Genomic DNA, 57,671 nt, shown 5'->3' with positions numbered 1-57,671 from the left:
AAGGGCGCGTTGGGCGTGCGTTCGGCCCCGGGACCGAAGCCGAATTGCAGCACATGCATTCCCGGCAGATGAAATTCCCGGCGCAGGGCTTCCACATCCGGGGTGATGATGCCGAGATTCTCTGCCAGAATGGGGAGTTCTTGGTCCCCTCCGGTGCGACGTTGCAGTGTGTGGAGCAGGTCGCGCCCCAGCCCCGGCATCCAGCGGCCGTTGGACGCGGTGCGCTCACTGGCCGGAATTTCCCAATAGGCGGCAAAGCCGCGGAAATGGTCCAGCCGGATTTGGGAATGCAGGCCGAAATGATGCAGGAGCCGGGCGCACCACCAGGAGAAGTCTGTTTCCTTGTTGGCCTGCCAGTCAAACACCGGGTTGCCCCAGCGTTGGCCTGTTTTGGAAAAATAGTCCGGGGGGACGCCCGCCACCACGGTTCGGTGGCCCTGGGGATCGAGTTTGAACAGCCGCCTGTGGCACCAAACGTCCGGGCTGTCGTGCGTTACATAGATGGGGACGTCGCCCACCAGGTCGATGCCGAGGTCATTGATGTGGGAGCGCAGCCGTCCCCATTGCTTGAAAAAGCGGTGCTGGCAGAATTTGTGAAACAGGATTTCCCGGGCCAGCCGGGTGCCGTGTTCGCGCAGGGCGCTGTCGTGGCGGTCGCGCAGGGGGGTGGGCCAATCGTACCATGCCGCGCCGTTGTGCGCTTCCTTGCAGGCCAGGAAAAAGGCCAGGTCGTTGATCCAATGGGCATTGACCGTAAGAAAGGCGTGAAAGTCCGTGTCGTGCGTCAGGGATGGCTCGGCACGGTCAAAGGCCCGGCGCAACAGCGCGGCCTTGCGGGTGCGTGCTTCGGGATAGTCCACGCGGCGGGCCGGGGGGCAGGCAGCGCGGTCCAGTTCCGAGGTGGTCAGCAGTCCTTCCTCGTGCAGCCTTTCCGGGCTGATCAGCAAGGGATCCCCGCCAAAGGCCGAGTGTCCGGCATAGGGCGAGTCGCCCACAAAGGAGGATGTGGGGGCAATGGGCAGGATTTGCCATTGCCGCACACCGGCGCGGTCCAGAAAACCGGCGAAGCGCTCCGCTGAGGGACCGATATCCCCCACGCCGAATCGGGCGGGCAGGGCGGTGATGGGCAGAAGAATGCCGCTGGTACGTTTCATGATCTCTCCATTGATGAGAACTGCTGCGAGTATGACGTTCCCGGGGGGCAGATGTCCAGAAAGGATTTCCCCTCAAGGCTTCCCGGCGTGGGACCGCTTTGTAACGGGAATGAAAAGCAGACTGAAAGATTCGGTATTGCAAAGCCTTGCGGTTTTGTGGCAGTGAAGCGCAGTTTCGTGGAGATTTACTGGGTGCTGCGCCTGTGCTACACATCCGCACCCATCGCTTTTGTTACAAGGAGCCGACATGCACGCACGGGAGCTGCATTCAGAAGATGCCAGCGGACTTTTCAAGCTCGAACAGCCCTTTGACGACCCGCTTCGCAAGGCGCTTTTTGCGCTCATGAAACGCCCACTGGCGCGCCTTTTGTGCTTTAAGAAGTTGAACAGTCTGTACGAAAGCGTCCATAATCAAGTGGAGGCCGGTCAGGATTTCGTGGATGTGGTTCTGGATCTGCTCAATGTGCAGGTGAACATCAACGAGGAAAGCCTGCGGCATATTCCGGCCAAGGGACCGGTGTTCGTGGTGGCCAACCATCCGTTCGGCATCATCGACGGCCTGATTTTAATGAAGACCATGCGCATGGTGCGTCCGGATTCCATGGTCATGGCCAACAGCATGCTCGGAATGATTCCGGAGATGCGTCCGTACCTTGTGGAAGTGGATCCCTTCGGCACGAGTGAATCGGCCAAGCGGAACATTGGCGGACTCAAGGCCGCGTTGCGCCTGTTGCGGCAGGGACACATGATCGGCACGTTCCCGGCCGGGGAGGTCGCCTCCCTCCGTCTGCGCAAACGCATGGTGCGTGATCCGCAGTGGAGTCCCATTGTGGCGGGGATTGTGCGTAAGACCGGCGCCCAGGTCGTTCCCATGTTTTTCAAAGGGCGGCACGGTCCGTTGTTCCAGGCCTTGGGACTGGTGCATCCCCGGCTGCGAACCGTGATGTTGCCCCGGGTGAATCTCAAGAAAGGCAATCAGGCCGTGGACGTGACCATCGGCAAGCCCATTTCCGCAGCCAAGACCCGCAGCTTTGCCACGGATGAAGAGGCCATTAATTATTTACGCTTTCGCACTCACATCCTGCGTCGCATTGATCGAAAAAAGGACAAGGCAAGCGACGGGCAGCTCGAGGAAACGCCCATCGCCGCGCCCTGGCCGCATGACGATCTGATGCGCGAAATCCGGTCGTTGGATGAAGAGCGGATTTTGCTTCGTTCCGGGGAATTTTTGGTTTTTGAGACCGGGGTGAGCCGCATGCCCGGGTTGCTGCACGAGATTGGCCGGTTGCGCGAGGAGACCTTCCGCCCCGTGGGGGAAGGCACGGGCCGGGAACTGGACACGGACCGCTTCGACATGACCTACCGGCATATCGTGCTTTGGGATGAGGAGAACGAGCGGCTTGCCGGGGCGTATCGCTTCGGCCGCACGGACGAGCTGCTGGCGCGCCAGGGCATCCGGGGGCTGTACTCCTCCACGCTGTTCAAGCTGCGGCCTGAACTCTTCGAGCGGATGGGACCGGCCATGGAAATGGGCCGTTCTTTCATTTGTTCGGAATACCAGCGCAGTTACCAATCCCTGTTGCTGCTTTGGAAAGGGATTTCGGAATACGTCACCCGCAACCCCCGCTACAAGACCCTGTTCGGATGCGTGAGCGTGTCCAGCGATTATACGCCGGTTTCGCGGGAGTTGATGGTTCGTTTTTTGCGTCGGCACCGCGCCGTGCCGGATCTGGAACATCTGGCCAGGCCCAAGCGTCCACCAAAGCTCAAGTATGTTAAACGGCTGGATATCTCCTTGCCGGAAACCGCATTCAACGACATTGAGGACATCGGCGTCGTGGTCGGGGACATCGAAACCGACAAGTCCATCCCGGTATTGCTCAAGCAATATCTCAAGCTGGGAGGACGGATTCTTTCCTTCAATATTGACCCGGATTTCGGAGATTGCATGGATGGCCTGATCCTGGTCGATCTTCGGGAAACCGAACGGCGGATGCTCAATCGGTTCATGGGACCGGATAAGGCCGCGACCTTTTTGGAATACCACGGCGTACTTCCGGCTGATGAGACGAAATGACGGGTGGGTGCCCGATTTTCCGGGCATCATGAAGACATGGCGGAAACGCCCCGGGGTTGACGGCTCCGGGGCGTTTCTTCTGGCTGAATCAGGAAGAACCGAGAAACAGCGCGGCAAGCGGCGGCCACGACGCAAGCGTGGCAGCCAGCAGCTCATGTCCCCGGTCATCGGGATGCACGCCGTCACCGCGCTCCAGGGCATGCCGGTATGTCCTGTTTTCCACGAGTGCGGAAAACAGGTCAAAGCAGGCCGCTCCATGCCTTTCGGTTACGGTACGAAATTGAGCGGCCAGGGCGCCGAGGCGGGCGTTTTTGTCCGGGTCCGCCATGGGGGGCGGAGTGATCAGCAGATGGCTCCCCACCTCACCGGATCGGCGCAGAATGTCCGTGCAGGCCCGGGTGCTGTCTTTTGGAGGGACGTGCTGCGCCACGTCGGCCGTGCCGACGCAGAACACCAATCGCGTATCCGTTGCGTTGTTGCTGCGTGCCAGAGCCTCGGCCATCCAGCGTTGCCCGAGGCGGACGCTCGTGTCGGCGCGAACCCCGAGGTTGTAGAGTGTGGTCTTGGTCAGGTCTGCGCCTAGGCGTTGGGCCAGTCGGCCGGGCCAGCCCAAGCCGGACGAATCCCCCACCCCGAGGGTCAGGGAATCGCCGAAACAACAAATTATCATTCAAATACCTCCGGCTAACGTCTTGGCATCACCTTGTGGTGAACGGGAAAGGTAATGCAACAGCAGGAAAAAAGTTCCATTTTTCAGGAGAAAGGTCTAATCTAATCTGTGGATTTCGTCGAAACCGCAGCAGAGAGGGAAACTCCACGACCTATCTTGTCATTATGGTTTTAACTGTGTATCAAATAGAAGATTCTAATCAGGGGCGAATATCCCGGTCACCCTGTCAGATTTCATCGGCGCCGGGAGAGGGAACGAAGATGGAGGGATCACCCAGATGCTGAAGAACATGAAGCTTGGCGTTAAGCTGGGAGCAGGGTTTGGTCTGCTGATGCTCATCGCTGCGATCCTTGGGGGCATTGCAACGTATAACATGCTCAGCGTGGGAGGGCAGTCTCAGGAGCTTGCTGAGGAATACGTCCCGGAAGTGGACATGGCTGCCACCATTGAGCGCAATTCGCTGCTGACCATGTACGAGATGCGCGGGTATGCGTTGAGCATGGATAAGGCGTATTGGCTCAAGGCCCAGGAGCAGCTTGAATCCGTGCGGAGTTCCCTGGCGGAAGCGAAACAGCACGCCGAAGATTATCCGGATTTGGTCAAGCTTCGTGAAGGGGTGGGCAAGGCTTCCACTCTGGTGGAGCAGTATGCGGCGCTGGCTGATCGAACTGACGAACTGGTCGGCATCATGCAGGATGTCCGCGACCAGATGGATGAGGCGGCCGGGATCTATGTCCGCAACTGTGCAGCCTTTCTTGAGACGCAGAACGAAGCCATGGTTCGGGAGCTGAACCAGGGACTGCCCCCAGCCCGAATTACCGAGCGTTTGGACAAGATCACCTGGGTCAACGATATCATCGACCTGGGGAACGATACGCGGGTGCGCAACTTCAAGGCCCAGGCTCTGCGGGATCCGGAGCTGTTGCGCAGTGCCTTGCAGAACTTCGACGCGATGGAAGACCTTTTCGATAAGCTTCGCAACGTTACGCGACGTGCTGAGAATCTCAAGCAGATCGCCGCGACGCGGGAGGCCGCTGATTCCTATCGTAAAGTCATGGAAGCATATTTGAAAAATTGGCTTGAGCTGCAGGACATCGGCCTTGAACGCGAAAACGTTTCTTCAGGCGTGCTGGATGCCTCACAGGAAACCGCCAATGCCGGTATGGTGGAAGCCCGCGCCCGCGCTGTCGCGGCAGTGGATGCCTTGAACCTCGCCTCCACCGTCATGATTGTGGGATTGGTCATCGCCTTGATTCTTGGCGTCAGCGTGGCCATCGTGCTCACACGCGCCATCACCAAGCCTGTGTTCCTGGGAGTCAAGTTTGCGGAAGGCATGTCCCAGGGCGACTTTACGCAGACCCTGAATATCGACCAGAGCGACGAGGTGGGGCTGTTGGCCCGTTCCCTCAACGACATGGTCACGCGTCTGCGTCAGGTGGTTCACGAGGTGCAATCTGCCACGGAGAATGTGGCCTCCGGGAGCGAGGAGCTTTCCGCCTCGGCCCAAACCCTGTCTCAGGGGGCTACGGAACAAGCCGCCAGCATTGAAGAAGTTTCTTCCTCCATGGAAGAGATGACCGCGAACATCAAGCAGAACGCGGATAACGCCCGGCAGACCGAGGCCATTGCCCAGCAGGCGGCCAAGGATGCGGCCGAGGGCGGACAGGCTGTGAATCAGGCCGTGGACGCCATGAAGAACATTGCGGAAAAAATCTCCATCATTGAGGAGATTGCCCGGCAGACCAACCTCTTGGCCTTGAACGCGGCCATTGAAGCCGCCCGCGCCGGGGAGCACGGCAAGGGCTTTGCGGTTGTTGCGGCCGAGGTTCGCAAGCTGGCCGAGCGCAGCGGCGCGGCAGCCGGTGAGATTAGCGAACTGTCTTCCAGCACCGTGGATGTGGCGGACAATGCCGGTCAGATGCTCAACAAGCTGGTTCCGGATATCCAGAAAACCGCCGAGCTGGTGCAGGAAATCACGGCGGCCAGCAACGAGCAGAACGCGGGCGTGGAGCAGATCAACCGCGCCATCCAGCAGCTTGATCAGGTCATTCAGTCCAATGCCTCGGCTGCCGAGGAAATGGCTTCAACTTCCGAGGAGCTTTCGAGCCAGTCGCAGATGTTGCAGCAGACCATGTCCTTCTTCCGGGTGGGCCAGGACAATCAGTCCCGGCGCATGGTGGTCCGTCAGTCCCAGCCCAAACCGCTGGAAAGCGGTGGCGGCCGGAGTTCGGAAACGGCATCCAAGCCAGCGTCCCGTCCGCAGAAGTCGGATGATTCCGGCGGCGGCAATGGTTCCGGCGGTAACGGCGTGGATCTCAACCTTGGCGGCGGTGACGGCGAAGACGAGGACTTTGAGCGCTTCTAGCACCGGTCAACCAATCAACAAGAAAGCGTCGGTCCGTTTGTGGCCGACGCTTTTTTTTGCCCCGGGCGGCATCCTACATCTTACCTCGAACTGTGGCCTCCTGAATTTCCAGAGCAAAGACAAGGGTGCGTTTCAACGCTTTGGAATCCATGGGCGAAACCGAGCCGCTGTAGCGCAGTACCAGCTCATCCAGGCCGGTTTGCCGCTCTTGCAGGTCGTGCACGATGCGGCAGACCGCGTTGCCTCGCACGCTTTCAAATCGAAACCCCCATTTGCAGGCGGTTTTCCCCGGTCGCGGCTCCATGTGGGCTATGGCGGAGAACCCGATATGGGTGCTGTCCTTCATTGCCGCAACCTTGCGTCCGTGGAGACCGGAATGCACGTACAGGGTTTTCCCCCGGCGTGCGAAGTTGACGGGAACGCAAAAAGCGCCGTCCGCATCGACCAACGCCAGATGCATGATTTGAGCACGGTCCAGTGCCGCTGTTGCCTTGGCGATATCATTGCTCGTGTCCGCTCGCATGGTGTCTCCTGGTTAGGTGGGGGCGCAGTTCATTATATTCTCATCGCATTTACGGAATGTTGCAAAGGGAGTACTACACCAAGCCCTGTGGAAGGAAAAGAAGCCACCTTGTGCGGGGGGCGCAGCGGTTCCGCTCAGCAAAATGCGACAGGAGAACGATTATGAACAGCCAATGTGTGTTGTTGTTTGTGGAATACCCGGAACCCGGCATGGTTAAGACGCGGTTGGCGGCGGACGTCGGGGCGGAACCAGCCGCCCGGCTGGCCCGGGCCATGGCCGAGGATGCTCTGGCCGCAGTGCAGGCGCTTGCAGAAACGGACTTGATCCTTTGCTTTGCTCCAAAACGGCGCGAACGGGAAATGCGCCATTGGCTCGGTCGAGAACAAAAATATTGGCCTCAGGAAGGCGGCGATGAAGGAAAACGGAGGAACCATGCCGTGACATCGGCCTTTCGCCGCGGCTATGAGCGAGTTGCCATCGTTGATACCGATGTCCCGGAGATGCACGCGGAAGCGGTGGCGCAGGCTTTGGATTCCCTGAGAAAATATCCGTCCTGCCTTGGTCCTGCCCGAGGCGGGGGGTATTGGCTGATCGGGTTCGCAGCCAGTGCGTATTCCCCCGGCGTGTTTCACGGCATCCCCTGGAGGACCGCCCAGGAGTTCGAGCGAACCCTGCACTACCTGGAGAGCCGGGAGCTGGTGCCGTTCAGGGCATCCACGTATCAGGAAGTGAACACCCTGGCAGGCTGGCGCTCCCTGGCGCGATCCGGCGGCATCCGGCCCGGAACCCGCACCCGCATGGAAACGGATCGGGTTTTGGGGGCGCAGGCGGCTCAGTAATCCAGCAAATTCAGGTCCGGCACATCCCGGCGGGCCTTTTGGCGTGTGAAGCAAAGCACATCGTGGCCGATCTGGGATGCCATTTCCAGTGTCCAGCCTTCCAACGTGCCAAAGGCACTGCCCATCTCCAATTGAATTCCTTGGCGGATTTGAAAAATCACCCGGGTTCCTGGTTCCTTGTCGGCTTGATCCAGGTGGGCCAGGATGGTGGGGGTGAGATTGCAGACCACATGCCGGACATCAATGGGGGTTGGTTCTTGAGACATGGCGGCTCCGGTTACTTTCCGATGCAGAAGTTGTCGAAAATGGAATGCAGGACGTCCTGCGGGGCAATACGGCCAGTCAAAGCCTCCATGGCTTCGCAGGCTCCTTCCAGACGGACGCCCATCAAATCATACGGAACCCCCTGCACTGCGTCCTGAGCCAGTGCTTTGAGTTCCTGGTTCGCCTGACGCAGCAGCGCGGCTTGCCGGGCATTGGGAACAGCGGCGTCAGGGTCCGGCTCTCCGGTGTCGCGCAGGCAACGGGCGCGAATGCGGTCGGCCAGTTCCTGTATTCCGGTGCCGGTACGGGCGGAAACGCGGATCGTTTCCAGGTCAAGTTGCTCCAGGGTGGCGGCCGGATCCGGCTGGGCCGCGGGTTGGTCGGCCTTGTTGAGCACGGCAAGGGTTCGCCCCGGAGCAAGGTCACGGGCGATGCGTTGTTCCTCCGGTTCCAGCGGACGGGATCCATCCACCACGAACAGCACCAATTCGGCGCGGGAGGCCAGTTCGCGGCTGATCTCCATGCCCGCGGCCTCCACTTCGTCCACGGGAATGGTTGCAGCCGCAGCATCGGACGTGTCGGAAGATGGATCGCGTAATCCCGCCGTGTCCACGATGCGCACCCGCAGACCGTCCAGCAGAAGATGTTCTTCGATGTAGTCCCTGGTGGTGCCGGGCCGCTCCGTGACAATGGCCCGCTCCCGGCCGAGCAGGGCGTTGAGCAGACTGGATTTACCTGCGTTCACTCGTCCGGCGAGCACCACCATGACACCTTCACGCCAGGCTCTGGCGCGTTCCATGCCCGCCAGCAATTCATCCACCCGGTTGCGGATGTGCTGCACTTCACGGATCAAGTCTTCCGGGGGCAGGCATTCCACATCTTCCTCGGGAAAGTCCACGGCCAGGCAGAGCTGGGCGCGCAGGTGCTCGAGTCGTTCGCGCAGGGCGTCCACACGGGTTCCAAGCCCCCCGGCCAATTTTGTCTGAGCCAGATGCAGGGCGGCACGTCCGGGGGCGGCAATGAGTTCCGCGACAGCCTCGGCCTGTGTCAGATCCATGCGGCCGGCCAAAAAGGCCCGAAGCGTAAATTCCCCCCGGTCCGCAAGCCTGGCACCATGTTGCAGGAGCAGGTCCAGAACCGCGGAGGGAGCGGCATCTCCACCATGACAGTGAATTTCCAGAACGTCTTCGCCCGTGTAGGAGTGGGGACCGGGCATATACGCGGTCAGCACTTCATCCAGCACGTTTCCCGCTGGCGTGCAGATTGTTCCGAAATGAAGCATGCGCGGGGTGAAATCCTGAAAATCTGCCTGGGTTGAATGGAAAATTTGCAAACCCAGCGAACGGGCTTCAGGTCCGCTCACGCGGAGCACGGCCACGCCTCCGGTCCCAGGCGGGGTGGCAATGGCCGCAATGGTATCGCGGCGAGTGGAGGGCTTGGAATCGGATCGGCTCATGCAAAACACCTCGTAAGGAACGCCCAGCCAGGAAAGCGGATACGGTCGGAGGTAGCCTGGCGTCCCATTGGAACGGAAAAAGGGATGACGGGCGATGTCTCCCCGCCATCCCTTGAATGACATGTTCGCGTCGGGGCAGATACCCCCGAAACGGGGTCAGCGGCTGCGCCGCTTGGGAACGATGAGCACACGCTTGAGCGGGCCTTCGCCCTTGGAACGCGTGATCACGCCCGACATCTCCTGCACCGTGAGGTGCACCACCCGACGGTGGTAGGAACTCATGGGCTTGGTGCTCTGCGTGCGGCGGGACTTGATGGCCTTTTCCGCCATGCGGCGGGCTTGCTGGCGCAGTTTCTCGTCCTGCCGTTCGCGGTAATCACCGGTATCCAGCTGCACACGCACAGACGTTCCCATATTGCGGGAAACGATGCGGTTGAGCAGGTATTGCAGGGCGGAAAGGGTTTGTCCCTCACGCCCAATGATCAGGCCGGAGTGTTCCTCGTCATCAATCATGACGTGAACCCGGTCCGCTTCCACGGTGATATCCAATCCCGGATCCGGGGCCAGATTGTGGAGCAGGGTCAGAGCTGCTTCCCGGACGACGGCTTGCAGCTTTTCCTTGTCCAGCCCTTCCAGGGAGGGACCGCGGGAACCGTTGCCGTTGCTGTTGTTGTCGCCGTTACCGTTACCGTTATTATCCGCAGGCTGCTGTTCCGGTTCGTCTCCGGGAAAGTCGGGAACCGTGTCCTTGTCGGCCGGGACCGGAGCCGGATTGGCCTCGTGCACGGTCCGCCGGGGCGGATATTCGGGCGTTTGCCCTGCATCCTGTCCAGCTTTGCCGTTGCCTGCCTGGCGGACCGGTTCTGCTGCTTCGGCCTTGGCTTCCGGCTTGGGAGCCGGGGCTTTGTGCGGTTTGCTCCCGGAGCGTGGCGTGGATTTAGGTTTGGAATCTTCCTGGGCCGGCGCGATGTTTTTCGGTTCTTGCGCTTGTGCGGAACCGGATTTCGCGGACTTTTTCTGCCGCTGTGCGTCATTGGCTTCGCCAGCGGAGCGGGGAGCGGATTGTTTGGTGTCTTTGGAGGCCTCCTGTGAAAGGACGGGTTTGACGCCGCCCCGGGGCCGGGCCTTGACCGATGCCTTGCGTACGCCCACCAGCCCGAAGATGCCGGTGGAACCGCCGCTAATGATTTCGATTTCCAGTTTCGCGCGCGGCACGTCGTAGTGCTCGCACGCGGACTGGATGGCTTCGTCCAGGGTTTTTCCCTGGAATTCCTTGAACTCGCTCATGTGTTTCCTCTTGTGTGACGGACTAGGCGGCCTTCCCTTTTTTGCCGCTTTGGGCGATCCACCACTGCTGCGCTATGGAGAGCACGTTGTTGCACAGCCAGTACACCACGAGGCCCGCCGGGAACTGCAGGAACAGGAAGGTGAAGACCACGGGCATGATGTACATGATTTTCTTTTGGGTGGGATCGCCTGCCGTGGGCGTCATCAGCTGCTGGAGGAACATGGTGGCACCCATGACCAGCGGCGTGATGTAGAAGGGATCCTTTGCGGACAGGTCGGCCAGCCAGACCATGTCGGTGAAGGGCAGGGTGTCGATGAACCCGGCGTGGCGCAGCTCAATGGCTCCCAGCAGAGCCTTATACAGGCCGAAGAAGACCGGAATCTGCACCACCATGGGCAGACATCCTCCGGCCGGGTTGACCTTGTAGGTCTTGTAGAGCTGCATGGTTTCCTGGTTGAGCCGCTGCTTGTCGTCCTTGTACTTTTCGCGCAACTTCTGGACCATGGGCTGGATTTTTTTCATCTGCTCCATGGATTTGTAGCTGCGTTGGGAAAGCGGCCAGAAAATCAGCTTGATGATTACGGTCAGAATGATGATGGCCACACCCCAGTTGCCAACGTACTGATGCAGCCAGACCAGGAAGAGCAGCATGGGCTTGGCGATGAAGTCGAACCAGCCGAAGTTCACGGCCTGCCCCAGTTCCGGGGACGCGGCAATCAGCTGGTCCCGGTCCATGGGGCCGATGAAGTACTTCATGGCGATGCTGCGGCTTTCGCCGGGGCGGATGGAGCCGGTGCCGGTGCTCAGGTTCATGAAGAACGTATCGCCGGTCATGCCGCCTTCCAGCAGGGAATTGCCCGAGGGCTGCATGGCCAGGATGAAATAGTTGTTGTCGATGGCGGACCAGGTGGGGTTGCTTACGGGCTGTAAGCCGTCGGTACGCAAGTCGTCCTGGTCGGTTTCGTCGTCCAGGCTGCCGTCGAGCTGCCAAACGATCTTGGCGGGGTTGTAGGTGCCGGAAAGCTCGGCCAGGGCATTGGTCGCGGCCTGGTGGGTGATGCGCAGGTCCGCGGAGGAAGCATCGGTGCTGATGATCCGCACTTCTTCCGTAATGCTGTAGCTGTCCGCCTCAAAGGTCATGATCCGCTCGATGTCGTAGCCCTCGATGCGGCCGTGAAAGATCACCGTGCCGGACCCCTGTTCCAGCTCCAGGTTCTTTACCTCGGTGTCCCATTGGGCATTTTCCCAGGTCCGTGCGCCGTCCACGAGCAGCCCCAGGGAGGCACCGCCGGAAATCATGTTGATCTGGTCGGGCAGGGGCTGTCCGTCCACAGGAACGGAAAGGAAATAATCATGCAGCGAGAAGCTTTCCAGCAGGCCGCCCTGCGTGTTGAATCGAGCCGTGTAGAGCGGGGTTTTGACGGTGATGTCGCGTCCCTCGGTGGCTTCGATGGGGGCGATGTCCGCGCTCAAAGCGGCTTCGGGAGCCGTGGCTGCAGGAGCGGCGGATGTGGCTTGCTGTGCGGGTTGTTCCGCGGTGCTGGCCGTGGTCTGTTCGGCGGGCTGCTGCGGGCGCTGTTGGGGGAAGAGGAGCTGCCAGCCGAAGAAAACGGCGAACGACAGGACCAGGGCAAGGATTATGCGTTTGGTCTCCATGGGATCAACTCGCTTTGGTGGTTTGGCCCGGAGAGGGCGGGGGCACGGGGTCGAAGCCGCCGCGACAGAGAGGGTGGCAACGCAGGAGGCGTCGGATCGTCAAGTAGGAACCTTTAAAAAAACCATGCAGGATTACCGCCTCACGCGCATATTCGGAGCACGTGGGGCGGAACCTGCAGCAGCCCGGAAAGAGGGGCGAAATGAGACGTTGATATATCCAAATCAACGCCAATGCGACAAAGCGCATCACGACCTCTCGAGTGGGGCTTGGGTCGGCGCCAGGTCACGCATGATCCGGCGCATTACGGGGCGTAGATCCCCGTCGGCCTGGGCGAGATCGAATCGTTGCGGATCAAGGGTGCGTTTCGGCACGACCACAATGTCCGCCAGGCAGGAAAACCGATCCTGCGAAAGGCGGAAGAACTCGCGCAATACACGTTTCACACGGTTACGCGCCACTGCATTGCCGACCTTTTTCCCCACGGTCAAGCCGATCCGCACAGGATGCGGAGCTTCGTCGCGGGGCAGGACGAAGAGTACGAACAGCTTGCTGAAGTACTTTCGTCCATGGTCGTAGCAGGCACTGAACTGGGCCCGCTTGAGCAGGCGGCGCTCCCGCGACCAGCCTAAACGCTTAATCTTTTGCGTCCCTTGGCCCGGCGGCGACGCAGCACGGCGCGGCCGTTCTTGGTGCGGGAACGGACGAGAAATCCGTGGGTCCTTTTTCTCTTCAAATTACGGGGCTGAAACGTTCTCTTCATGGTATATCTCCTGAGAATGTTGTCGTTGAATGCCTCAGTGTGGAACACAGCCCTATAGCCGCTTGGACGGCCTTCGTCAAGCCGTGAAGCAACGGGGCAACCGAGGGCGACGCTCTGGCGGTTAACCTTTGATTCATTTCTTGATAGCACATTTGGGAGCGGCGCGCATCCGTTGCGCCTTGGACCTCGTAACCCGACAAGCAAAGAGAATGAAGGGGTGTTTTTCATGAGTGATCCTGTCCGTGAATACTGGAATGTACGGTTGGCCGAGACCCGCGAGGCGTTGGAGCAAAATCAGTTTGAAGCCCATGTCGTGGAGAATGCGGAGCAGGCCAGACGTTTGGTCTTTGAGCAACTCTCTCCGGCTCTGGCTCCGGCCAGCGTCAGTTTTGGCGGGTCCGGCAGCATCGCGACCACTGGATTGTATGATGCCTACAAGGCCATGGCTGATATTGAGGTGCTCGATACCTGGAACAAAGACCTTTCGTGGGAAGACAAGTATGAGCTGCGCCGTCAGGCGCTTTTGGTGGATCTGTTCCTCACCGGCACCAACGCCGTGACCGAGGATGGAATGCTGGTCAACCTTGATATGTTCGGCAACCGCGTGGCAGCACTGACCTTTGGCCCGCGTTCCGTTGTCGTGGTGGTGGGGCGGAATAAGTTGGTATCCGATCTGAACGCCGCCATGGAGCGCATCAAGGAATATGCCGCCCCGGTGAACGCCATGCGCCTGAACATGAAGACTCCGTGCGTGAAAACCGGACGCTGTATGGATTGCAAAAGCCCGGACCGCATCTGTAATCATTGGACCATCACTGAAAAGTCTTTCCCGCAGGGACGGATCAAAGTGGTGTTGGTCAACGAGGATTTGGGACTGTGACCGGCGGGATGAGCCGCAGGGCAGGGATTCCCCTGTGAAGCGTCGACCAAGGACCGTGCACCGCTCCCCGGAACGGCGATACCGCACCGAGTCCCTGACCCGCTCCGGGGAAGTGGCGTTTCAGGCGGCGGTGGGGCAGTCTGACTTGTGGATCGTTGCCCGGGAGCGGTTGCGGGATCCGGCCATGGAAGCGTTGCATCGATTTCGTGGCCAGCTCACGTCGTATTTGACGCTCCATCCGGAATTCGGTGCCTCCCTCTCTCCAGTGACACCCCTTTCCGGAGCACCGCAATTGATCCGGGGCATGGCTGAGGCCGGTCGGATTTGCGGGGTCGGTCCCATGGCTTCGGTGGCCGGAACCATCGCGCAGGCCGTGGCCGAGGAGCTGGCCCGGCTTAGCCCGGATGTGCTCGTGGAGAATGGCGGGGACATATATATGATATCCACGCGGGAGCGCACTGTGGCCTTGCTGGCGGATCCCGCTTCCGGCTCCAGGCTTGGACTGCGTATCGATCCCCACGCCTTCCCCCTGGCCGTCTGCTCCTCTTCGGCGCTTATCGGCCATTCGTTGAGTCTCGGTCAGGGGGAGCTTGTCACGGTTCTGGGAAAAAACGGTGCTCTGGCCGATGCTGCGGCCACGGCACTCTGCAACATGTTGCGCCGGGCCGAGGACGTGGACCGTGTGCTGGAAACGGCCCAGGGCTGGGCGGGGAATGGAGTATGCGGGGTTTTTGCCCAGGGCGGCGGCAAGGTCGCGGCATGGGGCGATGTGGAATTGGTTACGCTCTGAGTCTCTTTGATTCTTCCCTTCGGGAAAAATGCTGTATTTTGTCCTCTCCATCCCGGTGTGTTCTTTTTTCGTGCGTTGTGATGTGAACGATGTGACCCGTAGGCATCATCGTGTGACGGAAAAGCGGGGCAAAGAGGCTGTTTTGCCGATGGATAAGCAGAAAAAGAACAAGTTCAAAAAAAATTTTTCAGTGAAAATCACGTTACAAAATTGAAAATGGTTTTCAAGTGAATATTTTCGCATAGTACCTGCGCGGTTTTTCACGAGCGTATGTCTGGGTTGGTAAAATCGTGCTATTCTGTTGGATTTCTCAAAGCCTATTGCTTTTGTCTCAAAGAGAGGGTAGGAGGTACGTACTAATTTAATGAAAACAGCTGGATAGCACAGTTCTAGTTAAAATATGCGAACAATAACACGCGAAAGTTGATAGTGTTATTTTTGAGGCAGGGGGAAATGTTTTCGTGTCGACCCGTGGTCGCCACAAAAGCTAGGATAAGGACGTTCAACGTCATGCGATCCATTCAATTTGGAGGTGTTCTATGAAGTTTTCCGTCAGTCATGGTGGAGACAAAGTCGAGGAAAGGCTGGCGAAGGCCGGCGTGTCGCGCCGTGATTTCATGAAGATGTGCGGCACGGTCGCCGCGGTGATGGGCATGGGCACGGCCTTTGCTCCGAAGGTTGCCGAGGCTCTGACTTCCAAGCGTCGCCCCTCCGTGGTGTGGCTGCACAACGCGGAATGCACCGGCTGCTCGGAGTCCATCCTTCGCGGGATGAACCCCCCCTTCGCCGAGCTGATTCTGGGCGTTATCTCCCTGGACTACCACGAGACCGTCATGGCCGCCGCCGGTGAAATGGCTGAAAAGGCTCTGCACGAGGCCACTCATTCCGAGCACGGCTATGTCTGCGTGGTCGAGGGTGCCATCCCCACCGCCGATGACGGCATCTACGGCAAGGTGGCTGGTCGCACCATGCTGGACTACAACACCGAGTACGTGAACAAAGCCGCTGCGGTCATCGCCTACGGCACCTGCGCCACCTTCGGCGGCGTGCAGGCTGCTGCGCCGAACCCGACCAAGGCCGTCGGCGTGCGTGAAATCACGGACAAGCCGGTCATCAACATCTCCGGTTGCCCGCCGAACCCGTACAACCTGCTCGGCACCGTGGTGCACTTCCTGCAAAACGGCATCCCCGAGTTGGACGGCGAGGGTCGCCCCATGATGTTCTACGGCGACAGCGTGCACGACAAGTGTCCCCGTCAGAAGTACTACGACGAAGATCTGTTCGCCGAGAGCTTCGGCGACGAGGGCGCCCGCAAGGGGTACTGCCTGCTGCGCCTGGGCTGCAAGGGCCCTTACACCTACAACAACTGCCCGACCGTGAAGTTCAACCAGACCAACTGGCCTGTTGAAGCCGGTCACCCCTGCATCGGCTGCTCCGAGCCTGGCTTCTGGGACTACATGTCCCCCTTCTATGAAGAAGGCTAGCCCTCGGTATAAAGCATCGGTTGTTGTAACAAGAAGCGTTTCGCACCCAAGGAGGATTCAATATGTCTGGTAAGAAGCCTGTTGCCGCCCCGGTCACGGCTACGCCCAAAAGCTCGTACAACGGGCCGGTCGTGGTTGATCCGGTTACCCGTATCGAGGGTCACCTGCGCATCGAAGTGGAAGTCGAGAACGGCGTCGTCGCCGACGTTCGTTCCAGCTCCCAGCTGTTCCGTGGTCTTGAGATCATTCTCAAGGGCCGCGACCCTCGGGATGCCCAGCACTTCACCCAGCGTTCCTGTGGCGTTTGCACCTACACCCATGCCCTGGCCTCCACCCGCTGTGTGGACAACGCCGTGGGCGTGAAGATCCCCAAGAATGCCACGCTGATCCGCAACCTCGTTCTGGCCGCGCAGTTCATGCATGACCACATCGTGCATTTCTATCACCTGCACGCCCTGGACTGGGTCAACGTAGCCAACGTCCTCAATGCGGACCCGAAAAAGGCTGCCTCCCTTTCCAATAGCCTGAACGACAATCGCAAAGAAAAAGCCGCTGACTTCGCGGCCGTCAAAGATACCGTCAAGGCGCTCATCGAGTCCGGTCAGCTGGGCCCGTTCACCAATGCCTACTTCCTGCGTGAAGGCGGCCACGACGCCTACTATCTGCCCGCTGAAGCCGACCTGATGGCCACCAAGCACTACCTGGACGCCCTTAAGCTCCAGGTCAAAGCTGCTCGCCTTATGGCCGTGTTCGGCGCCAAGAACCCCCACACTCAGTTCACCGTGGTGGGCGGCGTCACTTGCTACGAAGCCATGACGGAAAAGCGCCTCAAAGAGTTCACCGAGCTGTACGAAGAGACCTCGGCCTTTGTGCGCAACTTCTACATCCCCGATCTGCTGGCCGTGGCCTCCTTCTACAAGGACTGGGGCGGCATCGGAAAGACCACCAACTTCATGACCTGCGGCGAGTTCCCCGAGGACGAATACGACCTCAATTCCCGGTTCCTGCCCCAGGGCGTTATTCTCAATAACGACCTGTCCAAGGTCTATGACTTTGATCCCACCAAGATCGACGAGCACGTCAAGTACTCCTGGTACGAATACGGCTCTCCCAAGCATCCGTACCAGGGCGAAACCAAGCCCAAGTACACCAAGCTGGGCGACAAGGAGCACTACTCCTGGATGAAGGCTCCGCGTCTGGACGGCAAGTCCACGGAAGTCGGCCCGTTGGCGCAGGTGCTCGTTGCTTACGCCCGTGGCCATAAGCCCACTGTGGATGCCGTTGACTACGTGTTGAAGTACCTCAACGTTGGTCCCGAAGCCCTGTACTCCACCCTGGGTCGTACTGCTGCCCGCGGTATTGAAACCCTGGTCATCGCCAACCAGACCCAGGCTTGGTTGGATGAGTTCAAGGCCAACATCGCTGCCGGCGACAAAGAGATCTACACCGAGTGGGAAATGCCCGACGAGGCGCAAGGCGTTGGTTTCGTCAACGCTCCGCGTGGTGCTCTGTCTCACTGGATCAACATCAAGAACGGCAAGATCGAGAACTTCCAGCTGGTCGTTCCGTCCACCTGGAACCTCGGTCCCCGCGACGACAGCGGCGTGCTCGGTCCGGTCGAGGAAGCCCTCATGGGTACCCCGATCTTCGACCCCATGCGCCCGGTGGAAATCCTGCGTACCGTGCACTCCTATGACCCCTGCATCGCCTGCGGCGTGCATGTCATCGACTCCAAGACCGGCCAGACCCGCAAGTTCCGGGTGCTGTAGACCGATCAACGGATACTCGAACACTATGGATCGGGGGGCTTTGGCCCCCCTTTCCTTTTTTTGTCTTCCCTTTGAAGAACGCATGCTCTCCAATCCGCTACAATGCCACGGAATAAAACCGACCTGGGCACTTCCTGGTGCGAACGGTGCTTGTCCGTATCGGTGTTTTCACGTATAAGTCCGCATGACCAACGAAAAACGCATTCTTGTGCTGGGCGTGGGCAATGTCCTGTATACGGATGAAGGCATCGGCGTTCGCGCGGCGGAGCACCTCCAGGCCGAATACGAATTTTCCGACAATGTGACCGTCATGGATGGCGGCACGTTGGGGACGCGGTTGATGGGACCGATCATGGAGAGCGATTACCTGATCGTCTGTGATGCCGTGCTTGGGGACGGTCCTCCGGGCAGTATTTACCGTCTCACCGGGGAAGATTTGCGGCAAAGCCTTGCCTTTAAAAATTCCATGCACGACACTGATCTTGTGGATACGCTGATTTATTGCGAGCTTGCGGGCAACCGACCCGAGGCTGTGATCATCGGCATGGAACCAGAGGATTACCAGACGATGGCCACGGATCTTTCCGGGGCTGCGGATGCGAATCTTCCACAGATGATCAAGCATGTTCTTGCTGAAGTCGAATCGGCTGGCGGAACCCACACTATGCGTGAAAACAAGTCCGAGGAGGTCGTGTATGTGCCTCGCAGTTCCTGCTGAAGTTATTGAAATAAACAACGGCGTGGCCACATGCCGTGTGGGGGAAGGCAGCTCTACGGTCAACGCCTCCCTTTTGGTGTTGGATGAAGACGTGGAGCTTGGGGACTATGTGATTATTCATGCCGGATTTGCCATCCGGAAGCTTGATCCGCAAGAGGCCCAGGAGTCTTTGCAAATTCTTCGTGAATTGGTTCAGGCGGCAGAGGAAGCCGGGATGAATGTTGATCAGATTTAGGGCGTTCCTTCAGGCAGTCCCTAAGCGGTAACCTGCGTTCTTGCCGCAAAAAAAACTCCATCCTTCACGTATTGCGTATACGTGTTGGCCTGGAGTTTTTTGTTTTACGGCCCACATGAGGGATGATTTCAATCATTCACTTCGCCTCCTCAACACGATACGACTTCTGCCCTGACCCTGCCCCCGGCCGCGCGAAGCGCGAGACCGGTAAATGGGGGTCCAGGGGGCCACGGGCCTCCTGGTCGCCGAAGGCATGCTTTCCCCGGCCCATGGAGCCGTCCATCGCCCCCTCAACACCATATGACTTCTGCCCTGACCCTGCCCCCGGCCGCGCGTAGCGCGTGACCGGTAAATGGGGGTCCAGGGGGCCACGGGCCTCCTGGTCGCCGAAGGCATGCTTTCCCAGGCCCATAGAGCCGTCCACCAAACAGCCCCGATGTTTTCCCGTTATCCTTTCATGGTCCGGCTTGGAAGGAATGCCTGCCGCAGAAAGTTGATGTCAAAAAATCGCAACGGGTTGTCCATGACCCGGTCCGGCAACAGATGATACCATCGGTAACCAAGAGATTGAAATACTTGCCGGGCTTGTTGCAGGTGACCGGTTGTTCGGGCGGCGTGCAGCGCGGCATCACGCTGGCAGCGGGAACCGGCGATCAAGAGGAAGACCCTTTTTCGGAATCCATGCCGTTGGAGAATGCGTTGGATCCGGCGGAAATCAATGTGTCGGGCAAGGGCGTCGAGCAGGGCGATGATACCGAGACAGGTCCAGCCAAGGCAGGGGAAAGTGAGCAAGGTTGCCATGCCACGATTGCCTTGCTCGTGGTGTGCCAGGACGGTGCCGCCGAGGAGCAGGGCGGTGAGGCCGCAGAGCACGGCCAGTACCAGCGGCCAGGGGGCCACTCGAAGAATGGTGAGGAGATTGTGCGGCAGATGTTTCATGGTCCGGCGTCGTCTTTGGTTTCGGCGTCGGTGAATGGGTGGAGGGATTGTAACGTGGATTGTGTGCTGTTGTCATGAAAAACCGGAAGGGTCATTGGGGCGGAAGCAGGAGTTGGTGGCCTTTTCCAAAGCAGCGCCGGCGCACGAGCAACACCGTGAGGGTGGAACCGATGGCCGTGGAACCGACAAGCATGAGCATGACCACGATTTGATAGCGAATCGCGAGCATGGGATCGGTACCGGAGAGGATTTGGCCGGTCATCATGCCGGGAATAAAAACTAGGCCAACGCCCATCATGGAGGTGATGGACGGAATCATACCGGCCCGGACCGCCTCTCGCGTGATTTCAGCGCTGGCTTCGCGGTAATCCGCTCCGATGGTCAGCCGCATTTCCACTTCGTTTCGACGGGTGCGCAGGGAAGTGAACAGACGGTCCAGAGCGATGGCCATGGCTGTCATGGAGTTGCCCACCACCATGCCGGAAAGCGGGATGAAGTATACGGGATTCCACCATGGGTCGGCCTGGACCACGACGCTGGTCACCAGTATGGAAACCGTGAAATAGCTGACAAACATGGAGAAACCAAGGGGTAATAGGTAGGGGATGGACCGTTCCTTGACGCGACCGCGCACAGTATGCACGGCGGTGAGCAGCATGATGCCAAACACGCCCAGGGTGACGGCGACGTAGTCCACTTGAAAAACAATCACCAGCACGTACCCCATGAGCATGAGCTGTGCAAAGGTCCGAAGGGTGCCAATGGCGAGGTCGCGAACCAGTCCAAGTTTGTAAACAAGGGAGAGCGCTTGGGCGAGAATGACGAAAAAAAGGCCGAGAGCCAGTTGCCATGGACCGATGTCAACGGGGTGCATGCTCATCGTTCAAGCTTCCTTTGTTGAACGCGAAGGGGGACGGCTCCTGGGATGGTGTGCGCCTCCATGGCATGGGTTACGAGTAAAATGGTGACGCCTTGGTTGTTGAGCGAGTGCGCGGCCTGCATGACGATGGCGGCGCTTTCCTTGTCAAGGGAGCTGGTTGGCTCGTCCAGCAGCATGACGTGCGGCGATAATAGCAGCGCCCTGATAACACAAAGTCGCTGTTTTTGTCCGACGGAAAGTGCGGAGGCCGGGTTCTCCAGGTGTATCGTATCAAGAAGAAATTCGTGGAGAAGCGCGGTAAGTCGTTCGTCGGCAGGAGGTTTCAGGTCGGCATTGCCATGCAGGGTGAAGGGTAAAAGCAGGTTGTCGCGCACGCTGCCCTCCACCAGGGTAGGGGTCTGTTGAAGATAGCAGATACTGCGGCGAAGCCGGACCGGATGGATGGAATCGATAGGGGTTCCGTTGAAAAGAATGGTTCCGCCAAGCGGTTCTTCCAGGCGGCAAAGCAGTCGGAGCAGCGTTGATTTTCCGGCACCGGACGGCCCTTCCAGTACGATAAATTCACCGGACTGAATATCCGCTGATGCCCGTTTGAAGACCTTGTCCCGTTGGGGGTAGCCGAAGGTCAGGTCACGTATGGAAAGAATGGTTTGCTGCATGGCATAAAAAAAGGCGGCCTTACGCCGCCTTGTGGTCAGATGTTGGCGAGAATGACTTCCCCAAATTCCTTGCAGCCTACAGCGGTTGAACCCGTTATCTGGCCTGCCAGGTCCCCGGTTACCCGCTTCCCGGCAATGGCTGCGTCAACGGCCTGCCGGACATTTTCCGCCGCTTCGGTCCAGCCGATATCCTCCAGGAGCATGGCGCCACTCAGGATCAGGCTGCCGGGGTTGGCTTTGTCCTGTCCGGCGATGGTGGGGGCTGTGCCGTGGGTGGGTTCATAAAGGGCCAGGGAATCGGATTTGTTCACGCCCGGAGCGAGTCCAAGCCCGCCCACCTGGGCGACCAATGCATCGGAAAGATAGTCACCGTTGAGGTTGGTGGTGGCGATGACGTCATAGTCCTGGGGTGCCTGCAACACAGCCTGGAACATGGCGTCCGCGATGCGGTCCTTGATGACCAGGGGCTTGTCGCCGCTTTCCTGCTCGGATTCGGTCATGGTTTGGTCCGCAAAGCGTTCGCGGGCCACTTCATACCCCCAGTTCATGAACGCGCCTTCCGTGTATTTCATGATGTTGCCTTTGTGGACGAGTGTAACCGAAGAGCGGTTGTTGTCCAGGGCAAAGCGGATGGCTTTGTCCACGAGGCGCTTGGAGCCGAGCTGCGTAATGGGCTTGATGCCGATTCCGGCGGCAGCGTCCACCTCGGCTTTTAGCTCGGAACGCAAAAAGTCGATCAGGCGCTTGGCTTCGGGAGTGCCGGAGGCATATTCGATTCCGGCGTAAACATCCTCCGTGTTTTCACGGAAGACAACCATGTCTACGAGGTCGGGCCGCTTGACCGGGGATTCGATGCCTTGGAAATAGCGAATCGGACGAACGCAGGCATACAGGTCAAAGACCTGGCGCATGGTCACGTTTAGGCTGCGAAACCCCTTTCCGACGGGGGTTTGGAGCGGTCCTTTCATGGCAACCCGCGCTCCGGCCAGGACGTCCATGGTGGCTTGGGGCAGGTATTCCCCCACTTCCCTGAAGGCCTTTTGCCCGGCGAGCACTTCTTCCCACGCGAGTTTTTTTGCCTTGCCGTAGGCGCGCTGCACGGCCGCATCCAGCACGGGCCGCGCCGCGGCCCAAACTTCCGGGCCAATGCCGTCGCCCTCAATAAAATAAACGGTTTGTTGAACCAAAAGATCCTCCTGCGAAATGGAATGAGGCGCGAGAGCGTCGCGTCTGTATCATGAAATAATAACCGTGCAAGGCCCGAATTGGCAAGGAGAACGCACGCTGGAATGTTGTGGAAAATGGATGTGCGGTCGTGTGTTTTTTGATTGGTAAAATGAAATTTTTTTACGAAAAATAAGGTGAATTTGACCGGATTTTTTGCTGCAACGTCTCCGAAATGCGTCCCCGGCCAGGTGTGCCGAGGACGCAACATTGAAACAGCACGATAGGAAGGCTCAGATTTGTGGGCATTCCTTCAGGGCATTGTCGATGTCCGATTGGGGCAATTCAAAGTTGTCCAGATTCCCCTTGAGATAGGCATCGTAGGAGGCAAGGTCGAGCATGCCGTGACCGGAGTAGAGGAAAACCACGTTTTCATCGGGTCCGGCTTCCTTGGCAACGTCAATGGCCGCCTTGATGGCATGGGATGTTTCGGGCGCGGGCAAAAAGCCTTGCGTCTGCAAAAACAGCCGGGCCGCGTCAAAGCAATCGGTCTGGAAATACGACCGGGCGTCGATCAATCCTTCCTCCATCAGGTTGCAGAGAATGGGAGCGTCTCCATGGTAGCGCAGTCCGCCGGCGTGAATGGGAGCGGGCATGAACGCGTGTCCGAGCGTGTGCATTTTCATGAGCGGAGTCAGACGGGCCATGTCGCCATAGTCGTAGCGGTATTCTCCGCGGGTCAGGCTCGGACAGGCACGGGGTTCCGAGGCGACGAAGTGAATGTTTTCCCCATCGAGTTTGCGGCGCAAAAACGGCAGAACCAAACCGGCGAAGTTGGAACCGCCCCCCACGCAACCCACCAGATGGTCCGGCTTCAACCCTTGTTCAGCCAATTGCTGTTCCGTTTCCAAACCCACGATGGTCTGATGCACCAAAACATGGTTGAGTACGCTTCCCAGCGTATATTTTGTGTCATCGTGTGTGGCGGCATCCTCTACGGCCTCGGAAATGGCCAGACCCAGACTTCCTTTGCACCCGGGATCGCGTCGCAGCATTTCCGCGCCGGTGCGGGTCAACTCCGAGGGAGAAGGGTGGACCGTGGACCCATAGTTGCGAATGAGGATTTGTCGGTACGGCTTCATCTCGTAACTGACTTTGACCATATAGACCGTACAATCCATCCCGAACTGGCTGCACGCAAAGGAAAGCGCGGTTCCCCACTGCCCGGCCCCGGTTTCCGTGGAAAGACGTTTCACCCCTTCGGTCATGTTGAAATACGCCTGTGGGACGGCCGTGTTGGGCTTGTGAGAACCTGCGGGAGATACCGATTCATCCTTGTAGAATATCCGGCACTTGGCGCCAATGGCCTTTTCCAGGTTCCGAGCGCGGATCAGGGGCGTGGGCCTCCAGAGGCGATAGGCGTCCAAGACGGGTTGGGGGATGGGAATCCAGCGGTCCTGGCTCATTTCCTGTTCAATGAGGCTCGTGGGAAAAATAACCCCCAATTGGTCCGGCGTGACAGGTTCATGGGTTTCCGGATCCAGAGGCGGAGCAAGCGGCGTGGGCAGATCCGGCTGTGGATTGTACCATTGTGTGGGCATTTTGTCGGCGGGAAGAATGATTCGATCGTGGGCATTGGACATGATGTTCCTCCTGGTGTTGGTACGAAAAAAGGGTTGCGGTTTTCGATCCCGCAACCCTTTTTCGCCATCCCGGAGGTCTTGCCCTGTCGGGAGCTATGAAAAAGCCGCGGGTCGTGAACCCGCGGCTGTTGATTCAATGCATCATCCCTGCCGACGGCTCACGTTCTGTGCCGCCAGCACCACCAAAAGTTTTGGTTTTGCGTCCGGGAAATCCCGGTCAGGATGATTCGCTTCATGTGAACAACGTTACTGACTTCTGTTTGGGCTGTCAATGTGTTGTTGGGGGAGGCAAGACAAGTACGCCGGGAGTGCTCCCCACAAATTGCTTTTTTGAATTGTTGGGCCTGCATTGAAAAGAGCGGAAACAGATGCGCGGTTCAACAGGGCGCCAGGGAACGCTTCAGCCGGGCCACGCGCCGCAGGCTTGCTACAATACGTTCCACGGAAATGCGCTCCGCGAGGATATGCTCCAGCAGAATGGCGCGGACCGTGGGGGCGAGGTCGGGATCGTACCGGAGGTTGTTGCCGAACAGCAGCAGGTCGTTTCCAGCGTGTACGGCCAGGAGAATTCGTTGCTCCAGATCATATTGATCGGCCACGGCCTTCATGTCCAGATCGTCCGTGACGATGACGCCATCAAAACCAAGACGCGTACGCAGCATGCCGTGGACAACGGACCGCGAGAGGCTGGCCGGGAAGCGGGTGTCCCATTCCCTGTTAAACAGGTGCGCCACCATGACCATGTCGGCCATGCCCTGGGGCAGGAGCGTTGTGTAAGGAAGCAGCTCCACCTCGGACCACAGCCCGGTCACATCGGGCAGCCCCGCATGGCTGTCCTCGGCGGCGGAGCCATGTCCGGGAAAATGTTTGAGGCAGCTGAGAATGCTATATTCCCGCAACCCGCGGATAAAGGCCGCAGCGTGCCGGGTCGTTATGTCCGGATCCGGGGAATAGCTCCGGCCCAAGGCTCCTATGGCCGGGCTGCTCTGGTTCCGGTCCACGTCCACCACTGGAGCGAAATTCAGGTTCAGCCCGGCGCTGTGCAGCATGCGCCCAAGCTTTTGACCGGCCTGGAACGTGGCGGAGGTGTCCTTGCCTGCAGCGCCGAGATCCCGGGCCGAAGGAATGCCAGGAAAGCCCTGTTCGGGCTTGAGGCGCTGGACTCGGCCACCTTCCTGATCCACGGCGAGGAGGGGGGCCGTGGGAGCGTGCAGACGTAACTGGTCGGTCAGTTGCCGAAGCTGCTTCGGTCCGGTCACGTTGCGGCCGTATTGATGCAGCTGCATGTCATAGTCAAAGAGCACGGTTCCGGCTGCGTGGACGCCTCCCTTGTCTCTAGCTTGAAGGTCGCGGGCCACAGGGGAATTTTCGGGAGCCTGGGTGCCGCGAAAACCCACGAGCAGCATCTGCCCTACCAGAGCATGGATTTGATCCAGCGGTGGAGCGGATGCAGCGCGAACCAAACCTGGAAACAGGGGAAGCGCCGTGGAAAGTGAGGCCAGGATACGCAGAACCCGGCGGCGTGAATAGCGTGTCATGCCCATGCCTAGCACGGAAGAACCGGGAGCGGAAAGCCCGATGAAGCCTCCGGCCCGGCCTGTGATCGGCGTGAACGGTTTTCCCTTGCTCCATAAGAAGGTTCCGGTACACTCCGACCCCATGCCCCGCATCTTGCGTCGATTTGTCTTGCGCCGGTCCTCCCGGCGTCCTCGTCCTCCCTTATGGGTGGAACTTTCGTTGTCCGGGCGTCCTGATTCCGCAGCAAACCCTGGGGTGTTGCATGGCTCAAGGGCGGACGAGAGCGGCTTGAGCACCCCGGATCGCGACATGCCGCAGGAACAGGCCCGCCTTTATTCGTTGGTTCTCCAGGCGCGATACATTCCTTGCCGCATGCGTCGCCGGAAGGAAGGGTGGAGTGTTCAGGTCCGAAGAATGGATCGGGAGCGCGCCTTGGAGGAGCTTGGCCTATGGCTTGCTGAAAATGCACGGCAGCGGACTCCAGCGCCCCCGCCGCCTCCGCTCCCCGGGACGGATCAGATTTTGCCGCCCGCACTCTACGGGTTGGCTTTGGTTGCGGCGTATGCTTTTGGTGAACGCGCCCACCCCGCGCTGCACGTGTATCCCCGGTTGCTTCTGGAGCGGGGGAGCGCCGATGCTGCCGCCATATGGAACGGAGAGTGGTGGCGGGCGGCCACGGCCCTGACCCTGCATGGTGACGGACCGCATGTTTTGGGCAACGCCGTGGTCAGCACTTTGTTTGTGTCATTGGTGTGCGTTCGTTTGGGATGTGGCCCGGCGCTGTTGTTGACGGTCTTGGGAGGCGTGCTCGGCAATCTGTGCAACGCTCTGGTCATGGGACCGCCGCATGATTCCATTGGATTTTCCACAGCAGTGTTTGCGGCGGCGGGCCTGCTGGCCACGCAGGGGCTGGCGGATCGCTCACGCTGGTGGCGTCCGTTGGTCCCCCTCGGCGCGGGGTTTGGCCTGCTGGCCATGTTGGGCGCGGGCGGGGAAAATACCGACCTGGGAGCGCATCTGTTCGGATTCGGGGCAGGGTTGCTTTTAGGAGCCGCTGCCTGGGAGTTGACGCGGCGCTATGGCCGGCCCGGGAAGACGATGTCCTGGATGGCGGGGGTTGCTTCCGCAGCCCTGCCTCTGGGGGCATGGGTCATGGCCTGGGGGTTCGGCTGATGCGTGTTGCCCGGTACGGGGCGGTCAACCTGCCAGGGGCAGGATGTCTTTGGTTTTGATGAATTGTTCCGCCTCTTGCGAGGATACGGGGCGGGAATACAAATATCCCTGGAAATATTCGCAGCCGAGTTCCAGCAGGGTGCGTTGATGTTCGGGGCGTTCCACGCCTTCGGCCACCACCTGGAGTCCCAGGGTGTGTGCCAGGTTGATGATGGCCTTGACGATCTCCACGTTTTCCGGCCCGGCGTCCAGCATCTGGACGAAGCTGAGGTCGATCTTGAGGTGGTCCAGGGGCAGCTTTTGCAGGTAGCTCATGGACGAATATCCCGTACCGAAATCGTCTACGGCCAGGGTAATGCCCAGGTTCTTGAGCATACGCAGGGTGTTGGTGGCCTGGGCCGCGTTCTGCATGATGGCGGTTTCCGTGATTTCCAGCTTCAGGCGGTTGGCCGGCATGCCGGTGCGTCTGAGGATGCGGCGGATTTTGCCGATGAGGTCGGCCTGGGCGAACTGTTTGCCGGAAATATTCACGCTGACGTAAACGTCCTTTGCGCCGGGGATGGTTTTGCGCCAGTGGACCATGGTTTGGCACGCCTCGTTGAGCACCCACAGTCCCAGGTCCGTGATCTGCCCTGTTTCCTCGGCCACGGCAATGAATTCGGAAGGAGGGATGATGCCCCGCTCGGGATGCCGCCAGCGAGCCAGCGCCTCAAAGGCGAAGAGCTTTTGTTCACCGTCCACCTGGACAATAGGCTGATAGTTGAGGAAAAACTGTCCTTCGGCCATGGCCGTGTCCATGTCGTTTTCCAGGGTCATGAGCTGTACCGCGTGTTCCAGCAGGCGATTGCTGAAGACCTTGAAACGGTCGCGTCCGGCGGTTTTGGCGCGGTGCATGGCCAGGTTGGAAAAACGCAATACTTCTTCGGCATTGTCGGCCTGGACCGGGCCGAGCACGATGCCCAGGCTGGCCGAGACCTGAATTTCGTGGCCGTCCAGGTTGTAGGGATGGCGTAACCGGCGGCGCATGCGTTTGACCACCTGCACGGCCTTTCGCGGGGATTGCAATTCCTCCAGGAGTACGATGAATTCATCGCCGCCAAAGCGGGACACCGTGTCCAGTTCCCGCACGCTGTCCTCCAGTCGGCGGGAAACCTCGATAAGCAGGCTGTCGCCCACGTTGTGGCCAAGACTGTCGTTGATGATTTTGAAGCGGTCCAGGTCCACGAAGATAAGCGCGAAATTGTAGTCGTCCCGCCGCCGGGCACGTTCTAACGCCCGGGTGAGCCGGTCCATGCACAGGGTCCGGTTGGCCAGCCCGGTCAAAGGATCGTGCATGGCCTGATGCCGCAGTTGGTTTTCCATGCGTTTGCGGTCGGTGATGTTGGTGAAGAGCACAAAACACCCCTTCACCTCGCCGTCGGATCGGTACATGGTGGTGGCGCTGGCCAGCACGTTAACGTCGTCGCCTTCCCGTCGGCGGAAGGTGAATTCCCCCTGCTGGTGGGGGGAGGCGTCGAGCTGCGCGATGAGATTCCCGAATATCTGGCTATCCTGTTCCGCCATGAAGTCCATGGGCCGGTGGCCTTCGATTTCAATGCGCGAATACCCGAGCATGTCCCGAAAGGCCTTGTTGGAGCCGCGGATATTGGCGTGGGGATCGAGCATAAGATACCCTTCGGAGGTCGTCTCAATGAGGGACCGATACATTTCCTCACTTTTGCGCAACTGCCGTTCCGCCTGCTTCCGCTGGGTCACGTCCGTGATGGCTCCGGCTATGCGAAGCGGTTCTTCGGAATCGTCCTTCAGGCTGGCGCCCCGGGCATGAATCCAACGGTAGGAACCGTGTTTGTGACGGAGCCGGTATTCAAGGTTCATTTCGTCTGTGAGTCCGGCCATGAGGTTTTGGTGGGCATTGACCACGGCCTCGAGATCGTCTGGGTGGATGCGTTTTTTCCACTCCTCCACGTCGTGGGGAAATTCGTGTTCCGCAAAACCGATGATGCCTTTCCACCGGGGGGAATAGTACACTTCGTCGGTGTTGAGATCCCAGTCCCAGATACCGTCATTGGCACCGCGTACGGCCACGGCGTACCGTTCCTCGGCCTTTTTCCGTTCCTGCACCTCGGCTTCCAGGGCGGCCTCGCGGGATTGCACCCGTATGGCCATGGCCCGGAAGTTGCGCATGATTTCATCAAGTTCCAGGTGCCGGGGGCGCTTGAACTCGCCGGAAAAACGACCGTCCGCCAGTCGATTCATGCCCTCGGTAAGCTCCCGAAATGGCCGGGCCAGGAAAACCCGCAAAAATAGACCCGTGGACAGGGCCAGAACCACTACCACCACACTGAAGGCGGCAACCATGGTTGCGGTGAAGAGTCGAAGACTGCGTTCAAAAGGTGCCAGGGTCAGGGTGATATGGGCGGTGCCGATGCGTTGATTTTCAAAGAGGATGTCGCGTTGCCGCTCGACCTGGCGTGCGCCGTCGTCCGGCTTGGCCAATTCGAAGAGCAACCGTCCTCGATGGTCGCGGATGCGGACCGAAGAAACCAGTTCATTTTGGGCGAATACGCTCCCGGCCTGGCGAATGCCGTTTTCATCAAAGGTCCAAAGAGGGACGGCGAGGATGTCGGCGAGATTGGAGATGTATTGGTCGGCGGTGGATTCGATTTCCTGCCGCATGTCGTTGGAACGGAAATAGTAGCCTGCCGCGAAAAGAGCGAGCATGACCAGTGCGATCAGCAGGATCAGCGAAATGGTCATGTCCTGGGAGAGGGAGCGGCTGGCCCTCTGACCGTTGCGTGAGATGGTGGTGCTCAAGCCGTTTTCCGTTGTTTCCGTTGTGTATCGGGATGTCCCCGTTCACCCGCAATTCCTGATGACATGGGCAGCGCAGGGGACTCGGCAGGTTGTACCGGGTCGAAGGCCGTTGCAATTGTCGTTGAAAAAGGCCGCAGCTACCCGGCCGGCGGCCCGACAAGCGGACCAGGGGTTCAACAGCGAATATCATAACTAATGCCCGACTTGGGAAAACTACACACTTTTACGGCGGGGAACAAGTTTGGTCTGGGGCTTGTCATCGGTCGGTCCTCCAGCTAGTCTCGAAACAGCGGAAGGTATGGTGTCCCAACGGTCCATGCCAATTTGGGCAAGGAATGTGTCGTGTGGCCGGCTTTTGTGTCGGGCGTTCGGTGGGGGTTGCTTCTGAGTGGTTCTGGTTACAGAATCGTTTGAGCAATGGTGGCATACCACAGGGGAATACGCGGAAAATGCTCGTTGGAAGGGATATCTGATGCGTGAAATCAGCGAAACCGGCCGGGTGGAAGCTGCGATACGCCGGTTGACGGCAGCGGTGCGCCGTGCAGGGACCGGGACTGCTCCCGGCCGCTCCGGGTATGGTTGGTGGGTGTTGGCGTGTGGAGAACCGTTCGAGGATGCTCCATACGAAGACAGGGAAACCAAGCGGGAACAGTTGCTGGCCGAGGTCGAGGCCGTGGGTGTCACCCTCCCGGAATTGATTTGGGTTTGGGATGAGGAAAATCGTGTACAACTGGTGATCACCACGTTGCCGTCCAAAGAACGGGCCGAGCGGGTGGCGGAACGGTTGCGACAAAAGGGGCTGACCATGCGCGTTGCTCGCGAATATATCTAAAAAATATAATTACGATAGATAATTAGGAAGCCCGGACAATGTTGCCCGGGCTTTTTATTTGGTCCTGATTTGGTAGAAAAAGTAGTTTTTCAAAAATGACAAAACAAACACACTTAATTTCTCGAAAGAGGGTTTTTGAGAGCAGGATTTTCCAAAAAGAAAATATCAACCCTCATTTTCTTGCAGGTAGGGATTCAGCTCCATGACGGACTCGAAGAGAAAGTGGTCCACCAACAGACACAGCACATGACCAATGGCGATATGAAGCTCCTGGGCCACGGCGGTGTCGGGAGAGGGAACAGCCAGTAACGTGTCGCAAAGACCGATCATTTCCCCGCCACGCTCTCCGGTCAGTCCGATGGTGACCATGCCTCGGCGGCGGGCTTCACGCAGAGCGGCCAGCACGTTGGGGCTGCTGCCCGAAGTGGAAATGCCCAGGAGGATATCTCCCGGGTTGCCCAGCGCCTGCACTTGTTTTTCAAAAATCTGGGTAAAGCTGTAGTCGTTGCCCGTGGCCGTGATGATGGACGTATCCGTGGTCAGGGCAATGGCCGGGAGAGGAGGTCGTTCCAGCTTGAAACGATTGACGAATTCCGCCGCGAGATGCTGGCTGTCCGCTGCGGAGCCGCCATTGCCGCACAGCAGGAGCTTGCCGCCTTTGGCCAGGCAAACAGCGCAGGTGCGGGCGGTTTCGACTAACTGTTCGGAGTGATCCTGAAAGAACGCCTCTCGAACACGCTGTCCGGCCTCTGCATGGGCGCGGACCTTCTCTAGCGCGGTGATACTCATACTATTGCCTTGGGTTGAGCCATGTTTTTCAAGAAAATGTGCGGCCGGTCCGCTTCGTTGCAATTGTTAGCGTAAAGCCCTGGTCCGAGCAAGAATTCAGTGGACCAAATGCAAGGTGAAATGCGTTTGGTAGCAGAGGAAACAGGCTGATTGCCAAAAATGTAAATATTTAAAAATTGCTTTCTTTCGATTTCGTTTTGAGGTACATCGACCCTTCCGTGTCACAAGTTCACTGTTGAATACCTGAAGGAGGAGTTGATGCAACGGTTCCTTAAACGCACCGTCCAGATGACGGTCCTTACGATCCTTGCCGCGTTTCTGTTCACCGGCTGCGGTTCCCAGGATGACAACGTCATCCGGATTGGATTCAATATCCCGCTGACCGGCGATATTCCCAAAGTGGGCGAAGCTTCCAAGTTCGCTGCCGAGATGCTCCTTGAGGACATCAACGGCAAGGGCGGCATCACCATCGGCGACAAGCAGTATCTGGTGGAGTTCGTCTACGAAGACAACGAGTCCAAGGCCGAGTCCGCGGTGAACGCGGCTCTGAAGCTCATCGACCAGGACGGCGTGGTGGCCATTATCGGTCCCAACTCCTCCAAGCAGGCCGTGCCTGCCGGTGGTACCGCCAACGAGAACGAGACGCCCATGATCTCGCCCTGGTCCACCAACCCCGATACCACGAAGGATCGCCCCTGGATCTTCCGCGCCGCGTTCCTGGATCCCTTCCAGGGTCCGGTGGCCGTGAACTTCGCGGCCAAGACCTTTGGCGCGAAGACCGCTGCGGTCATTTTCGACATCTCCAACGACTACTCCAAGGGTCTGGCCGAGATTTTCCGTCAGGAATGGGAAAAGAAAATGGGACCCGGCTCCGTGGTCGCCTTTGAATCCCACGGCACCAAGGATCAGGATTTTTCCGCCCAGCTGACCACCATCATCGGTGCGTCCCCGGACTTCATCTTTGTGCCCAACAACTACAACCAGGTGGCCTTGATCGTGAAGCAGGCCCATGACCTGGGCTGGCAGGGACCGTTCATGGGTTCTGACGCCTGGGGATCCGCCGAGCTGATGCAACTGTGCGGCGACGACTGCAAGGGTCAGCACTTCTCGACGCATTATGCTGCTGCCGGCGCCACCGGCGACACCAAGGTGTTCATCGAGCGCTATAACGAGAAGTACGGCTACACGCCTGATGACGTGGCCGCGCTGACCTGGGACGCCACACGTCTGGTGGTCCAGGCCATCGAAGGGTTGAGCGAGTGGCCTGAAGAGCGCACAGCTCAGCGTGCCGCCATCCGGGACGCCCTCGGCAATATCGCCGAGTTCCAGGGTGTCACCGGCACCATGAAGTTCGACGAGCAGGGTGATCCCATCAAGTGCGCCGTTGTTGTGCGCATTTCCGATGAGGGCGCGTTCGAGTTCGCCGAATCCGTCTGCCCCTAACGCTTCATTGATGTTCATTGTGGCGGGAGCCTTCCGGCTCCCGTCCCTTCCCGCATGCGCAGCCTCCGGGACCGGCTCTCACGTCCCGGAAAGAAAGGAACACCACAAGTGGAAGTCCTGATCCAAAACATCATCAACGCATTGCAGTGGGGGAGCTTTTACGCGCTCATCGCCCTGGGCTACACACTGGTGTACGGCGTGCTGCTCCTGATCAACTTCGCCCACGGCGATATCTTCATGGTCGGTGCGTACATCGCGTTTTTCGCGGTCGTTTTCATGCTCGGCAATCTGGGGCTGGATCCCGGCATTACCCTGGCCCTGGCCGTACCGGTAACCATGATCCTCACCTCGGGTGTGGGGGTGACCCTGGAGCGCGTGGCCTACCGCCCCCTGCGGCGAAAGGGCGCCCACCGGCTGTATGTGGTCATCACCGCGCTCATGTGCGGTCTGATCCTGGAAAATGGAAACCTCGCCCTGCTCGGAGCGAGCCGTAAGAAATTTCCGGAGCTTTTGGAAACCACCATTTACCGCTTCGGCGACATTTCCGTAACCAACCTCAAGATCATCGTCATCGTCGCGGCCGTCCTGGTCTTTTTATTTCTGCAGTTCGTGGTCACGCGGACCAAGATCGGCATGGCTATGCGCGGTATTTCCTACGATAAGTTCGCCATCCCCCTGATGGGGATTCCCGTGGATACGGTCATCGTGTTCACCTTTATCCTGGGATCGGGGTTTGCAGGACTGGCGGGACTGCTCTTTGCCATGAGCTATCCGGTGCTGGAGCCATACATGGGCGCGCTCATCGGCTGGAAGGCGTTCATCGCCGCCGTGGTGGGGGGCATCGGGGACATCCGCGGAGCCTTTGTGGGCGGATTCCTGCTCGGCTTCATCGAGATCGGCGTGGTGGCCATTTTCCCGTCCACCATGCGCGACCTCTTCGCTTTCACCATTCTGCTGCTCATTCTCTGGGCCAAGCCCACCGGCCTGTTCGGGCTGGCGCGCAACCAGAAGATCTGACGACCGCAAGCCAAGGGATACGACTCCATGGAAACAGGCAACAAACTGCAACGCAATGCCTTTGCCCTGGCGGTGATTTCGGGTTGCGTCCTGATCATCCTGCTGGCGCAATTTAAAGTCATCAACCTTTACATCCAATCCGTGATCATGTTCATGGGAATCAACATCATGATTTCCACGAGTCTGAACCTGGTCAACGGCAACATGGGAGAATTCTCGTGCGGGCACGCCGCGTTCCTGTGTGTGGGCGCGTATGTCTCGTCCATCACCAGCGTGCTGATCATGGCTCCCAACGACATCACCGGCGCACCGTTTCTGCCGCCGGAATTCTCACTGCTGGTGTTCCCCATTTCCGTATTCCTCGGGGGAATCGTCGCGGCCCTGGCCGGAATTCTTGTGGCTCTCCCGTCCTTCAAGACAAGGGGGGACTACCTGGCCATCATCACCATTGCCGTGAACTACATGGTCATTTCCGGCATCGAGAACCTGGACATCATCGGCGGTCCCCGCGGGTTCATGGGCATGAAGAAAGTGGTCAAGTCCATGTACCAGGTGGCGGATGTGCCTTGGATGATGATTTTTGTGGCTCTGGGCACCATCTTTTGCGTGATGCTCATCCGGCGCTATGTGTCGTCCACCTATGGCAAGGGCGTAAACGCCGTCTGCCAGGACGAGATCGCCGCGGAAATCATGAGTGTGAACACCAATAAGGTGAAACTGGTGACCTTCATGCTTTCTTCGGGACTTTGCGGCATGGCGGGCGGACTGTTCGCGCATGTGGTGGGCTATGTGAACCCCCAGTCCTTCAATATCCTCAAGTCTACAGAGGCCATGGTCATGGTCTACCTGGGCGGCATGGGTTCCCTTTCCGGCGCGGTCATGTCGGCGGTGTTCTTCACATTCCTGTTGGAATTGTTGCGGCCGCTGCAAATTCTCAAGTGGGTCATCATCCCCTTCACCCTGGTGCTGCTCATGCAGTTCCGGCCTGAGGGCATCATGGGCAACAAGGAATTGACCGACGTCTTCCCGAAACTGCGCAAGTACTGCCGGTTCAAGTAAACTCGCCTGGAGAGAGCAATGTCGCTTCTGAAAGTGGAACACATGACGCAGAACTTCGGCGGCCTGCAGGCGGTGTCGGATTTCAACATCGAACTGCAGGGCGGCGAACTGGTGGCGCTCATCGGTCCCAACGGGGCGGGAAAGACCACCATTTTTAACCTGGTATCCGGATTCTACAAGCCCAGTGAGGGCCGTATCAGCATCGCGGGCAAGGATACCCGGGGCATGCGGCCGCATCAGGTCACAGCTTTGGGCGTCTCCCGGACATTCCAGAACATTCGCCTCTGGAAGGATATGGACGTGCTGGACAACATCCGCGTGGCCCAGCACTACCGCATGGGCTACAGCATTTGGGACGCATTCGTCCGCACGCGCAAATACATGGGGCGTGAGAAGGAAATCGACCGCATTTCCTGGAAACTGCTCGAGGCCATGAACCTCAAGGAGTATGCTCACGAGGTGCCGCCGAACCTGCCGTACGGACTGCAACGGCGCGTGGAGATCGCCCGGGCCATGTCCATCCAGCCTCAGTTGCTGCTGCTGGACGAACCCGCCGCGGGCCTGAACTCCCGGGACGTGGAAGAACTCATTGATCTGGTTCGCTGGATCCACGAAACATTCGATATTACCATCTGGATGATTGAGCACCAGATGAAAGTGGTTATGAGCCTTTGTTCCTGGATCAAGGTCATCGACTTCGGCCAGACCATCGCTGAAGGCACGCCCGAGCAAATCCAGAACCATCCCCAAGTCATCAAAGCCTATCTGGGAGACGATACGATTTGAACCCGCTACTTGAAATCGAAGATCTCAGGGTCAGGTACGGCAACATCGAAGCCCTGCATGGCGTCTCCTTTACCGTGGAGGAAGGGGAAATCGTCACGCTCATCGGGGCCAACGGTGCCGGAAAGTCCACAACCCTCATGTCCATTGCGCGGCTGCCCCCGCCCGAGGCTCCCAAGGTCATTTCCGGGGATATCCGGCACAAGGGCGTCAGCCTCCTGAATATGCCTCCCGACAAGGTCGTTTCAGACCTGCATACGGCCCTGGTCCCGGAGGGGCGCCATATCTTTGGCAACCTGTCCGTGGAGGAGAACCTCAAGCTGGCCACCTACGCCCGCAAAGGTGATTCCGTTCCCGACATTCAGCGCGACTATGATCAGGTCTATAGCCTGTTCCCCCGTCTGGCCGAGCGTCGGAAACAGCAAAGTGAGTCGCTTTCCGGCGGTGAGCAGCAGATGCTTGCTGTGGGACGTGCGCTCATGTCCAAATGTTCCATCATCATGCTGGACGAACCGTCCATGGGACTGGCCCCGGCCTTGATGTACGACATGTTCCGCACGCTCAAACAGCTGAATGAGGAAGGCATGACCATTTTGCTCGTGGAGCAGAACGCGAACCTTGCCCTCAAGTTTGCGCACCGGGGCTATGTGCTGGACACGGGAGAGATCGTGGCGCAGGGCACTTCTGCGGAGTTGCTGGAGGATCCCGAGGTGAAGAAGGCCTATCTCGGGGCGTAGAAAGGAAAAACAAAATATTGCAAGGGGGCTTCGGGTTCGAAGTCCCCTTTTTTGTTGGTGTTGCCGCTATTTCCCCGCCGCTGACTGAAAGCGCGCACGAATGGAGCGAAAAAGATGCGGTTTCCGGTCGTATTGATGCACCACATGCGCGGGAACGCCCGCATCGTTGAGCACCTCCCCAGCTTCGTTGCACAGCGGTTCACCCGGCCGCGTCGCCAGGGTCAGCACGGGACCGGAATTGTCGTGCAGGGTCAGGTTCGGCAGGGTGGTGCCGTGGATCAGGTAATTGTGCACGCCCTGGTCGTATCCGGCCATGAATCGGGCCGGCTCGTACGGCAACAGAAGCGATGTGAGCCGTTCCAGATAGTCGAGAACGTCCTGTGTGTCGCCCAGGGTCGTGCCGGAACAGGAAACCGGGCAATGGGCAATGGTCTCAAGCGCGGCCGCGCCAAGGTGATCGCGCACCCAGCGGCTGTTGTGCGGACATTTTCCCAGCAGAGCCGCACGATGTTCCAATACGGCATGCAATCCCGGACCCCAGGCAAAGGAGAAGGGGTCATGCTGAAAGATCACGTCCCGCACGTCCGTCAATAGCACTTGGTCGAGGTGGGCCACCTGTCTTTGAAGCAACTCCAGGGAAAGAAAGTGGCGCAGGGCATTGCACGGCAGGTGGTCCAAGCGATCCGGTCCGTGCAAGGGAAGACGGTGGAGTGCATAACTCCGGGCTAGGTCATCCATGCGTTCCTGATCGCGTGTGGTGTCTGAGACGAAGAGGTAGCAGTGTCCATGAAAGCCGCAACGCTCCAGAGAAAGCAGAAAGGGGAGAACGTCGCCGTAGTGATATCCTGCGGCTGCCCCGATGATGCCGTGGCGTGAGTAATGCTGCATGGCGGCAACATGGCCCGAGAGCGAGACAAAGGCAAGCCGTTCAGATACTACGCTGGCTTGATGGATACAGAAAAAATGCAAAGGTTGAGGAAATCCAGGTTGACATCACCACTGAAAAAGGGCAAAAGTCATCTTCCCAACGCTGTGGGGCTGTAGCTCAGTTGGGAGAGCGCTTGAATGGCATTCAAGAGGTCGTGGGTTCAATTCCCTCCAGCTCCACCACCATATTTCTTAAGTAAAAGGACCGTTTAGCTTGATAGGCTGAATGGTCCTTTTCTTGTGGTGGTGAACCACTTAGTCAACCGGTTGTTGACCAAAGTGTTTGATATCGCAGATTAAAAATGTGTATGAACTGTATTTGAGGGGTTGTAAGGCCGGGTTCTAGAGTGATGCGGAGGGTTACTCTTGGTTGGTGTCTTGGGCTACCTTTGCGAAAATATACCCACGGACTTGGTCATGTCCTTCTTCCTTCATGTGTATTAAATATAAATTGCCACTGAGTAACTGAACCGTGTGGCTGTTTAGCAGTCCTACGATTTTTTGGAGCGAGACTTCGATATTGTTTTTGTAAAAGATGATGTTCTTTTCCCGGTTGTGTAAAATATGACGTATTGGACCATTCTACGCTTTCGATTGATACCAATAAATATTATTTTTCCACAAGCCACCACGAAGGAGGACCAAATGCAAAAAAAAACACCAGCGTCACGCTCGGACCACATTTCGACAACTTCATCAGCAATCAGGTCAGGGAAGGGCGTTTCAATTCCGCCAGCGAAGCTATTCGTGCAGGGTTGCGACTCCTTGAGGAGCGCGAAGCCAAGGTCAAAGCCCTGCAACTCGCACTCATTGAGGGCGAAAAGAGCGGTATTGCCGATTACTCCCTTGAAAAGCTGTCTGCCGAGTTGGACGGCTAGATGCGATTTCAGCTTACCAACAAGGCGTATGCTGACCTCAAGAATATCGCCAAGTACACGCAGGTGACTTGGGGTATTGAGCAGCAAGGAGTACCTGGCTCGACTCGATCAGTCCTTCCGTCTGATCGCTGAGAATGTCGGCATCGGCAGAAATTGTAATCATATCAAAGAAGGATACTTCAGTCATCCCGTTGGGAAGCATCTCGTCTTCTACCGCGTTGAGGGAAGGGCAGTTACGATCGTCAGAATCCTGCATCAGAGCATGGATGTGAAGCAGCAAATATAAACCAAGATTTTGGTCAACCATTCCGTCAACCAAACGCCTTCGGCATATCTCTACTATCCCTGTTTTCCTGTTGACTTGGGAAAAATAAATGTCATGCTTCTGGAGTTTGGAAGCTGGCTCTCATGAATAGCGTTTGAAAGGTCGTGGGTTTAATCTCCTCCAGCTCCACCAGAATTTCCGGAATGCCCGTTTAGCAAATATGCTGACCGGGCATTTTATTTGTAGCCCTTTCGTGGATGAAGAACCGAGAAAGCCGAAGGAGTCGTCATGTATCGGCAATTCGCAGCCAACCCCTTGCGTTTGCAATTTTTGTATTGAACTGTTTTATAGATGAATAAAGCAAGAAGGAGGCATTGTGTTTCATCATCTACGCAAGGAGCAGCGGTTGACCACCCTGGTCGCGGGGACCATGGGCAACATAATGGAGTGGTACGACTTCGCGCTTTATGGCTTTATGGCATCGATTTTATCGCAGCAATTTTTCCCCTCCGAAGACAAAACCGCATCTCTGATGGCTACGTATGGCGTATTCGCGGCCGGGTTCATCATGCGTCCCCTTGGCTCGGCCTTGTTCGGCTGGCTTGGTGATACCATAGGCCGTAGCAAGGTTATGCTTATTTCCGTGGTGCTGATGACCTTTCCTACGGTGTTGCTGGGGCTGTTGCCCACGTATCATTCCATCGGGATTTGGGCGCCGATTTTTCTCGTGGTGATCCGTCTGCTTCAGGGGTTGTCCGTGGGCGGTGAGTTTTCCTCCTCCGTGACCTATCTGGTGGAGACATCGCCGGAAAACCAGCGAGGGCTGTCCGGCAGTTTTGCCAATGTGGGCAGTTTGGGCGGCATGCTCCTGGGGTCAGGGATGGCTGCCTTGACTTCGCTCGTATTCACTTCGGAACAATTGAACTCCTGGGCCTGGCGGCTGCCGTTCTTTGTCGCAGGTTTGTTGGGGATTGGGGCCATTGTCCTGCGCCAGGGGTTACCAAACTCCAAACAATTTACAAAACATGCCAAGGGACGGGACAAGGACTCGCCGCTTCGCGAAGTCTTGACGGTGAACCGTAAGCAGATGATTCAGGGGGTGCTGTTTGCTTCGGCGTACGGCGCTGTTTTCTATTTAGGCCTTGTCTACATTCCGACCTGGCTCAAAGAATACGGACAAGTTCCGTTGGCCCAGGCTCAGGACTGGAATACCGCTGCCACGGCATTGACTCTTGCGGCACTACCTGTGGCGGCCTGGGTGTCGGATAAATTTTTCCGGCGCACACACCTGCTTGTTTTAGCTTTTGGGGGGATCTTTGTGCTGGCGTGGCCGCTGCACAGTTGGATGCTTGGTGGGACCGGAACTTCCGTAACCATTTCGCAATTGGTTTTTGGGCTGCTGCTGGCCGTACCGTGCGGCGTGGCACCGGCTCTGTTCGTGGAACTGTTTCCGGCCGGGGATCGCCTTTCCGGATATTCCATCGCCTTCAATCTCGGCATGGGGGTTGTTGGCGGTTCAACGCCCATGCTGGCCACATGGCTGGTGCAGATCACGGGGCTGGAGACGGCGCCCGGGCTGCTGATGATCGGCTGGAGCGTTGTCGGCGCAGGCGTTCTGTTTTGGATGCGTGATGGGAGTCGGGAGCCATTACCCGCCTAGCGGGTCGTTGCTCATCAGGATGGCAACGGAGAGGAGCACGCCCTGTTTTCTATGAAAATTGTTACTGTTGCCTGCCTGTGTAGGATTCGTTATTATCCTGGATTATTTTGTTTGCAAAATGGCAATGACGCCATGCAGCCTATAGTAGCAGGACGTAGTGATGAACAATATGAAGCTGGCGGTCATTGGTTCCGGATATTGGGGAAAAAACCTTGTCAGGAATTTTCATGCACTGGGCGTGTTGCAACTCGTGTGCGACAAAAACGAAGCGTTGTTGGAAATGTTCCAGGACCAGTACCCCGGTCTTGAGGGAACGATTTCATATGCCGAGGTTATTGCCAGAGACGATATAAACTGCATTGCTATAGCGACTCCTGCGGAAACGCACTATAAACTTGCGGTTGAGGCGATAATGGCCGGGAAACACGTGTATGTGGAAAAGCCCTTGGCCCTGCATGGGAACGAGGCTGAGAAGCTGCACGCTCTGGCAAGTGAGCATGGCGTAACACTCATGGTCGGCCATTTGCTTCAATATCACCCCGTGTTTGTGAAACTCCGCCAGATGGTGGGGGCGGGGGAGTTGGGACGGGTGGATTACATTTATTCTCATCGTCTGAATTTAGGCAAGATTCGGCGCGAAGAGAATATTCTTTGGTCTTTTGCCCCGCACGATATTTCCATGATCCTTTCCCTAGTCGGCGAGATGCCCGACGAGGTGTGTTGTCACGGCGGGTATTATCTGCACAAGAAAATCGCGGACGTCACCACGACCCACCTGAGTTTTCCCTGCGGAGCCAAAGCCCATATCTTTGTTTCCTGGCTGCATCCGTTTAAGGAGCAGAAGTTGGTGGTCGTGGGCGACAAGAAAATGGCGGTGTTTGACGACACGCTGCCGTGGGAACAAAAGCTCACCATCTACCCGCATAAAATCAACTGGCAGGGCCAGATTCCTGTGCCGGATAAAGCGGACGGTGCAACGGTTTTGGTGGAGCAAAAGGAACCGCTCAGGGAAGAGTGCCTTCATTTTCTCCAGTGCGCGAAATCCGGCACACAACCGTTGACCGACGGAGCCGAAGGCGTGCGGGTGCTCAGGGTTCTCAACGCAAGCCAACGCTCCATGGATAGTGGCGAGGAAAAATGCTGCATCAATGTGGCTCCGGGCAACCACGAGGCGGGAGCCGCCTTTGTGCATGAAACAAGCGTCGTGGATGAAGGAGCCGATCTCGGAGCCGAAAGCAAGGTCTGGCATTTTTCGCGCATCCTGCCAGGGAGCCGTGTCGGGGAGCGCTGCAATATCGGGCAAAACGTGGTGATCGGACCGGATGTCTCTGTGGGCAACGGGTGTAAAATTCAGAATAATATTTCTGTTTTCAAGGGTGTCACCCTGGAAGATGACGTGTTTTGCGGCCCGTCGATGGTGTTCACGAATGTTTTCAATCCGCGCGCGCATATTCGCCGCATGGACCAGGTACGTCCGACCTTGGTGAAGAAAGGCGCGACGTTGGGAGCGAACTGCACGATCGTTTGCGGCAACACCATTGGTCGGTACGCCTTTGTCGGGGCAGGCGCTGTGGTAACTCGGGATGTTCCGGATCATGCACTGGTGATGGGAAATCCCGGAAAAAGGGCCGGCTGGGTTTGCGCTTGCGGCGAAAAGCTGGAAGACGATCTCACCTGTGCCGTTTGCGGGGCCGCGTATGCCAAGGCGGGCACTGGCCTGAAGCCCATGTAGCGGCGCGGGGCGCAGTTCATGCCTCACAAATGTTTGGTACCCAGGGTTGTGTGAATGGTTAGTAAGCGTCGGACAGGAGAAGAGCCTGAGGCAGAGCGGTCCAGTCTTGGCTGTGGACGGCGTGTGTGCATGTTCGTTTTCAACAATTTTACGCACGATTCCCGGGTGCTCAAAGAGGCCAAGACGCTGACGGAGCAGGGGTACGACGTGCGCGTCGTGGCATTCAAGGATAAAACGACTGCGTCGCGTGAAATCGTGGAAGGTTTTCGGGTTATCCGAGTTGTTCTTGACCCACCGCACCTGAGAATGCTGGCGCGACTCAGGCGTCGTGGTTCGACATCTTTTCTTGCCGCGTTTGCAAACCTGTTGACATCGTTTTGGAATTTTTTCTTATCCGGTTTCAGCAAGATTGTCAGGCTGGTTTCGCATGCCATGAGTACAATGTTCTCGTTTTTGAAGGTTGCCATAGCCCGGATTGCTGCCGTATTGCGTTGGGTTGTCCTGAAGTTTCTCTATCTCGCTTTTGGGGCAGGGGTTAATTTTGTCGGGTCGTTACTCTTTGTGCTGCGACTGGCTGTCGGCAGAGGGGGGGCAGGAGATGCTTTCGTAATGCAATCGGCATTGCGAGGACAGACTTCGAAGTTGTACTGGCATCGATTGACCACTGCTTTTTCCCGAGCAGGGATAGCTCTACAGAGAAGAGTGAATAGGTATTGTAAAACATTGCGAGGGAGACTGGAAGGCGGCATAGTGCTATGCAAAAGAGTCGTACAGCGTCGGTACGCCCAAATTCGACAATGGCGCGTTAGGCGTGGCAACCAATTTCAGAACTGGTCCTATGAGCACATCAAGCAATTCGTTTTGCGGTATCATCGCCCGCTTTGCTTCCAGAATTTTTATGCAAACGGTATGCAGGCCGTTGCGGACGAACCTGCGGATATCTATCAGGCCCATGACTTGAACACGCTGCCTGTCGCGTGGTGGCTGGCCCGCAAGCACAAGGCCAAGCTTGTATATGACTCCCATGAGTTGTATCTGAACAGAAACAGGACCAAACCCCGAGGCCGGATCAATGATTTCCTGCTTGCCAGCATGGAAAAATTTCTCATACGGCGCTGCCATGCGGCTATAACGGTAAACGACACCATCGCAAAGGAGCTTGCAGTGCGGTATCGGATTCCCACGCCGCATGTCATCATGAATGCTCCTTTGTCCAAGTCCACCGAAGCAGCCGTTGAGTCGGAAGCGCTTCGGCGGGAACTTGGTATCCCGCAGCAGCGATTTTTGATACTGTATTGTGGCGGTATTACCTTTAACAGAGGGTTGGAGAAGGTGATCCAAAGCATGGCGCTGTTGCCGGATTGCCATTTGGTTTTCATGGGGTATGGAACCGCAGAGTACACGGAATCGCTGTTGCGTATTGCCGAAGAGCATGGTGTTCACGAACGTTTTGATTTTTTTGGTCCTGTGCCGTCCGATATGGTGACGACGTATGCTTCGTGTGCCGATCTCGGCATCGCACCGATAGAAAATGTTTGCCTCAGCTACTATTATTGCTCGCCGAACAAGGTTTTTGAATACCTCAATGCCGGGCTGCCGGTTGTTGCCAGTGACTTCCCGGAAATGCGACGGGTAATCGAAGAGTTTTCCGTGGGAGGTGTTTTTGATCCGGAGAATCCATCCGATATCGCCCGTGCCATCACGGACATCAAAGAGAATCCGGAGGCAGCAAGGCAGATGCGTGCGAATACGGTCAATGCTGCCGGAAAGTTTCATTGGGGAAATGAAGCCGAAAAATTACTAAATATATATAAGGGGTTGTACGTCAACTGATGGCCTTATCCCATCGCTATGAAACGTATCTTGACCACCTGGGCGTTACCGTTCCTGTCTCCTTTCTGCGTTTGGCAGAACCAGGGAGTCATGCTGTAGCCTTACGGCATGATGTTGATCATAGTATCGATATGGCGCTGGAGATGGCTTGTTTTGAATATCGACGCAATACACGTTCGACATATTATATCCTGCCTGATGCACCGTATTGGAATGACGCAAATATTATTGAAAAATGCTTGCAGCTTCAGGATTTTGGTCACGAAGTCGGACTGCATTGCAACGCTTTGGCCCAGTGGTACACCGGGGCGACGTCTGACCCTGCAGCCTATCTCAAGCGGATGCTTGACTGGTTGCGTGGGAACGGGATCCGGATCAAGGGAATGTCCGCACATGGCGACAAATCCTGTTACGATGGGCAGTTTATCAACTACTGGCAGTTTCGGGAGCTTCGTCCCGCATCCCCACAGGAGTCGGAAAATGGGTTGACCCCAGAAGGGGTACCCGGTCCCGACGGACAAGGTGGACTGCAATATCCCCTGGATCACGTGCTTACGCGGCCCGATGGGGCCGGGTTTGCACTTTGGTCTACTTCTATGGCGGAGTTGGGCCTTGAATACGATGCCATGCATGTACCGTTTGATCATTATTATACGGACAGCGGCGGGGAGTGGACCCGCAGTCCGGACCCCTGCAGTGTTTCCATGGACACGGGGCGGCATCAGGTGTTGTGTCATCCGGAACATTGGAAGGGCAGCCAGAAGATATTTTTTTTCTTGTCAACGGCTCGTTCCGGTTCCAAGTGGTTGTCCACGGTGTTGGATGCGGCGTCTTCCGTGACGAGTCGGCATGAGTGCATGCTCAACCATCGGTTGGTCCAGGGCGAACTTGTGGAGGACAAGCGCACGGCCGACGGCTTTCTGGAGCTACAGACTGACCCCCACAGCGTGAAAAAGCTGTTGCTGGACGTTCGGCCCTGGGTGGAACGCCTCAAACGCGACTATGCCGAGGTCAATGTCTATTTGGAAGAATTTTTGCCGGAGCTTACAGCGTGTTATCCCGAATCAACGTTGATTCATCTGCATCGGCGACCGGCTGATGTCGTTTCATCACTGTTGAACCGCCGTTGGTACGATACGCCCGAAGACGATCGGCATCCCGTGATGGAGGTTGAGCACTGGGAAGAAATGGGACCATTTGAAAAGGCGTGTTGGTATGTTCGACTTGTGAACGAGCGGCTTATGCAGGCGTGTGCTCTTTCTTTACGCTTTGATAGGATGATTCGCGGTCCAAAGGAGTTGGAAATCGTCCTTTCGCAGCTTGGGATTGGTTTTTATCCTCGACTTGCAAAACCGTATTTTTCCAAAACGATCAATGCTGGGGAAAAAGGGATATTCCCTGCCTATCGCCGATGGTCACGGAAGCAAAAGGCACGATACCATGCGATTTGCGATCCATTGAAAAAAGAGCTTGGGTATCATATTTCCGGCAGACTGCTCATTTGGCTGAGTCAGATGGCGTTGTTGTTTCAAAAGCCTCCCAAGTCCCAGCGAAGCACTGCCCAGCCGAACCCTCCAGAACCATTGCCGGTGGACATTGCAGCTTCTTCTGCTTCGCCAGGGTGCACCGTGCGGCATGCGTCAGGAGTGCTTGAAATCGTTCCCCACGGCGGGCGGCATGCCCATGTTCTACTTGGCGGCGGCGCGTGGCACCGCACAACCAATGATGCCGGATGGCCGTCCGAGTTGGCACATTATTATCGGGCAGAGCTGTGTGCGTCCATTGCGGCAGGGGACACGGCGCGGGTTATCTGTTTACTCTATGATGCAGAGGGCAATCAGCTGGAGCAGCGGGGGCTTGTTCGTCTTCGTTCGGACAAGAGCGAATATGTCTTTTCGTTTCGTCCGGGGAGCGAGGCCGTTCGGTTCAACCTCGCGGTGTATATGTCTGCGACAGCCTTGCCCGCGAGCGTGGTTGTCCGCTCGTTTACATTGCACAAATTACCGTTGACCCATGTAGAATGGTGAGAAAAAAGCAAGGTCAGAATGGGACAAAAAATATACGAAACACCGGACGATGCCTTATGCGCCACGGACAGGTTTTATGAAAGCCAGGAGGGGTTTCAATACACGGAGGAACTGGTTCGAAATTGGCTGACCCGGTACGTGAACCTTCCTGAAACGGGCCGGGTGCTCGATCTTTGTTGTGGGGACGGAATATGGGCTTATGGGATGAAATGCCTGAAGCCTCGTCTTGAGCTGTTTGGCATTGATGTTTCAAGCGGTGGGATCGACAAGGCTCGGACCTTGATGGCGCAGAGCGGGGACGCCGGAAATTTTATCGTAGGCGACGTGGAAGAGAAACTTCCGTATCCCGATGCGTTTTTTGATTTGATTTTTGCCAGAGGGCCGGGGCTGTACAATCAGCATGAAATGGATCGGCCTGAAACCGTGGATGTGATTGAGCACTGGCACACAAAGCTTTCAACCCGGGGACGTTTTTATTCGATTTTTGCCTCTACGCCGTTACAAATGGGGACGTATACGGCAATGGAGAACGTGAAGCTACCCTACAACCGCTGTCCGCGAAAAAGCAACGCCGTGGATTTCAAAGGCGGTAAATTCCATCATACGATACAGTCCTTTCTCGCTCCATTCTGGCGGGCGGAGTCCATTGATGTTGTGGAATATTTTTTCATTAAAAACAATCATGTATTGGTGACAAAAAAAAGGGAATGCGAGTGATGATCATTTCGCATGATCCAATGCTGTTTCCATGCGGCATGTCCCGGTCCGGCACAACGCTGCTCACAACCATTTTTGATTCCCATAGCAACGTTTCAATGGGATATGAGTTGATTCCGGCTGTGATGCCCGGTCCCGAACAATTAGTGGAGATATTGCGGCAGGGTACGGCTCTTAGCGGGGGAGATTTTTCGAATACCGGGAAACTCTTGCGTAGGAGCGGATACGCTCAGGAGGGGCTTTTCTTTACACGGTGTTACCGGGCTGGCCTTGAAGAAGATGAAATGTTGCAGGTCTTGGAAGAGATGGCCAGGGCGGGGATGAAGGAGATCGCCACGTTTCAGGACCGTTTGTTCACTGCCTGGATTGCTTCCCGCGTGGGCGCGACCAAAAGAAAAGCCGACCGTTATGGCTTTAAGCTGAACATTTCCTCTGTTGAGAAGGCGTACACGTTTTTTCCTCACGGGCGCCTGATCTATATCCTGCGCGATCCTCGGGACGTTGTTGCCTCGCACCTTCAGCGGAAGTTCAATCGGACCATACCGGATGTCTGCCATGCCTGGAACAATTATATCCAATCCTTTGAACTGTTTTGCGAGCATGTTCCGGGTCGGGGACGAGTGCTCCGTTATGAAGATTTGGTCCGCAACGCTCATGCAGAGATTGCAGGTATCCTCGAGTTTCTCCAATTAGACCCCGAGGCGGGCGTGTACGAATTTTATCGTTCCAAAGCCGGCGTGCATACGTTTGGGCATCCGAATGCGGAGAACCTGAAGAAACCGTTTTTTACGTCGAGTATCGGGCGTTGGAAAAAAGAGTTGGCACCGGAGCAGGTAGAGCAGATTGAAGAGCTTTGTTGTGACCATATGAAAACCCACGGGTATCTGGGAGTTGGCGTGTAATGTTTGCTCAGTTCATAAAACGGTTAGGATTTCATAAAAGCAAGGACACCGTCTCAATTGACCGGACGCCCATGCTATTCCCTTGTGGTGTCTCACGCTCCGGCACGACGCTGCTTTCCGCCGCCTTGGACGCACACAGCCGGGTGTGCATGGGGTATGAGTTGTTGTTCAAGGAACAGCCTGGCATTCAATATATGGTCGACCAGGTTCGAAGTGTGCAACCTGACGCCACAAACTTGAAGAAGGCTGGTTCGCTCCTGCGGCAAAGTGGACAAGTGGAGCTTGGAAAATGGGTTTCCCGTTGCCATCGACTGGGGCTTGGGATTGATGAGTTTTTGAATGTGCTGGAAAAACACGCCGTGTCCAATGGCGACCGTCTCGATTCTCTTTCGCTGCGGCTGGCGCTTTTGTCGTCTGTCCTGAATGAACCCGGAGTGCGGAACGGGGCATCGCATTTGGGCTTTAAGGTCACAGATACCGCGTACGAAACCTATCTTGCTTTGTATCCAAATTCGTATTTTGTCTATATCGTACGAGATCCTCGTGATGTATATGCATCGCTCATGGCTGCGGATTTCGGCGTGGGACTTAGGGCAGCGGCCCAGCGATGGGTAAAAGGAATTGAAGCGTTCCAGGCATTTCAAGCCCAGCATCCGGATCAGTGCCGGATCCTTCGATATGAGGATCTGGTGCAGGATCCTGGGGCGGCTCTTTCCGAGGTCTTCGGCATGGTGGGATTGGAAATGGAAGAGACCGTTCTTGCGTTTCAGGATTCCAAAGCCAGAATTCTGGATTCCTCCCATCCCAACGCTGCTAATTTGAAAAAGGGATTCTTCGGTAACAGTGTTGGACGATATGTTCGTGATCTCACACGGTCCGAAGTGCAGGGGATTGAGTCGCGTTGCGGAGAGTTGATGCATGCATTGAGCTATTCCGCCGCTGACTTGGACTCGCTTTTGACCTACGACATCCCGGCCGATGAGTTCAAGGCCAAACAGAAATGGCTTTCCAACAAGCGGAAATACTGGCCCGAAGATTATGAAGAACTACTCGCACCATACCTTGGTGGTGCGTATGAATTGATGACGTTGCAAGAGTTATACAGTGACGGGCCAAAGCTTGAAAAAGATGTATTGGTGATCCGGCATGATGTGGATCACGACCATGTTACGGCCAGGAAGATTGCAGAATGGGAGCATAAACGCGGAATACGTGCAACGTATTGCTTGCTGCATACGGCCTGGTACTATGGCAAACTTGTTGACGGTAAAATGCGGCATACTTCCGATTTGATTGAAACAGCACGGTATTTGAGCAGCCTCGGCCATGAAATCAATTTCCATAACAACTTGGTGGCGACAGCTCTGAAACATGCGGCCGATCCTGTAGCACTCCTAAAACAGGAGCTTGCATACTTCAGGGAGAATGGTGTTGAGATCAAAGGTACGTCCACCCATGGAGACGGCTTGTGCAGAACATTGAACTTCCGAAATTGGGAGTTGTTTGCAGAATGTTGTGATGAACGGTTCGGCGGACCACGAACCCTAGCGTATGATTCGGGGGATAGAATCCTTGAAATGTCTCTGGGGAAGCACTCCATGCGTGATTTCGGTCTCGAATATGAGGCCTATGACGCGTTAAGGAATATTTATCACACAGATTCCGGTGGAAATCTCCGTGTGCGGAAGAATGCGAGAGGCCGACGAGCCATCAAGCGCGTGGCGGGAACAGAATGCCAGGTCGTTGGGGTTCTCACGCATCCGATTTGGTGGGGATTTTGATTTGCTGGATTTTGCAGCAGGCTGCAGGGTGCTGGCACCCTTCGTTTGAATTTTGCGGCTTCCCAGCATGAAAACAACGTGCTTTGTGCTGAGATGTTGTGCCTAAGAAGCATTCTGGGATGAAAAGGCTGGCTTGGCTATGCTTTTTGCCCCAACATGTATTTTTCATGATCGCAGAGCAGTAATCCCCCCCTGGCGGTGTCCTGGCTTATTTCATTGGGCTGAAGGGCATCGGTTGAGAATCTAATCCTACATGCTGCATCCTTTGTGTGTGAATGACTTTGACTACGGAAAGGTATTCGAGCTATAAACTCAGTACATTTTTTGTGGTCGATCCTGCAGTAGAGTTGCGGAAGGTCCAGCAGGGAAAAAATGCTGTTCAGAATGCTTGGATATGCATTGTCGTGATCCGTTACTGCATCCCGCAATTTGTATCTTTTCGCAAACAGAAGGAGATGGAATGCGTGTATATCTTGCTCTTTTGAGTCATGAGCGGAACGTAACTCACGATTTTGCCCCACATATCCACTCTTGTGCGGAAAATGTCCTGCCGTTTCGTATTCACGATTACAGCACTGCTGTACAGCATGCGGAGAACGACCACCTCAGTGTTTTCGTATGGGACAACGACACCACTGCGGATACCGAAAAAAGATTATTTCAGGCTCATGACGGGAAGGTAGTGGTTTCTTCCGGGTACATTCGCGATGGATCCTCGCTGAAGGAAAATGTCGATGAGATTCTCCACGCGGAAATTGTGGACAACAGCACTGCCCAGCGTTTCGGCGGAATTTATTCGTTGCTGCTGGCCGATGTTGACAGGGGGGCTGTTACGGCCTGGAATACCATTGTCAACGTGGATCAGGTGTATTGGGCCAAGGGAGAAGGCTGTGTTTGTGTAGGCAATCATCCGGTATTGGTGCATTTGGCGGCGACACAAAAAACAATGCCGGAATATGATCTGAGCACCTTTATGCCGTTTTTGACGGCAGGAATTTTCGCCCATGACAAAATGCCGTTTGCCGGTCTCAATATTCTCCCCGCAAACTCCATACTGCGGATTTCCCCGGAGGAGCAGTGCAGTGTAGAGAGAATCGATGACTATACCAATTGGACAAACCCTGTGTGTAGAGAGCCGGACGAAGCCTTTTACGACGAGCTTACGGCAATTTTCCTTGATAATATTAGAAGCTTTGGTGACCTTGGGAAGCCCATTAAATTGGGGCTTTCCGGCGGGCGGGACAGTCGCCTGGTGGCCGCGGCCCTGAAATACGTTGGGGCCGATTTTATGACCAGCACCCATGGGTTGCCTGACGATCCCAACGTGATACTCGCCAAAAAAGTTGCTGACGTATTGGATATCGACAATGAGTACCTGCCCACATCCTCAGAGTTGAAGAATCCGGTGGTGAGCGCCGACCCCGTAGCAGTCAATGTCAATGCCCTTCTTGTTTCCGGCGGTGTGTTGCGCGGATTTGTTGTCCCGGATTTTGCTTTCAACGACCGTTTCGTTCCTTCACAATATGCACATTTAAGCGGAGGCGGGGGGGATGAGTTGATCAGAGGCGGTTATGCTCTTTTCATGGATCCGGAAACCGATGATGCGGAGCAGGTTCGGAATTATTTGCGACATCGATACCTGAGTCGCGCAGAGTACATCCGCTCGGCGCATAGGGAAGACTACCAACAGAAATACATTGATCAATGGATGCAGGGTACCATTGGAAAGAATTGTTATGATGTGCTTGACCGTGCCCATTTGCTGTTTGGTTTTGGTCGCTATGCATGTGGAATTTACAAATCAGCTACCGTCAACGGCCGAAGTAAGTACTGGCCGTATGCTGACGCTGCCTTTGTAAAAGTGGCACGATCCGTTCCCGTTGAGAAAAGGGTGTCGGAAGAATTGATATTTGAAATGATGAAGCGCATTGCGCCCCAGGCGCTGTTGGATTTGCCCTTCAAAGATAAACGCTGGAATTTTGAGCAAAAAGGCGTTTCCCCGCTGTCACCGGGAGGCCTTGCAGGCTGGAAAAGGCGAGAACCGTTGTCGCGTGCGAAGGGAGGGCGTGTTTGGGGAGATTGGCGGTATATGGTTGGTCGCGAGTTGCGTGATGTTTTTTACGATATGATTTTACATAACCCTAAGGCCGATGCCTTGTTCAACGTACTGGATAGGCGGAAAGTAGAGTCGCTGTTCGGGGAAGCAGCAATTTATAAAAAGAATATTTCGCGTTTCTTGTGGAATGCTTTATCGGCATCGATCCTTGTGTCCAATGAGTGGATACGTTCGGGGAACAACGCAAAAGAGCAAATGATTCGTGTCGATTACCCATGGGATGCAGTGGACGCCAGCTTGGTGGGTAAGCTGAATGGATGCTACACGAACACAATAGAGAAACGGGCGGCCAATGACGAACGATTGATCAAGAATATAACCAAGGTTCTGAAGGTATACTTTAAAAATAATAAGAACCAGATCAAGGAAACCAGCTGGTCAGTGAATCTGGATGACGCACTTGCTGAGACGTTGGCTGAAGGGTTTTTTGATACCGCCAAGACCCTGTTGGACAATGAGTTGGTTCGGTTGGCCTCGAGGGCTAGTGCGGTGCAGGCTAAATTTCATGTGGCCGATGCTGCGTGGAATGAGTATCTTGCAGCAAAGATGGTATCCTTGGGGTCCGGTAAGGTTTCCCTGGCTTCGTTGCTCGAACGCCGTACGGAAGTGGCCGGCGGGCTGAATAACCGTTTGCGGCAATATGCCCGGACCTATGCGGCTTCGGTGCAGGAGCCGATACGGGAGATTTTGAAGGCTGGAGAGCTTAAGGATGTTGGCACGAGTTTGGGGGTAAATGGGGAACCGAGGGGTGATTCGCTTAACCGAGCAATGCTTGAAGCCATTCTGGAAAGTTTCCACGTTAAGGCCGTCCAATAGGAAATCGCCCCGGCCATAATGGGTCGGACCACATCAGATGTTCACTTTGGTGAATGAGATTGTATGAATAAAAAACAAAAAAAAATCGAACAGACGCTCTGTGGGGAAGTGGTGATGTCCCGGGCGGGAGCCGTAAGCGTTTGTAAGTTGGATGAACGTTCACTTGAGATCATCAGCCAATCGCCGATGAAGGGATACCGTGTTGCTCGTGATCATCGGGCCATAAAGACCGTCAACGTAATAAATGACTTCTTCAAATATACCCATTTCGTGGACAAGCGATGTCTTGAGGTCGGCCCGGGGCATTACAGCTTTGCAATGCTTGCCCGCCAGTTGGGTTCCGAGGTTGTCGCCATTGAGCGCAGTCCGGTTCATGCCATGCTCGGCAGGCACTTGGGGTTTCAGGTCATTGAAGACGATGTCATGAGTATACATGGTACCAATACGTCGAAATTTAATGGCATCTTGATGAAAAATGTTCAATATCCAGGAGATTATCGACCGGAAAGCCTGTCTGGCTTTGTAGCAATGCTTGAGGGGCTGCTCGGAGCGGATGGCTGGGGGTGGGTTGTTTTGCGTAATGGTCTGGTAAAAAGTTATCCTGAAGAGACGGATTTGAAAGAAGTTCCCGAATTGATCGCCCAAAGACGGGCTTTTGAGCAGGCCGGATGGAAGGCATACCCGATACATGAGGACGATCGTGGGCGCTATGGGCTGAAAGTGCTGGGGGCGCCGTGGATTTTTTTACGTAACTTACGTGGACCCCGCTTATGAGTTCCAAAGCAGGAGTTGACTTCAACTGCAATCAACGTATTTGGAACGCCTTTCCAGAGTACTACAACAATACTTGGAGGTATTACAAAGACTTTATACGTATTTTAAAGTCGCGGGGTGTCCGATTCGTAACCATGAGCCAGGCCTACGAACGGCGTTTTGACGCGCAGAGGATCAATATGATTCTGGATCATCATATTGATCACTACCCCATTGAAACGGAAGTGATGGCCCGGTGGGAAAACGACAATGACGTTGTCTCAAGTATTTATCTTTTTCGCCGGGTTCTTGCGTCGCATCCATCCCAGAAGGTCACTTCCTGGGCGGTGGAGGACTTGGATTGTGACCTGTACCGTCAATTGGAGGCAGAGGGGTTTGAGATTGGGTTTCATCATAATGCGGTAGGCCAGGCACGAATGCGGTCTTCTGGTTGCCGGTATCGTGGAGTCATAAGCGACTGCGTGCTTGCCCAGGCTCAAGAGATATTTGTTCGCGACCTGCAGGATCTGCGGGAACTCTTTCATATTCGAACGGTTATTCCCCATGGCGGAGGAGAAGGGAATACGCAGCTTGCGGACATAGAGAATTGCGGGGGGGGACTGATTTGGGCGTACAATGGCCGGCCCAAAAATAAGAATATTTTGAAATGGGAAAATTTCAATGATTCCGCAGGGCAAAACATGAAGGTCGTTGTTGCCCCCAAAGCCAAGGTCGTTGTCGGGCGGGATGCGTTGCATGTTAAGGCGTGGCTGGCCGGTCCCGGTTTGCACCATGTGCTCCTGCATCCAGGTCGGTTCGGCAGAGGCATGCCCTACGAACTGTACAGTCGGAGCGATGCTATTCAGCACGACAAGACAACGGTCATGTTTACAGGCGTCTATCCGAGCGATGTGGCGGACATGCCGCTGAGGGTGAGCCGTTTGGTTGAGGATTGGGAAGGCGAGGCGGGCCGTGCCGCACGAGAGGCGGACCCCCGTCTGCTCACCCTGCTTCCAGTCCGGCCGACAAATGAAAAGTATTATTTGCTCACGGATGACGCACTGTGCCTGCGGCAACATTTAGCCGTTAACGACCAATGTATAGGGTTTCGGCTTGTCGCACAAAAATTTGACACAAAACAACGCAAAAAATTGCAGCGCGATAAGCTGAATAATCACTTTTACTCAAGTCACCCCGTGCAACCGGATTGCAATTCCTTTGCTGACCCAAAGCATATCGATTCCTTGTTCCTTGAACAGTTTTTTTGCTTTTTTAATACGATCTACGCGGCAAAGCCTTGGCATCACCTTGCGTTGTCTGAAGTCCCCTACGCGGAAGTCTGCCTGCTTCATACCGATGATATCGACCCTGCCGGTGTGAAGCGACTGTTCACTTTTTTGTGCGGTCTGCCGTTCAAAACTCGCCTTTGCCTCCGCTTGCCAGCACAAATATGCTCTTGGAGGAGAAAGCTGACCAAGCTTATTCGGGAACTGGAAAAACAACGTCCAAAATTGGTTTTAAGGTGCGGGGATCATGTTTTTTCTGTCGCGAATGCGGCGACGGCCTCTGTCAAATCAGGTGAGGACTTGTGGATAATTGACGATGCACCGATGGATCGCACACACGATGAAGGGACATCGGTCCACGTACCTGCGGGCAATACTTTTCTGCATACCTTCAACACTCTTACAAGAGAGTCGTTCCCAAACAGCGGAGATCCGGGCAAGGTAACAGCCTATGATCACCATTATGTCGCGCAAGTGCTCTTTTCACGGCGGTTCAAATCCAGTGACGCCGATATGCTGTTGGACCGGGGATGCCCGGCTGACTGGGTGGCGAGGGTTGCCGAGATCGCCGCGTCCGAACGGAACAAACCACCGTACGGGGGGGCTGCGTATCGAAAATTCGTGCGAATGCCCTCGGATCCGGATTTGCTCTACAGTTATCTGAAAAAGTGGATGCAATCCCGCACGAGACTTGAGTCGCTGGATGAATGTGTACAGACACAAGGGTTCGCCTGGCCGTGGAGTTCTTCGGCCAGATGCGCGTTAGAGGCCTGGAAGCGCACTGGAGATACGAGATTCCCAAAGTTGATTATTGATACCTTTGAACCCATTGCACAGGTCCGGGATTGTGAGACCGGCCGTGTGGATCAATGCCGCGGACGGGTTCTCAAAAGCTGGGGATCTACGTATTACGATAACTACGCCATGGGAAAGGGGTATACTGCGGCTGATGGGAATGAAAAGCCGCGCTGGACTTGTAATGCCACAGCTGCAGGTCGTATCGTCTATCCATTGGCTGCCGCGATTGAAGCGTTGTCCAAATCACCTGAATGTGATCAGTCGTACGCTAGGGAACAGTATCTGGCGATTGCGCGGGACGCTCTGTACGAGTTTGTTGATGATTTGCGCGAAGAAGGGCCGGACCAAGCATATCTGTGGCGTGTGGAACGCGGTGAGCATGAACCGTTGAACCACCAGAACAGCTATGCTGAAGCTGCGATCAAGGTCGGGCAGATGATGAACGACTCGGAGTTGACGGACATCGGAACCCGGATCGCAACGTATTTTAAGACCAATATACAAGCGGATGAAGGCGACACGTGCTATTGGGCCTATAAGGGGCGGCATGGTTTGGCAGAGCTGAAAAAGAGCCAGCTGGTGGAAGATATTGCTCATGCCCATCTGAATATAGCATTTGCCAGAAATTGCCACAACATGGGCGTGGTGTTTGATGAGAGTGATATGGTTCGTTTTGCGCGAAGCTTTGCACGCAACATTTATCTGGGGGATAAGCGCTTTCTGCCGCGCATTTCGCATCGGGCTGTTCCCGGGTCGCTGGTCATGAAGCCGATATACCCGGGGCATTTTTTGGCGTGGATCCAATTGGCCGATTTTATACCTGATATTGCTGAAATCGTGGAATCTGTTCTTTCCTATCGTTTTGATTATTATCCCTTGAATTGGTTTGAATCGCCCACTTCTGCTTTTGCGTATGCGTGGCGTGCGTGAGAAAGGAACGAGGCCTTTAGGCGTTCGGGACACCACTTTCATCCAATGAATGGCAGCCTTTTGGGCGGGTCGCCATAGCATTGGTCAACCTCTCTGCCCGGCGCTCAGGATCGGCTCCTGCATTTCAGGCTCTGCCGGGGGCGGTATCTTTGGACCGAAACCAAACTAGCGGGGAAGCTTTTAGCCTGCCCTCATCCATAGGAAGATCATTTGGATTCAGTAAGGCGATATTTCCTTTTTCTACGTTGGATCGTTTCGGACTCGTTCTTGCGCTATAAATTGTTCTCGGCGGTCGTCCTGGGAGCCGGCGCTCTGGGGGTTGCCTTTCAACTCCAGGCGTTTGCCATTGCTGTATTCTATGCACGACATTTTGCCTCTGGCGAGTTACTCACCATCCAATGGTTTGGTTTGGACTACACCGTGGATGCAAGGACATCCACGGAGCTGTTGCTCGTGATGGGCGGCGGCATGCTGTTTTCTTTGCTCCTTTCCGCATGCGCAATATATTGGTCCCGGTGGGGCGAAGTTCGGATGATGCGCCGGTATAATGAGTATTGTACTCGACGTGTTTTTGGCCTTCTGGCGAGCGGAGCACCGTTTTTTTTAGATCCATCAGACTGTGATTCCGGAGAGCAAAGATATCTACTGCGCCTTGCAGGGAGTGATGCACGTCTCTGTGGGCGCGTATTTCGAATGCTTCTTGGTGTTTCCATTCCTTTCTTTAGCCTGTGTATCGCTTTTGCAGGATTAGTTTACATCGAGCCGTTTCTCACGATGAGTGTACTGTTGATTTTGGCTTTTGGATTGCTGATTCAGGTAAGAATCAATTTTAGAGCCGCTGATTATTCCTTGCAGTATGAAAGGTATGCTCCAAAAACAAGTAAACACTTTGCCCTGTTGATCAATAAATATAGAGACCTCCCGATCGGTCAGGCTGCGGATATGCGCAAGGTGGACGCCCTGGTGGAGCATGGGCCGTTCAAAAAGGAGCTGGATGCCTACGAGGGGCGTATTCGCAGTGTTGACGAGAGTCGGTTTGCCAGTGGCCTTGTAATGGCGCTGGTCTTGGCACTGGTCGTCTGGGTCATGGGCCGGGGCATCATTTTGGAAGGGGGGGGCTGGGGGCGGTTGCTGGTCTATCTGGTGGCGGCCCGGGTTGCCATGACCGGTCTTCAGGGAGTGCTGGGGCGCTTAACGGGCGTCAATCGATTTTATCCTCAAGTGAGCCGTTATGCCCGGTTTGTGCAAGGCTTTAATGGGAATGTGTCTGATGACGATTTTTCCCCATCATCCTATCCTCTTGCCGTTCCAGCGGCGAATTCCGGGGAAACCGTTGAGTTAAAGCCCGGATGCCGGGTCGGTTGCATTTGTGAAGAACTTCCAAGTCGGTACTCCGTGGGGAACATACTGGGTGGGATGCTCAATCTGTGGGGGGAACAACTGACGAGTGAGATTCGATCCATGCAGTTTGTCACAAGGAAAGCCTCGTGTCCTGATCGACCGGTAGTGGATTGTATCAACCAGCCGGAAGCCTCTACATGGGATGCGATCGGATTGCCTGCTCAGCTAGCCGAACGACTCGACAATGCCCTGCCGAACGGACCAGCCAAGATAATTTCTCCGGGTTCCTGGTCGAGACTGGATGCGAATCTGCGATTCACACTGGCGCTGCTTTGTGGTGTACGGTCCGGTTGTCGGTGGCTTTTTGTCGAGGAGCGTGGTCTTCGGTCGCTGCAGGCGGACGGCGTTGCTTTGTTGAACGGAAGCATGGGCAATCCAATCGTTATCATAACCCATAGAGGTCGCTTGCGTACCGTCGGGGAATATGGGGAAGATGTCATCGCCCTGGTGGAGGGGGGGCGGTTGACCGG

General features: G+C 56.4%; 48 protein-coding genes and 1 tRNA gene (2 of these 49 only partly in view). 29 read left to right on the top strand and 20 right to left on the bottom strand.

Going from position 1 to position 57,671, the window contains the following annotated elements; genetic code table 11:
- Positions 1-1,154: the 5' portion of a 4-alpha-glucanotransferase gene (gene malQ, locus B5D49_RS01040; protein WP_078715791.1), read on the bottom strand. 421 nt of this gene lie to the left of the window's left edge; only the first 1,154 of its 1,575 coding nucleotides appear in the window; its start codon is at positions 1,152-1,154; its stop codon lies off the left edge, out of view.
- Between the two features lie 247 nt (positions 1,155-1,401).
- Here malQ and B5D49_RS01035 point away from each other — a divergent pair, with 247 nt between their 5' ends.
- Positions 1,402-3,231 (top strand): lysophospholipid acyltransferase family protein, encoded by a 1,830-nt coding sequence (locus B5D49_RS01035; RefSeq protein WP_078715790.1) that lies wholly within the window; start codon positions 1,402-1,404, stop codon positions 3,229-3,231.
- Positions 3,232-3,319: 88 nt separating this feature from the next.
- On the opposite strand, the gene B5D49_RS01030 is transcribed toward B5D49_RS01035, so the two are convergent.
- Positions 3,320-3,901, bottom strand: a complete 582-nt coding sequence (locus B5D49_RS01030) for an SGNH/GDSL hydrolase family protein (RefSeq protein WP_078715789.1) — start codon at positions 3,899-3,901, stop codon at positions 3,320-3,322.
- Positions 3,902-4,178: 277 nt separating this feature from the next.
- On the opposite strand from B5D49_RS01030, the gene B5D49_RS01025 reads away from it, so the two are divergent.
- Positions 4,179-6,266: a methyl-accepting chemotaxis protein gene (locus tag B5D49_RS01025; RefSeq protein ID WP_144019040.1), complete on the top strand. Its 2,088-nt coding sequence runs from the start codon at positions 4,179-4,181 to the stop codon at positions 6,264-6,266.
- Positions 6,267-6,339: 73 nt separating this feature from the next.
- Here B5D49_RS01025 and B5D49_RS01020 read toward each other — a convergent pair whose 3' ends face one another.
- Positions 6,340-6,789, bottom strand: coding sequence for a pyridoxamine 5'-phosphate oxidase family protein (locus B5D49_RS01020; protein ID WP_078715788.1), 450 nt, complete (start codon positions 6,787-6,789; stop codon positions 6,340-6,342).
- A gap of 161 nt (positions 6,790-6,950) precedes the next feature.
- On the opposite strand from B5D49_RS01020, the gene B5D49_RS01015 reads away from it, so the two are divergent.
- Positions 6,951-7,628: a TIGR04282 family arsenosugar biosynthesis glycosyltransferase gene (locus B5D49_RS01015; protein WP_159447094.1), complete on the top strand. Its 678-nt coding sequence runs from the start codon at positions 6,951-6,953 to the stop codon at positions 7,626-7,628.
- Here B5D49_RS01015 and B5D49_RS01010 read toward each other — a convergent pair.
- The 7 genes from B5D49_RS01010 to rpmH form a co-directional block, all read right to left on the bottom strand.
- Positions 7,622-7,894 carry a hypothetical protein gene (locus tag B5D49_RS01010; protein WP_078715786.1) on the bottom strand — a complete coding sequence of 91 codons (273 nt, stop codon included), beginning with the start codon at positions 7,892-7,894 and terminating at the stop codon, positions 7,622-7,624. The genes B5D49_RS01015 and B5D49_RS01010 overlap by 7 nt on opposite strands.
- 11 nt (positions 7,895-7,905) lie before the next feature.
- Entirely contained in the window at positions 7,906-9,348 is a 1,443-nt protein-coding gene (mnmE, locus tag B5D49_RS01005; protein ID WP_078716028.1) for a tRNA uridine-5-carboxymethylaminomethyl(34) synthesis GTPase MnmE, read from the bottom strand.
- Between the two features lie 156 nt (positions 9,349-9,504).
- A complete protein-coding gene (gene jag / locus B5D49_RS01000; RefSeq protein ID WP_078715785.1) occupies positions 9,505-10,635 on the bottom strand; it encodes an RNA-binding cell elongation regulator Jag/EloR in 1,131 nt (376 codons plus the stop codon).
- A 22-nt stretch (positions 10,636-10,657) separates the two neighbouring features.
- Positions 10,658-12,292, bottom strand: coding sequence for a membrane protein insertase YidC (yidC, locus tag B5D49_RS00995; protein WP_078715784.1), 1,635 nt, complete (start codon positions 12,290-12,292; stop codon positions 10,658-10,660).
- A gap of 4 nt (positions 12,293-12,296) precedes the next feature.
- Positions 12,297-12,539, bottom strand: a complete 243-nt coding sequence (gene yidD, locus B5D49_RS00990) for a membrane protein insertion efficiency factor YidD (protein WP_078715783.1) — start codon at positions 12,537-12,539, stop codon at positions 12,297-12,299.
- Entirely contained in the window at positions 12,539-12,898 is a 360-nt protein-coding gene (gene rnpA, locus B5D49_RS00985; protein ID WP_234990602.1) for a ribonuclease P protein component, read from the bottom strand. The genes yidD and rnpA overlap by 1 nt, the downstream gene beginning before the upstream one ends.
- A 20-nt stretch (positions 12,899-12,918) precedes the next feature.
- Positions 12,919-13,053 carry a 50S ribosomal protein L34 gene (gene rpmH / locus B5D49_RS00980; RefSeq protein WP_078715781.1) on the bottom strand — a complete coding sequence of 45 codons (135 nt, stop codon included), beginning with the start codon at positions 13,051-13,053 and terminating at the stop codon, positions 12,919-12,921.
- A gap of 226 nt (positions 13,054-13,279) precedes the next feature.
- Here rpmH and B5D49_RS00975 point away from each other — a divergent pair, with 226 nt between their 5' ends.
- The 6 genes from B5D49_RS00975 (at position 13,280) to B5D49_RS00945 (ending at position 18,929) form a co-directional block, all read left to right on the top strand.
- Positions 13,280-13,933 carry a lactate utilization protein gene (locus B5D49_RS00975; protein WP_078715780.1) on the top strand — a complete coding sequence of 218 codons (654 nt, stop codon included), beginning with the start codon at positions 13,280-13,282 and terminating at the stop codon, positions 13,931-13,933.
- A gap of 34 nt (positions 13,934-13,967) precedes the next feature.
- Entirely contained in the window at positions 13,968-14,723 is a 756-nt protein-coding gene (locus tag B5D49_RS00970) for a UPF0280 family protein (protein ID WP_234990585.1), read from the top strand.
- A 539-nt stretch (positions 14,724-15,262) separates the two neighbouring features.
- Positions 15,263-16,207, top strand: a complete 945-nt coding sequence (locus B5D49_RS00960; protein ID WP_078715777.1) for a hydrogenase small subunit — start codon at positions 15,263-15,265, stop codon at positions 16,205-16,207.
- 62 nt (positions 16,208-16,269) lie between these two features.
- A complete protein-coding gene (locus B5D49_RS00955) occupies positions 16,270-17,976 on the top strand; it encodes a nickel-dependent hydrogenase large subunit (RefSeq protein WP_078715776.1) in 1,707 nt (568 codons plus the stop codon).
- 184 nt (positions 17,977-18,160) lie between these two features.
- Positions 18,161-18,694, top strand: coding sequence for a HyaD/HybD family hydrogenase maturation endopeptidase (locus B5D49_RS00950; RefSeq protein ID WP_078715775.1), 534 nt, complete (start codon positions 18,161-18,163; stop codon positions 18,692-18,694).
- A complete protein-coding gene (locus tag B5D49_RS00945) occupies positions 18,672-18,929 on the top strand; it encodes a HypC/HybG/HupF family hydrogenase formation chaperone (RefSeq protein ID WP_078715774.1) in 258 nt (85 codons plus the stop codon). Before B5D49_RS00950 ends, B5D49_RS00945 begins: the two co-directional genes overlap by 23 nt.
- 447 nt (positions 18,930-19,376) lie before the next feature.
- Here the strand turns inward: B5D49_RS00945 and B5D49_RS00935 are convergent, their stop codons facing one another.
- From B5D49_RS00935 to B5D49_RS00910, 6 genes are all read right to left on the bottom strand, one after another.
- Positions 19,377-19,868, bottom strand: a complete 492-nt coding sequence (locus B5D49_RS00935; protein WP_078715772.1) for a hypothetical protein — start codon at positions 19,866-19,868, stop codon at positions 19,377-19,379.
- A gap of 91 nt (positions 19,869-19,959) precedes the next feature.
- Entirely contained in the window at positions 19,960-20,748 is a 789-nt protein-coding gene (locus tag B5D49_RS00930) for an ABC transporter permease (protein ID WP_200806752.1), read from the bottom strand.
- On the bottom strand, positions 20,745-21,407 hold the full coding sequence (locus B5D49_RS00925) for an ABC transporter ATP-binding protein (protein WP_078715771.1): 663 nt from the start codon (positions 21,405-21,407) through the stop codon (positions 20,745-20,747). Before B5D49_RS00925 ends, B5D49_RS00930 begins: the two co-directional genes overlap by 4 nt.
- A gap of 35 nt (positions 21,408-21,442) precedes the next feature.
- Entirely contained in the window at positions 21,443-22,594 is a 1,152-nt protein-coding gene (gene icd / locus B5D49_RS00920; RefSeq protein WP_078715770.1) for an NADP-dependent isocitrate dehydrogenase, read from the bottom strand.
- Between the two features lie 270 nt (positions 22,595-22,864).
- Positions 22,865-24,214, bottom strand: coding sequence for a TrpB-like pyridoxal phosphate-dependent enzyme (locus tag B5D49_RS00915; protein ID WP_078715769.1), 1,350 nt, complete (start codon positions 24,212-24,214; stop codon positions 22,865-22,867).
- A 377-nt stretch (positions 24,215-24,591) separates the two neighbouring features.
- Positions 24,592-25,875: a glycoside hydrolase family 3 protein gene (locus B5D49_RS00910; RefSeq protein ID WP_159447093.1), complete on the bottom strand. Its 1,284-nt coding sequence runs from the start codon at positions 25,873-25,875 to the stop codon at positions 24,592-24,594.
- Between the two features lie 145 nt (positions 25,876-26,020).
- On the opposite strand from B5D49_RS00910, the gene B5D49_RS00905 reads away from it, so the two are divergent.
- On the top strand, positions 26,021-26,905 hold the full coding sequence (locus B5D49_RS00905) for a rhomboid family intramembrane serine protease (protein WP_159447092.1): 885 nt from the start codon (positions 26,021-26,023) through the stop codon (positions 26,903-26,905).
- Between the two features lie 24 nt (positions 26,906-26,929).
- Here B5D49_RS00905 and B5D49_RS00900 read toward each other — a convergent pair whose 3' ends face one another.
- Positions 26,930-29,719, bottom strand: a complete 2,790-nt coding sequence (locus tag B5D49_RS00900) for an EAL domain-containing protein (protein ID WP_078715767.1) — start codon at positions 29,717-29,719, stop codon at positions 26,930-26,932.
- A 472-nt stretch (positions 29,720-30,191) separates the two neighbouring features.
- Between B5D49_RS00900 and B5D49_RS00895 the strand changes: the two genes are divergently transcribed.
- Positions 30,192-30,551 carry a hypothetical protein gene (locus tag B5D49_RS00895; protein WP_078715766.1) on the top strand — a complete coding sequence of 120 codons (360 nt, stop codon included), beginning with the start codon at positions 30,192-30,194 and terminating at the stop codon, positions 30,549-30,551.
- Positions 30,552-30,716: 165 nt separating this feature from the next.
- On the opposite strand, the gene B5D49_RS00890 is transcribed toward B5D49_RS00895, so the two are convergent.
- Positions 30,717-31,340 carry a D-sedoheptulose 7-phosphate isomerase gene (locus tag B5D49_RS00890; RefSeq protein WP_078715765.1) on the bottom strand — a complete coding sequence of 208 codons (624 nt, stop codon included), beginning with the start codon at positions 31,338-31,340 and terminating at the stop codon, positions 30,717-30,719.
- A gap of 258 nt (positions 31,341-31,598) precedes the next feature.
- Here B5D49_RS00890 and B5D49_RS00885 point away from each other — a divergent pair, with 258 nt between their 5' ends.
- From B5D49_RS00885 to B5D49_RS00865, 5 genes are all read left to right on the top strand, one after another.
- Positions 31,599-32,783, top strand: a complete 1,185-nt coding sequence (locus tag B5D49_RS00885) for an ABC transporter substrate-binding protein (RefSeq protein WP_078715764.1) — start codon at positions 31,599-31,601, stop codon at positions 32,781-32,783.
- 108 nt (positions 32,784-32,891) lie between these two features.
- Positions 32,892-33,800, top strand: coding sequence for a branched-chain amino acid ABC transporter permease (locus B5D49_RS00880; protein ID WP_078715763.1), 909 nt, complete (start codon positions 32,892-32,894; stop codon positions 33,798-33,800).
- A gap of 45 nt (positions 33,801-33,845) precedes the next feature.
- On the top strand, positions 33,846-34,859 hold the full coding sequence (locus tag B5D49_RS00875; protein WP_407670515.1) for a branched-chain amino acid ABC transporter permease: 1,014 nt from the start codon (positions 33,846-33,848) through the stop codon (positions 34,857-34,859).
- Positions 34,860-34,877: 18 nt separating this feature from the next.
- Positions 34,878-35,645, top strand: a complete 768-nt coding sequence (locus B5D49_RS00870; RefSeq protein WP_078715761.1) for an ABC transporter ATP-binding protein — start codon at positions 34,878-34,880, stop codon at positions 35,643-35,645.
- Positions 35,642-36,379: an ABC transporter ATP-binding protein gene (locus B5D49_RS00865; protein WP_078715760.1), complete on the top strand. Its 738-nt coding sequence runs from the start codon at positions 35,642-35,644 to the stop codon at positions 36,377-36,379. The genes B5D49_RS00870 and B5D49_RS00865 overlap by 4 nt, the downstream gene beginning before the upstream one ends.
- Positions 36,380-36,445: 66 nt before the next feature.
- Here B5D49_RS00865 and B5D49_RS00860 read toward each other — a convergent pair whose 3' ends face one another.
- Complete coding sequence (locus B5D49_RS00860) at positions 36,446-37,267, bottom strand: hypothetical protein (protein WP_078716025.1); 822 nt, start codon at positions 37,265-37,267, stop codon at positions 36,446-36,448.
- Positions 37,268-37,413: 146 nt separating this feature from the next.
- Between B5D49_RS00860 and B5D49_RS00855 the strand changes: the two genes are divergently transcribed.
- A tRNA-Ala gene (locus tag B5D49_RS00855) sits at positions 37,414-37,489 on the top strand.
- Between the two features lie 389 nt (positions 37,490-37,878).
- Entirely contained in the window at positions 37,879-38,184 is a 306-nt protein-coding gene (locus tag B5D49_RS00850; RefSeq protein ID WP_234990583.1) for a type II toxin-antitoxin system ParD family antitoxin, read from the top strand.
- Between the two features lie 37 nt (positions 38,185-38,221).
- Here B5D49_RS00850 and B5D49_RS15150 read toward each other — a convergent pair whose 3' ends face one another.
- Positions 38,222-38,491 (bottom strand): hypothetical protein, encoded by a 270-nt coding sequence (locus B5D49_RS15150; RefSeq protein ID WP_234990581.1) that lies wholly within the window; start codon positions 38,489-38,491, stop codon positions 38,222-38,224.
- Positions 38,492-38,825: 334 nt separating this feature from the next.
- Here B5D49_RS15150 and B5D49_RS00840 point away from each other — a divergent pair, with 334 nt between their 5' ends.
- From B5D49_RS00840 to B5D49_RS00790, 11 genes are all read left to right on the top strand, one after another.
- Positions 38,826-40,109 (top strand): MFS transporter, encoded by a 1,284-nt coding sequence (locus tag B5D49_RS00840; protein ID WP_234990579.1) that lies wholly within the window; start codon positions 38,826-38,828, stop codon positions 40,107-40,109.
- A gap of 160 nt (positions 40,110-40,269) precedes the next feature.
- Positions 40,270-41,841 (top strand): Gfo/Idh/MocA family oxidoreductase, encoded by a 1,572-nt coding sequence (locus B5D49_RS15105; protein ID WP_078715759.1) that lies wholly within the window; start codon positions 40,270-40,272, stop codon positions 41,839-41,841.
- 129 nt (positions 41,842-41,970) lie between these two features.
- On the top strand, positions 41,971-43,674 hold the full coding sequence (locus B5D49_RS00830) for a glycosyltransferase family 4 protein (RefSeq protein WP_159447091.1): 1,704 nt from the start codon (positions 41,971-41,973) through the stop codon (positions 43,672-43,674).
- 383 nt (positions 43,675-44,057) lie between these two features.
- The gene (locus B5D49_RS00825; RefSeq protein ID WP_159447090.1) at positions 44,058-45,701 is read left to right on the top strand and encodes a sulfotransferase; all 1,644 of its coding nucleotides are present in this window, start codon (positions 44,058-44,060) and stop codon (positions 45,699-45,701) included.
- Positions 45,702-45,839: 138 nt separating this feature from the next.
- The gene (locus B5D49_RS00820; RefSeq protein ID WP_159447089.1) at positions 45,840-46,418 is read left to right on the top strand and encodes a class I SAM-dependent methyltransferase; all 579 of its coding nucleotides are present in this window, start codon (positions 45,840-45,842) and stop codon (positions 46,416-46,418) included.
- Positions 46,409-47,320 (top strand): sulfotransferase, encoded by a 912-nt coding sequence (locus B5D49_RS00815; RefSeq protein ID WP_078715755.1) that lies wholly within the window; start codon positions 46,409-46,411, stop codon positions 47,318-47,320. Before B5D49_RS00820 ends, B5D49_RS00815 begins: the two co-directional genes overlap by 10 nt.
- Positions 47,320-49,101, top strand: a complete 1,782-nt coding sequence (locus B5D49_RS00810) for a sulfotransferase family protein (protein WP_078715754.1) — start codon at positions 47,320-47,322, stop codon at positions 49,099-49,101. Before B5D49_RS00815 ends, B5D49_RS00810 begins: the two co-directional genes overlap by 1 nt.
- A 460-nt stretch (positions 49,102-49,561) precedes the next feature.
- The gene (locus B5D49_RS00805) at positions 49,562-52,033 is read left to right on the top strand and encodes an asparagine synthase-related protein (RefSeq protein WP_159447087.1); all 2,472 of its coding nucleotides are present in this window, start codon (positions 49,562-49,564) and stop codon (positions 52,031-52,033) included.
- Positions 52,034-52,096: 63 nt separating this feature from the next.
- Positions 52,097-52,807, top strand: a complete 711-nt coding sequence (locus tag B5D49_RS00800; protein WP_078715752.1) for a hypothetical protein — start codon at positions 52,097-52,099, stop codon at positions 52,805-52,807.
- Entirely contained in the window at positions 52,804-55,800 is a 2,997-nt protein-coding gene (locus tag B5D49_RS00795) for a hypothetical protein (RefSeq protein ID WP_078715751.1), read from the top strand. The genes B5D49_RS00800 and B5D49_RS00795 overlap by 4 nt, the downstream gene beginning before the upstream one ends.
- A gap of 210 nt (positions 55,801-56,010) precedes the next feature.
- Positions 56,011-57,671, top strand: the 5' portion of a protein-coding gene (locus tag B5D49_RS00790; RefSeq protein WP_078715750.1) for a hypothetical protein. It continues 109 nt past the right edge of the window; the window shows 1,661 of its 1,770 coding nt (coding positions 1-1,661); it begins with the start codon at positions 56,011-56,013; its stop codon lies beyond the right edge, outside the window.

Origin of the sequence: Paucidesulfovibrio gracilis DSM 16080, assembly GCF_900167125.1 — a bacterium.
Lineage (GTDB): Bacteria > Desulfobacterota > Desulfovibrionia > Desulfovibrionales > Desulfovibrionaceae > Paucidesulfovibrio > Paucidesulfovibrio gracilis.
Note: the sequence above shows the minus strand (reverse complement) of the source record. Positions and strands in the feature narration are given on the sequence as shown.

Excerpts from the sequence above, each read along its gene's own strand:
- B5D49_RS00960 (WP_078715777.1), top strand. The coding sequence starts at position 15,263 with ATGAAGTTTTCCGTCAGTCATGGTGGAGACAAAGTCGAGGAAAGGCTG.
- rpmH (WP_078715781.1), bottom strand. The coding sequence starts at position 13,053 with ATGAAGAGAACGTTTCAGCCCCGTAATTTGAAGAGAAAAAGGACCCAC.
- B5D49_RS01010 (WP_078715786.1), bottom strand. The coding sequence starts at position 7,894 with ATGTCTCAAGAACCAACCCCCATTGATGTCCGGCATGTGGTCTGCAAT.
- B5D49_RS00805 (WP_159447087.1), top strand. The coding sequence starts at position 49,562 with ATGCGTGTATATCTTGCTCTTTTGAGTCATGAGCGGAACGTAACTCAC.
- B5D49_RS15105 (WP_078715759.1), top strand. The coding sequence starts at position 40,270 with ATGAACAATATGAAGCTGGCGGTCATTGGTTCCGGATATTGGGGAAAA.
- B5D49_RS01035 (WP_078715790.1), top strand. The coding sequence starts at position 1,402 with ATGCACGCACGGGAGCTGCATTCAGAAGATGCCAGCGGACTTTTCAAG.
- B5D49_RS01025 (WP_144019040.1), top strand. The coding sequence starts at position 4,179 with ATGCTGAAGAACATGAAGCTTGGCGTTAAGCTGGGAGCAGGGTTTGGT.
- B5D49_RS00825 (WP_159447090.1), top strand. The coding sequence starts at position 44,058 with ATGTCCGCACATGGCGACAAATCCTGTTACGATGGGCAGTTTATCAAC.
- B5D49_RS00885 (WP_078715764.1), top strand. The coding sequence starts at position 31,599 with ATGCAACGGTTCCTTAAACGCACCGTCCAGATGACGGTCCTTACGATC.
- B5D49_RS00955 (WP_078715776.1), top strand. The coding sequence starts at position 16,270 with ATGTCTGGTAAGAAGCCTGTTGCCGCCCCGGTCACGGCTACGCCCAAA.
- B5D49_RS01020 (WP_078715788.1), bottom strand. The coding sequence starts at position 6,789 with ATGCGAGCGGACACGAGCAATGATATCGCCAAGGCAACAGCGGCACTG.
- B5D49_RS00895 (WP_078715766.1), top strand. The coding sequence starts at position 30,192 with ATGCGTGAAATCAGCGAAACCGGCCGGGTGGAAGCTGCGATACGCCGG.
- B5D49_RS00890 (WP_078715765.1), bottom strand. The coding sequence starts at position 31,340 with ATGAGTATCACCGCGCTAGAGAAGGTCCGCGCCCATGCAGAGGCCGGA.
- B5D49_RS01030 (WP_078715789.1), bottom strand. The coding sequence starts at position 3,901 with ATGATAATTTGTTGTTTCGGCGATTCCCTGACCCTCGGGGTGGGGGAT.
- yidD (WP_078715783.1), bottom strand. The coding sequence starts at position 12,539 with ATGCGCTTTGTCGCATTGGCGTTGATTTGGATATATCAACGTCTCATT.
- jag (WP_078715785.1), bottom strand. The coding sequence starts at position 10,635 with ATGAGCGAGTTCAAGGAATTCCAGGGAAAAACCCTGGACGAAGCCATC.
- B5D49_RS00925 (WP_078715771.1), bottom strand. The coding sequence starts at position 21,407 with ATGCAGCAAACCATTCTTTCCATACGTGACCTGACCTTCGGCTACCCC.
- B5D49_RS00975 (WP_078715780.1), top strand. The coding sequence starts at position 13,280 with ATGAGTGATCCTGTCCGTGAATACTGGAATGTACGGTTGGCCGAGACC.
- mnmE (WP_078716028.1), bottom strand. The coding sequence starts at position 9,348 with ATGAGCCGATCCGATTCCAAGCCCTCCACTCGCCGCGATACCATTGCG.
- B5D49_RS00945 (WP_078715774.1), top strand. The coding sequence starts at position 18,672 with ATGTGCCTCGCAGTTCCTGCTGAAGTTATTGAAATAAACAACGGCGTG.
- B5D49_RS00870 (WP_078715761.1), top strand. The coding sequence starts at position 34,878 with ATGTCGCTTCTGAAAGTGGAACACATGACGCAGAACTTCGGCGGCCTG.
- B5D49_RS00815 (WP_078715755.1), top strand. The coding sequence starts at position 46,409 with ATGCGAGTGATGATCATTTCGCATGATCCAATGCTGTTTCCATGCGGC.
- B5D49_RS00860 (WP_078716025.1), bottom strand. The coding sequence starts at position 37,267 with ATGCAGCATTACTCACGCCACGGCATCATCGGGGCAGCCGCAGGATAT.
- B5D49_RS00910 (WP_159447093.1), bottom strand. The coding sequence starts at position 25,875 with ATGGGGTCGGAGTGTACCGGAACCTTCTTATGGAGCAAGGGAAAACCG.
- B5D49_RS00930 (WP_200806752.1), bottom strand. The coding sequence starts at position 20,748 with ATGAGCATGCACCCCGTTGACATCGGTCCATGGCAACTGGCTCTCGGC.
- B5D49_RS00810 (WP_078715754.1), top strand. The coding sequence starts at position 47,320 with ATGTTTGCTCAGTTCATAAAACGGTTAGGATTTCATAAAAGCAAGGAC.
- yidC (WP_078715784.1), bottom strand. The coding sequence starts at position 12,292 with ATGGAGACCAAACGCATAATCCTTGCCCTGGTCCTGTCGTTCGCCGTT.
- B5D49_RS00800 (WP_078715752.1), top strand. The coding sequence starts at position 52,097 with ATGAATAAAAAACAAAAAAAAATCGAACAGACGCTCTGTGGGGAAGTG.
- B5D49_RS15150 (WP_234990581.1), bottom strand. The coding sequence starts at position 38,491 with ATGGTTGACCAAAATCTTGGTTTATATTTGCTGCTTCACATCCATGCT.
- B5D49_RS00950 (WP_078715775.1), top strand. The coding sequence starts at position 18,161 with ATGACCAACGAAAAACGCATTCTTGTGCTGGGCGTGGGCAATGTCCTG.
- B5D49_RS00935 (WP_078715772.1), bottom strand. The coding sequence starts at position 19,868 with ATGAAACATCTGCCGCACAATCTCCTCACCATTCTTCGAGTGGCCCCC.
- B5D49_RS00830 (WP_159447091.1), top strand. The coding sequence starts at position 41,971 with ATGTTCGTTTTCAACAATTTTACGCACGATTCCCGGGTGCTCAAAGAG.
- B5D49_RS01015 (WP_159447094.1), top strand. The coding sequence starts at position 6,951 with ATGAACAGCCAATGTGTGTTGTTGTTTGTGGAATACCCGGAACCCGGC.
- B5D49_RS00795 (WP_078715751.1), top strand. The coding sequence starts at position 52,804 with ATGAGTTCCAAAGCAGGAGTTGACTTCAACTGCAATCAACGTATTTGG.
- B5D49_RS00915 (WP_078715769.1), bottom strand. The coding sequence starts at position 24,214 with ATGTCCAATGCCCACGATCGAATCATTCTTCCCGCCGACAAAATGCCC.